Source organism: Lysinibacillus phoenicis (assembly GCF_047238325.1).
Lineage (GTDB): Bacteria > Bacillota > Bacilli > Bacillales_A > Planococcaceae > Lysinibacillus > Lysinibacillus irui.
This window is the reverse complement of the sequence record NZ_JBDFMP010000002.1, coordinates 807,401-864,672: the sequence shown is the minus strand read 5'-3', so window position 1 is coordinate 864,672 and position 57,272 is coordinate 807,401. Positions and strand designations below refer to the sequence as shown.

At 40.8% G+C, this 57,272-nt stretch carries 67 protein-coding genes and 1 riboswitch (2 of these 68 running past the window's edge); of the genes, 54 read left to right on the top strand and 13 right to left on the bottom strand.

What is annotated here, in order from left to right; genetic code table 11:
* From ABC382_RS05755 to ABC382_RS05745, 3 genes are all read left to right on the top strand, one after another.
* Window positions 1-1,902: the 3' portion of a serine hydrolase domain-containing protein gene (locus tag ABC382_RS05755; protein WP_322611701.1), read on the top strand. It extends 186 nt beyond the left edge of the window; 1,902 of the gene's 2,088 nt are visible here — the last part of the coding sequence; its start codon lies beyond the left edge, outside the window; it ends in the stop codon at window positions 1,900-1,902.
* Between the two features lie 282 nt (window positions 1,903-2,184).
* Window positions 2,185-4,314 carry a type IA DNA topoisomerase gene (locus ABC382_RS05750; RefSeq protein WP_322611700.1) on the top strand — a complete coding sequence of 710 codons (2,130 nt, stop codon included), beginning with the start codon at window positions 2,185-2,187 and terminating at the stop codon, window positions 4,312-4,314.
* A gap of 139 nt (window positions 4,315-4,453) precedes the next feature.
* Window positions 4,454-5,296, top strand: coding sequence for a nucleotidyltransferase (locus ABC382_RS05745; protein WP_322611699.1), 843 nt, complete (start codon window positions 4,454-4,456; stop codon window positions 5,294-5,296).
* 120 nt (window positions 5,297-5,416) lie between these two features.
* On the opposite strand, the gene ABC382_RS05740 is transcribed toward ABC382_RS05745, so the two are convergent.
* A complete protein-coding gene (locus ABC382_RS05740; RefSeq protein ID WP_274796808.1) occupies window positions 5,417-6,028 on the bottom strand; it encodes a TetR/AcrR family transcriptional regulator in 612 nt (203 codons plus the stop codon).
* Between the two features lie 204 nt (window positions 6,029-6,232).
* On the opposite strand from ABC382_RS05740, the gene ABC382_RS05735 reads away from it, so the two are divergent.
* Window positions 6,233-6,985: a glucose 1-dehydrogenase gene (locus ABC382_RS05735; protein WP_274796809.1), complete on the top strand. Its 753-nt coding sequence runs from the start codon at window positions 6,233-6,235 to the stop codon at window positions 6,983-6,985.
* Between the two features lie 38 nt (window positions 6,986-7,023).
* Here ABC382_RS05735 and ABC382_RS05730 read toward each other — a convergent pair whose 3' ends face one another.
* Entirely contained in the window at window positions 7,024-7,605 is a 582-nt protein-coding gene (locus ABC382_RS05730) for a hypothetical protein (RefSeq protein WP_412926657.1), read from the bottom strand.
* A gap of 409 nt (window positions 7,606-8,014) precedes the next feature.
* Here ABC382_RS05730 and ABC382_RS05725 point away from each other — a divergent pair, with 409 nt between their 5' ends.
* The 21 genes from ABC382_RS05725 (at window position 8,015) to ABC382_RS05625 (ending at window position 29,120) form a co-directional block, all read left to right on the top strand.
* Window positions 8,015-9,373, top strand: coding sequence for an aspartate kinase (locus ABC382_RS05725; RefSeq protein ID WP_274796810.1), 1,359 nt, complete (start codon window positions 8,015-8,017; stop codon window positions 9,371-9,373).
* Between the two features lie 104 nt (window positions 9,374-9,477).
* Window positions 9,478-9,663, top strand: a complete 186-nt coding sequence (locus ABC382_RS05720) for a hypothetical protein (protein ID WP_016994978.1) — start codon at window positions 9,478-9,480, stop codon at window positions 9,661-9,663.
* Between the two features lie 204 nt (window positions 9,664-9,867).
* Window positions 9,868-10,551, top strand: a complete 684-nt coding sequence (locus tag ABC382_RS05715) for an adenosylcobinamide amidohydrolase (protein ID WP_274796811.1) — start codon at window positions 9,868-9,870, stop codon at window positions 10,549-10,551.
* The gene (cbiB, locus tag ABC382_RS05710; RefSeq protein WP_274796812.1) at window positions 10,548-11,504 is read left to right on the top strand and encodes an adenosylcobinamide-phosphate synthase CbiB; all 957 of its coding nucleotides are present in this window, start codon (window positions 10,548-10,550) and stop codon (window positions 11,502-11,504) included. The genes ABC382_RS05715 and cbiB overlap by 4 nt, the downstream gene beginning before the upstream one ends.
* Complete coding sequence (locus tag ABC382_RS05705) at window positions 11,491-12,585, top strand: pyridoxal phosphate-dependent aminotransferase (protein WP_274796813.1); 1,095 nt, start codon at window positions 11,491-11,493, stop codon at window positions 12,583-12,585. The genes cbiB and ABC382_RS05705 overlap by 14 nt, the downstream gene beginning before the upstream one ends.
* Window positions 12,582-13,190: a histidine phosphatase family protein gene (locus ABC382_RS05700; protein ID WP_322611695.1), complete on the top strand. Its 609-nt coding sequence runs from the start codon at window positions 12,582-12,584 to the stop codon at window positions 13,188-13,190. The genes ABC382_RS05705 and ABC382_RS05700 overlap by 4 nt, the downstream gene beginning before the upstream one ends.
* A gap of 11 nt (window positions 13,191-13,201) precedes the next feature.
* Window positions 13,202-13,777 carry a bifunctional adenosylcobinamide kinase/adenosylcobinamide-phosphate guanylyltransferase gene (locus tag ABC382_RS05695; protein ID WP_322611694.1) on the top strand — a complete coding sequence of 192 codons (576 nt, stop codon included), beginning with the start codon at window positions 13,202-13,204 and terminating at the stop codon, window positions 13,775-13,777.
* A 20-nt stretch (window positions 13,778-13,797) separates the two neighbouring features.
* Window positions 13,798-14,574 carry an adenosylcobinamide-GDP ribazoletransferase gene (gene cobS / locus ABC382_RS05690; protein WP_322611693.1) on the top strand — a complete coding sequence of 259 codons (777 nt, stop codon included), beginning with the start codon at window positions 13,798-13,800 and terminating at the stop codon, window positions 14,572-14,574.
* The gene (locus ABC382_RS05685) at window positions 14,547-15,143 is read left to right on the top strand and encodes a histidine phosphatase family protein (protein WP_322611692.1); all 597 of its coding nucleotides are present in this window, start codon (window positions 14,547-14,549) and stop codon (window positions 15,141-15,143) included. Before cobS ends, ABC382_RS05685 begins: the two co-directional genes overlap by 28 nt.
* Window positions 15,095-15,487, top strand: a complete 393-nt coding sequence (locus ABC382_RS05680) for a bifunctional adenosylcobinamide kinase/adenosylcobinamide-phosphate guanylyltransferase (protein WP_274796818.1) — start codon at window positions 15,095-15,097, stop codon at window positions 15,485-15,487. The genes ABC382_RS05685 and ABC382_RS05680 overlap by 49 nt, the downstream gene beginning before the upstream one ends.
* 31 nt (window positions 15,488-15,518) lie before the next feature.
* Window positions 15,519-16,013 carry an ECF transporter S component gene (locus tag ABC382_RS05675; RefSeq protein WP_313471548.1) on the top strand — a complete coding sequence of 165 codons (495 nt, stop codon included), beginning with the start codon at window positions 15,519-15,521 and terminating at the stop codon, window positions 16,011-16,013.
* Complete coding sequence (locus ABC382_RS05670) at window positions 16,010-16,693, top strand: hypothetical protein (RefSeq protein WP_322611691.1); 684 nt, start codon at window positions 16,010-16,012, stop codon at window positions 16,691-16,693. Before ABC382_RS05675 ends, ABC382_RS05670 begins: the two co-directional genes overlap by 4 nt.
* A gap of 109 nt (window positions 16,694-16,802) precedes the next feature.
* Window positions 16,803-16,992: riboswitch (cobalamin riboswitch) on the top strand.
* Window positions 16,993-17,155: 163 nt separating this feature from the next.
* Window positions 17,156-19,369, top strand: coding sequence for a ribonucleoside-diphosphate reductase subunit alpha (locus ABC382_RS05665; RefSeq protein WP_412926656.1), 2,214 nt, complete (start codon window positions 17,156-17,158; stop codon window positions 19,367-19,369).
* A gap of 12 nt (window positions 19,370-19,381) precedes the next feature.
* Window positions 19,382-20,422 carry a ribonucleotide-diphosphate reductase subunit beta gene (locus ABC382_RS05660; RefSeq protein WP_274796822.1) on the top strand — a complete coding sequence of 347 codons (1,041 nt, stop codon included), beginning with the start codon at window positions 19,382-19,384 and terminating at the stop codon, window positions 20,420-20,422.
* Between the two features lie 1,429 nt (window positions 20,423-21,851).
* Entirely contained in the window at window positions 21,852-23,585 is a 1,734-nt protein-coding gene (locus ABC382_RS05655) for an ABC transporter ATP-binding protein (protein ID WP_412927253.1), read from the top strand.
* Window positions 23,582-25,393, top strand: a complete 1,812-nt coding sequence (locus tag ABC382_RS05650) for an ABC transporter ATP-binding protein (protein WP_322611688.1) — start codon at window positions 23,582-23,584, stop codon at window positions 25,391-25,393. Before ABC382_RS05655 ends, ABC382_RS05650 begins: the two co-directional genes overlap by 4 nt.
* A gap of 40 nt (window positions 25,394-25,433) precedes the next feature.
* Window positions 25,434-25,856 carry a DUF1801 domain-containing protein gene (locus tag ABC382_RS05645; RefSeq protein ID WP_322611687.1) on the top strand — a complete coding sequence of 141 codons (423 nt, stop codon included), beginning with the start codon at window positions 25,434-25,436 and terminating at the stop codon, window positions 25,854-25,856.
* Between the two features lie 113 nt (window positions 25,857-25,969).
* Window positions 25,970-26,347 (top strand): DUF3221 domain-containing protein, encoded by a 378-nt coding sequence (locus ABC382_RS05640; protein WP_322611686.1) that lies wholly within the window; start codon window positions 25,970-25,972, stop codon window positions 26,345-26,347.
* Window positions 26,348-26,477: 130 nt separating this feature from the next.
* The gene (locus ABC382_RS05635; RefSeq protein ID WP_412926655.1) at window positions 26,478-27,461 is read left to right on the top strand and encodes an alpha/beta hydrolase; all 984 of its coding nucleotides are present in this window, start codon (window positions 26,478-26,480) and stop codon (window positions 27,459-27,461) included.
* A 1-nt stretch (window position 27,462) separates the two neighbouring features.
* Complete coding sequence (locus ABC382_RS05630; protein ID WP_274796829.1) at window positions 27,463-28,134, top strand: response regulator transcription factor; 672 nt, start codon at window positions 27,463-27,465, stop codon at window positions 28,132-28,134.
* Complete coding sequence (locus tag ABC382_RS05625; protein WP_322611684.1) at window positions 28,131-29,120, top strand: sensor histidine kinase; 990 nt, start codon at window positions 28,131-28,133, stop codon at window positions 29,118-29,120. The genes ABC382_RS05630 and ABC382_RS05625 overlap by 4 nt, the downstream gene beginning before the upstream one ends.
* A gap of 34 nt (window positions 29,121-29,154) precedes the next feature.
* On the opposite strand, the gene ABC382_RS05620 is transcribed toward ABC382_RS05625, so the two are convergent.
* Window positions 29,155-30,024: a DMT family transporter gene (locus ABC382_RS05620; protein WP_322611683.1), complete on the bottom strand. Its 870-nt coding sequence runs from the start codon at window positions 30,022-30,024 to the stop codon at window positions 29,155-29,157.
* 109 nt (window positions 30,025-30,133) lie between these two features.
* On the bottom strand, window positions 30,134-30,991 hold the full coding sequence (locus ABC382_RS05615) for a LysR family transcriptional regulator (RefSeq protein ID WP_412926654.1): 858 nt from the start codon (window positions 30,989-30,991) through the stop codon (window positions 30,134-30,136).
* Between the two features lie 143 nt (window positions 30,992-31,134).
* Here ABC382_RS05615 and ABC382_RS05610 point away from each other — a divergent pair, with 143 nt between their 5' ends.
* The 7 genes from ABC382_RS05610 (at window position 31,135) to ABC382_RS05580 (ending at window position 37,109) form a co-directional block, all read left to right on the top strand.
* Window positions 31,135-32,343, top strand: coding sequence for an MFS transporter (locus ABC382_RS05610; RefSeq protein WP_322611682.1), 1,209 nt, complete (start codon window positions 31,135-31,137; stop codon window positions 32,341-32,343).
* A 28-nt stretch (window positions 32,344-32,371) separates the two neighbouring features.
* Complete coding sequence (locus tag ABC382_RS05605; RefSeq protein WP_322611681.1) at window positions 32,372-32,752, top strand: SRPBCC domain-containing protein; 381 nt, start codon at window positions 32,372-32,374, stop codon at window positions 32,750-32,752.
* Window positions 32,753-32,861: 109 nt separating this feature from the next.
* On the top strand, window positions 32,862-33,581 hold the full coding sequence (locus ABC382_RS05600) for a toast rack family protein (RefSeq protein ID WP_322611680.1): 720 nt from the start codon (window positions 32,862-32,864) through the stop codon (window positions 33,579-33,581).
* 114 nt (window positions 33,582-33,695) lie between these two features.
* Window positions 33,696-34,220 carry a tubby C-terminal domain-like protein gene (locus tag ABC382_RS05595; protein WP_274796837.1) on the top strand — a complete coding sequence of 175 codons (525 nt, stop codon included), beginning with the start codon at window positions 33,696-33,698 and terminating at the stop codon, window positions 34,218-34,220.
* 225 nt (window positions 34,221-34,445) lie between these two features.
* A complete protein-coding gene (locus ABC382_RS05590; RefSeq protein WP_412926653.1) occupies window positions 34,446-35,198 on the top strand; it encodes an alpha/beta hydrolase in 753 nt (250 codons plus the stop codon).
* Window positions 35,199-35,368: 170 nt separating this feature from the next.
* Entirely contained in the window at window positions 35,369-36,310 is a 942-nt protein-coding gene (locus tag ABC382_RS05585; protein ID WP_322604910.1) for a VOC family protein, read from the top strand.
* A 307-nt stretch (window positions 36,311-36,617) separates the two neighbouring features.
* Window positions 36,618-37,109 (top strand): GNAT family N-acetyltransferase, encoded by a 492-nt coding sequence (locus tag ABC382_RS05580; protein ID WP_274796840.1) that lies wholly within the window; start codon window positions 36,618-36,620, stop codon window positions 37,107-37,109.
* A gap of 483 nt (window positions 37,110-37,592) precedes the next feature.
* On the opposite strand, the gene ABC382_RS05575 is transcribed toward ABC382_RS05580, so the two are convergent.
* Window positions 37,593-37,823, bottom strand: coding sequence for a hypothetical protein (locus ABC382_RS05575; RefSeq protein WP_412926652.1), 231 nt, complete (start codon window positions 37,821-37,823; stop codon window positions 37,593-37,595).
* A 27-nt stretch (window positions 37,824-37,850) separates the two neighbouring features.
* On the opposite strand from ABC382_RS05575, the gene ABC382_RS05570 reads away from it, so the two are divergent.
* The 6 genes from ABC382_RS05570 (at window position 37,851) to ABC382_RS05545 (ending at window position 44,329) form a co-directional block, all read left to right on the top strand.
* Window positions 37,851-38,603: a hypothetical protein gene (locus ABC382_RS05570; RefSeq protein WP_322611677.1), complete on the top strand. Its 753-nt coding sequence runs from the start codon at window positions 37,851-37,853 to the stop codon at window positions 38,601-38,603.
* Window positions 38,604-38,607: 4 nt separating this feature from the next.
* The gene (locus ABC382_RS05565) at window positions 38,608-39,045 is read left to right on the top strand and encodes a hypothetical protein (protein ID WP_274796847.1); all 438 of its coding nucleotides are present in this window, start codon (window positions 38,608-38,610) and stop codon (window positions 39,043-39,045) included.
* Window positions 39,046-39,206: 161 nt separating this feature from the next.
* The gene (locus ABC382_RS05560) at window positions 39,207-40,889 is read left to right on the top strand and encodes a methyl-accepting chemotaxis protein (RefSeq protein ID WP_322611676.1); all 1,683 of its coding nucleotides are present in this window, start codon (window positions 39,207-39,209) and stop codon (window positions 40,887-40,889) included.
* Window positions 40,890-40,960: 71 nt separating this feature from the next.
* Complete coding sequence (locus ABC382_RS05555) at window positions 40,961-41,914, top strand: hypothetical protein (RefSeq protein WP_322611675.1); 954 nt, start codon at window positions 40,961-40,963, stop codon at window positions 41,912-41,914.
* 210 nt (window positions 41,915-42,124) lie between these two features.
* Window positions 42,125-43,681, top strand: a complete 1,557-nt coding sequence (locus ABC382_RS05550) for a right-handed parallel beta-helix repeat-containing protein (protein WP_322604919.1) — start codon at window positions 42,125-42,127, stop codon at window positions 43,679-43,681.
* A gap of 456 nt (window positions 43,682-44,137) precedes the next feature.
* Entirely contained in the window at window positions 44,138-44,329 is a 192-nt protein-coding gene (locus ABC382_RS05545; protein WP_274796851.1) for a hypothetical protein, read from the top strand.
* 51 nt (window positions 44,330-44,380) lie between these two features.
* On the opposite strand, the gene aac(6') is transcribed toward ABC382_RS05545, so the two are convergent.
* The gene (gene aac(6') / locus ABC382_RS05540) at window positions 44,381-44,815 is read right to left on the bottom strand and encodes an aminoglycoside 6'-N-acetyltransferase (protein WP_312506202.1); all 435 of its coding nucleotides are present in this window, start codon (window positions 44,813-44,815) and stop codon (window positions 44,381-44,383) included.
* Window positions 44,816-44,943: 128 nt separating this feature from the next.
* On the opposite strand from aac(6'), the gene ABC382_RS05535 reads away from it, so the two are divergent.
* From ABC382_RS05535 to ABC382_RS05525, 3 genes are read left to right on the top strand one after another with little or no spacing between them, the layout of a single operon-like run.
* The gene (locus ABC382_RS05535) at window positions 44,944-45,540 is read left to right on the top strand and encodes a class I SAM-dependent methyltransferase (RefSeq protein WP_322611674.1); all 597 of its coding nucleotides are present in this window, start codon (window positions 44,944-44,946) and stop codon (window positions 45,538-45,540) included.
* A gap of 28 nt (window positions 45,541-45,568) precedes the next feature.
* A complete protein-coding gene (locus ABC382_RS05530; protein ID WP_274796854.1) occupies window positions 45,569-46,144 on the top strand; it encodes a DNA-3-methyladenine glycosylase I in 576 nt (191 codons plus the stop codon).
* Window positions 46,134-46,817, top strand: a complete 684-nt coding sequence (locus ABC382_RS05525) for a YwqG family protein (protein WP_274796855.1) — start codon at window positions 46,134-46,136, stop codon at window positions 46,815-46,817. Before ABC382_RS05530 ends, ABC382_RS05525 begins: the two co-directional genes overlap by 11 nt.
* 3 nt (window positions 46,818-46,820) lie before the next feature.
* On the opposite strand, the gene ABC382_RS05520 is transcribed toward ABC382_RS05525, so the two are convergent.
* Complete coding sequence (locus ABC382_RS05520) at window positions 46,821-47,093, bottom strand: transposase (RefSeq protein WP_322611673.1); 273 nt, start codon at window positions 47,091-47,093, stop codon at window positions 46,821-46,823.
* A 77-nt stretch (window positions 47,094-47,170) separates the two neighbouring features.
* Between ABC382_RS05520 and ABC382_RS05515 the strand changes: the two genes are divergently transcribed.
* Window positions 47,171-47,371: a hypothetical protein gene (locus ABC382_RS05515; protein WP_274796857.1), complete on the top strand. Its 201-nt coding sequence runs from the start codon at window positions 47,171-47,173 to the stop codon at window positions 47,369-47,371.
* A 154-nt stretch (window positions 47,372-47,525) separates the two neighbouring features.
* On the top strand, window positions 47,526-47,825 hold the full coding sequence (locus ABC382_RS05510) for a GPW/gp25 family protein (RefSeq protein WP_274796858.1): 300 nt from the start codon (window positions 47,526-47,528) through the stop codon (window positions 47,823-47,825).
* A gap of 108 nt (window positions 47,826-47,933) precedes the next feature.
* On the opposite strand, the gene ABC382_RS05505 is transcribed toward ABC382_RS05510, so the two are convergent.
* A complete protein-coding gene (locus tag ABC382_RS05505; protein ID WP_412926651.1) occupies window positions 47,934-48,398 on the bottom strand; it encodes a hypothetical protein in 465 nt (154 codons plus the stop codon).
* 235 nt (window positions 48,399-48,633) lie between these two features.
* On the opposite strand from ABC382_RS05505, the gene ABC382_RS05500 reads away from it, so the two are divergent.
* The 4 genes from ABC382_RS05500 (at window position 48,634) to ABC382_RS05485 (ending at window position 50,241) form a co-directional block, all read left to right on the top strand.
* A complete protein-coding gene (locus ABC382_RS05500) occupies window positions 48,634-49,017 on the top strand; it encodes a hypothetical protein (RefSeq protein WP_274796860.1) in 384 nt (127 codons plus the stop codon).
* Window positions 49,018-49,110: 93 nt separating this feature from the next.
* Complete coding sequence (locus ABC382_RS05495; protein WP_322604923.1) at window positions 49,111-49,731, top strand: NAD(P)-dependent oxidoreductase; 621 nt, start codon at window positions 49,111-49,113, stop codon at window positions 49,729-49,731.
* A gap of 14 nt (window positions 49,732-49,745) precedes the next feature.
* Window positions 49,746-49,922 carry a hypothetical protein gene (locus tag ABC382_RS05490; protein WP_412926650.1) on the top strand — a complete coding sequence of 59 codons (177 nt, stop codon included), beginning with the start codon at window positions 49,746-49,748 and terminating at the stop codon, window positions 49,920-49,922.
* Window positions 49,923-50,085: 163 nt separating this feature from the next.
* Complete coding sequence (locus tag ABC382_RS05485) at window positions 50,086-50,241, top strand: hypothetical protein (RefSeq protein ID WP_274796863.1); 156 nt, start codon at window positions 50,086-50,088, stop codon at window positions 50,239-50,241.
* Between the two features lie 210 nt (window positions 50,242-50,451).
* Here ABC382_RS05485 and ABC382_RS05480 read toward each other — a convergent pair whose 3' ends face one another.
* On the bottom strand, window positions 50,452-50,652 hold the full coding sequence (locus tag ABC382_RS05480; protein WP_274796864.1) for a hypothetical protein: 201 nt from the start codon (window positions 50,650-50,652) through the stop codon (window positions 50,452-50,454).
* Between the two features lie 152 nt (window positions 50,653-50,804).
* On the opposite strand from ABC382_RS05480, the gene ABC382_RS05475 reads away from it, so the two are divergent.
* The 4 genes from ABC382_RS05475 to ABC382_RS05460 all read left to right on the top strand — a co-directional run bounded on the left by ABC382_RS05475 (window position 50,805) and on the right by ABC382_RS05460 (window position 54,004).
* Window positions 50,805-51,149, top strand: a complete 345-nt coding sequence (locus ABC382_RS05475; RefSeq protein WP_274796865.1) for a hypothetical protein — start codon at window positions 50,805-50,807, stop codon at window positions 51,147-51,149.
* The gene (locus tag ABC382_RS05470) at window positions 51,133-51,771 is read left to right on the top strand and encodes an O-methyltransferase (RefSeq protein WP_412926649.1); all 639 of its coding nucleotides are present in this window, start codon (window positions 51,133-51,135) and stop codon (window positions 51,769-51,771) included. The genes ABC382_RS05475 and ABC382_RS05470 overlap by 17 nt, the downstream gene beginning before the upstream one ends.
* A gap of 63 nt (window positions 51,772-51,834) precedes the next feature.
* Complete coding sequence (locus ABC382_RS05465; RefSeq protein ID WP_412926648.1) at window positions 51,835-52,392, top strand: cysteine hydrolase family protein; 558 nt, start codon at window positions 51,835-51,837, stop codon at window positions 52,390-52,392.
* Window positions 52,393-53,119: 727 nt separating this feature from the next.
* Window positions 53,120-54,004 (top strand): AraC family transcriptional regulator, encoded by an 885-nt coding sequence (locus tag ABC382_RS05460; RefSeq protein WP_313470823.1) that lies wholly within the window; start codon window positions 53,120-53,122, stop codon window positions 54,002-54,004.
* Window positions 54,005-54,015: 11 nt separating this feature from the next.
* Here ABC382_RS05460 and csaA read toward each other — a convergent pair whose 3' ends face one another.
* The 4 genes from csaA to ABC382_RS05440 form a co-directional block, all read right to left on the bottom strand.
* The gene (gene csaA, locus ABC382_RS05455; protein WP_274796869.1) at window positions 54,016-54,348 is read right to left on the bottom strand and encodes a chaperone CsaA; all 333 of its coding nucleotides are present in this window, start codon (window positions 54,346-54,348) and stop codon (window positions 54,016-54,018) included.
* A gap of 83 nt (window positions 54,349-54,431) precedes the next feature.
* A complete protein-coding gene (locus ABC382_RS05450) occupies window positions 54,432-54,608 on the bottom strand; it encodes a hypothetical protein (protein WP_036128914.1) in 177 nt (58 codons plus the stop codon).
* A gap of 76 nt (window positions 54,609-54,684) precedes the next feature.
* Complete coding sequence (locus ABC382_RS05445; protein ID WP_412926647.1) at window positions 54,685-55,041, bottom strand: DUF7668 domain-containing protein; 357 nt, start codon at window positions 55,039-55,041, stop codon at window positions 54,685-54,687.
* A complete protein-coding gene (locus tag ABC382_RS05440; protein WP_412926646.1) occupies window positions 55,041-55,526 on the bottom strand; it encodes an NUDIX hydrolase in 486 nt (161 codons plus the stop codon). Before ABC382_RS05440 ends, ABC382_RS05445 begins: the two co-directional genes overlap by 1 nt.
* Window positions 55,527-55,647: 121 nt before the next feature.
* On the opposite strand from ABC382_RS05440, the gene ABC382_RS05435 reads away from it, so the two are divergent.
* The 3 genes from ABC382_RS05435 to ABC382_RS05425 form a co-directional block, all read left to right on the top strand.
* The gene (locus ABC382_RS05435; protein WP_322604928.1) at window positions 55,648-55,932 is read left to right on the top strand and encodes a DUF5316 domain-containing protein; all 285 of its coding nucleotides are present in this window, start codon (window positions 55,648-55,650) and stop codon (window positions 55,930-55,932) included.
* A gap of 754 nt (window positions 55,933-56,686) precedes the next feature.
* Window positions 56,687-56,896 carry a hypothetical protein gene (locus tag ABC382_RS05430; protein WP_274796873.1) on the top strand — a complete coding sequence of 70 codons (210 nt, stop codon included), beginning with the start codon at window positions 56,687-56,689 and terminating at the stop codon, window positions 56,894-56,896.
* Between the two features lie 103 nt (window positions 56,897-56,999).
* Window positions 57,000-57,272: the 5' portion of a hypothetical protein gene (locus ABC382_RS05425; protein WP_274796874.1), read on the top strand. It continues 36 nt past the right edge of the window; 273 of the gene's 309 nt are visible here — the first part of the coding sequence; the start codon lies at window positions 57,000-57,002; its stop codon lies beyond the right edge, outside the window.

Below are 57,272 nucleotides of genomic sequence, written 5' to 3'. Positions count from 1 at the left end.
ACAATTAGTGTGCAATATGCGCTAATTGATAATGGCAAAATCGTTTTGTCGGGTCAAACCGGCAAGAACGATATAAAAGGGAAGCAGCCGTTAACCAAAGATACGCTATATGGGATTGGCTCAGTTAGTAAAGTATATACAGCGGCAGCTGTAATGAGATTGGTTGACGAAGGAAAAGTCGATTTGGATACGCCTGTTTTCCACTATGTTTCTGATTTCAAGATGAAGGATGAGCGGTATAAAAAAATTACGCCGCGTATGTTATTGAACCACTCTTCCGGCATACAAGGTACTATGTTTACTAATGCATTTTTATTTGAGGATAATGATACCTATGCCCATGATAACTTGTTGCGACAATTATCCGACAAGACCTTAAAAGCAGATCCTGGTGCATTTTCAGTATACTGTAATGATGGCTTTACGTTGGCCGAAATTTTAGTTGAAAGAGTTAGCGGTTTAAGCTTTACAGAATTTCTACACGAGCAGTTTACAGAACCATTAAAGCTCCATCATACAAAAACACCACAGGATAATTGGGAAGATGCAAAATGGGCTGGCCTTTATTTTCCAACATACAAGGGGCAGCTTCCTGCTGAATCCGTAAATGTAATTGGCACAGGAGGGATTTCTTCAACTGCGGAGGATGTGGTGCGATTCTCACAATTATTTATGGGGCAGGGAAAAGGAATCCTCTCTGATAAAGCAGTCAAAGCGATGGAGCAAGAGGAATATAAAAAAGGTATGTGGCCAGGCGATGGAGATAATAGCATCAACTATGGACTTGGATGGGATAGTGTGAAGCTTTATCCATTCAGTGAATATGGGATAAAGGGCTTGGCTAAAGGCGGCGACACGGGATTACAACATGCTTCACTAGTGGTGCTTCCAGAACAGAAAATGGCGGTGGCTGTATTATCATCAGGTGGCAGCAGCGTGACAAATCAAATGATGGCTAATGATTTATTGCTCGCAGCCCTAAAAGAGAAGGGTACAATTAACGAGATTAAGCCAAACAAATCCTTTGGCAAGCCGAACAAGGCAAAGATGCCTCAAGATGTAGCAAAGAAAGCGGGCTTATATGGTAATAGTTACGGTCATTTCAAAATAGAAATTACGAAAAATGGGGAACTATTATTACCAAATTATACAGAAGAAAAATTTGTATATACCGCAGATGGTAGCTTTATGAATGAGGAGGGTACCTCCAAGCTTAACTTTGTCAGTGAGAAGAATGGAAGAACTTATTTGAAAGAGAGTACCTATCAAACAACACCAGGTTTTGGGGAAGTTGCGGTGACTCACTATTTAGCTGAGAAACTAGAAGACAATGTACTGTCGAAGGAAACAGCTGCTGCATGGGCGAAGCGAGAGGGCGTTAAGTTCTATCTCGTGAATGAGAAATTCAGTTCGGCTCAATATCTTCTACCAATGATGCTTATCAAACAAATTAATCGCGATGACAATTTTGAAGGTTATTGGGAGAGCAGAAAAATTACTGGCCCAAACTCTGCGGGACATCAACTCCAGATTCCTGTGATGAATGGTCGTGATATGACAGAAGCTCGTTTCTATAGTGAAGACGGTGTTGAATATATGGAGATGGCCGGATTGTTATACGTTAGTGGGTCAAATTTAAAACCACTTGATTCAGGTCAATCATCCAAAGTTACACTGCATGCAAATGGTCAAGCTAAATGGTTTACAATACCACAAGCGGCAGCAGGAAAAACGATGACTGTGTCGTTGCCTTCCAAAAGTTCATTCGCGGTATATGATGAGGCAGGAGTATGTGTCAATTTTACCGTTGTGAGTGGCAAAAACAAAGTAAAACTGCCGAAGAACGGAACGGTTGTATTTGCCGGCGCACCTAACTCGGAATTTACCATCACGCTGAACTAACTAGCATACTTAACAAAACCAGTTATTACAGAAAAAAAGTGTTTAGCTGGTTTTGTTTAATCCTTTCAGATTGATTTCTTGGCGAAGCATATTTCTCCCCCGATTGGAAATTAAAAATTTTTGAAGGGTCTTCTATCAAAGATTTTAGTAAGTGATATTTTATATTGTTTACAGTAAAATAATAGTAGAGTATTTCACTTTAAACTCAACTAATCTGATTAGTTGGGTTTTGTGTTTTTCTAGAAAAATCTACTAAACTTTTAAAAGAAGATGTGATAATCAATGGGGAAAATGGCCATTTTGGCAGAGAAACCTTCTCAAGCAAGAGCCTATGCTGATGCATTTAAAATTAAACAAAAAGAGAAAGTATTTATTGAATTGGAACCGTGTTCTACTTTTCCTGAAGGAGCCATCATTACCTGGGCAGTTGGTCATCTTGTTGAGTTAAAGGAACCGAAAGAATATCAAAAGGAATGGGAGAAATGGTCGCTGTCCTCATTACCGATCATTCCGCAGAAATTTGAAGATAAAGTCGTTTCTAAAATGTATACACAGTTCAATGCTGTAAAAAAAATCTTTCATGATCCGCAAGTGACGATGATCTATAACTGCTGTGATAGTGAGCGTGAGGGTTCAAATATCTTTTACTCCCTTTTAAAAATGACGAAAGTAAATAAGCCTGTGAAACGATTATGGATCAATTCATTAGAGGTGGAGGAAATTCGGAAAGGCTTTAATAATATGCAGAGTAATGAGCGTGATTTGCTGATGTATCAAGAAGCAAAAACGCGTCAAATTAGCGATTGGCTCGTAGGGATGAACTGTAGTCGCCTCTATACACTACTTTTACAGAAGAAAGGCTTTAAGGGGAGTATCTCCATTGGACGTGTGCAATCGCCAACTGTCTATCTAATTTATAAAAGACAGCAGGAAATTGAACAGTTCAAGCCTGAACATTTTTATGAAATTGAAGGGGTTTTTAAAGCGCAGAATGGTGTGTACAAGGGGAAGGCCAAGTTAAAAACAAAAGAGCGTGCAGAGGCCGTGCAATTCCTGCAACAACATGGGATTGAACCAATGGATATAGGTCAAATTACGAGTGTCACGAACAAAACGAAACGGATTGCACCGCCCAAACTACATGCACTATCCACATTACAAGCAGCTGCCAATAAACGTTGGAAATATAGTCCGTCCTATGTGTTGAAACTTACGCAATCACTTTATGAGAAAAAGCTTGTTTCTTACCCACGTACCGATTCACAGCTCATTACGCAAAATGAGTTTGCCTATTTAAATGAATCTCTGGGTAACTATCAAAAGCTTGTAGGGAAGTCCTTTCATACGATCAATCGAGGGTCAAACAAACGTTACGTCGACAATGCCAACGTTGGGGAGCATTATGCCATAATTCCAACGAGAAAGGTACCGACAGAAAAAGCGCTACAATCGATGAATACGGATGAACGCAATGTTTATTTCGAAATCATCAATACGACACTGGCCATGTTTCACCAAGATTATGAATACGATGAAAAAACGATTATCACAAATGTCAAAAATGTAGAATTTAAAACGGTAGGGAAAACGGAGCTTGTAAAAGGCTGGAAAGAGTTGTTTTCAAGTGATAAAGACGTGCAGGCTCGTGACGAGTCATTACCTGTCGTAAGCAAAGATGAAATGGTACAATGTCAGGTCGCTATTTTAGAAGGCACAACAACCCCTCCTAAGCCCTATACAGAAGGGCAACTCATTACGATGATGAAAACATGTGGTAAATCCGTGGAGAATGAAGAAGAAATCGAGGTACTCAAATCGATTGAAGGTATTGGGACAGAAGCAACGCGAAGCGGCATAATCGAGACGATTAAAAAGCATGGATTTATTGAAGTACGAAAAAACATCGTGAGCATAATGCCAAAAGGGGAGCTTTTATGTCGGGCCATTGAAGGAACATTGCTGTCCAGTCCATCGATGACAGCAAAATGGGAAATTTACTTACATAAAATTGGACGTGGCGAAGGCTCTGCAAAGCATTTTATTGATAGTATTGGCAAGTTTATTAATCAATTAATACAGGATGTGCCTCAACAGCTAGAGTCACTTACAATTGAAGCTGAGCACTTTAAACCAGCTACTGCGAAAGAGATTGTGACGTGTCCAACATGTAAAGTAGGAAAAATAGGTTTGCGCAAAAGCTTTTATGGCTGTTCGAATTATAAAAATGGCTGTAAGCAAACGTTCCCAGAAAGGCTACTAGGCAAAAAACTAACGGAAAAGAACATACATGATTTATGCAAGATGGGTAAAACTGCCGTGATGAAAGGCTTTAAATCAAAAAATGGTAAACCATTTAATGCGGCACTCCGCTTGGTAGAAGGAAAGATTGAATTTGAGTTTAATGAAAAATAAACGCTGATGTTTGCTTTGAAGAATGAGTTTGCTGAAGGGTAGTTTTTGAAGGTTATCTCAATTTTGAAAGTAGGATAGCTCGTTCACTATAGAACATGCTACCCTATTTTTATGTGATATGGAAAAAAGGAGTAATGTGATGACTACAATTAAAGAGATTGGAAGCTTCTGTGTTACGGATAGTGATGGACACATTATTAATCATTCAGATTGGAATAAAATCAACTCAATTTTTCATCCTGTAATAAACGATGTGGTTCATACGTATTGCACCCTGCTTCAAGATGACTTACATAGCGTATATATAAGGGGATCGATTCCAAAAGGGATAGGTATTGAAGGAGTAGCTGACTTAGACACGATAGCGGTTACGAAGCAAAAACCTAATAAACTGCAGTTAAAGCGGATAAAAGAAGTGGAAGATGCATTAACTCAGAACCATACTTGTGTCGATGGGATTGAACTAAGTGTTTACTGCAAAGAAGATATTTTAAATACGGCATCTTTTTCAATCATTAGTTTCATACTCCAAACCCATAGTATATGTGTGTTAGGAGAGGATTTAATACCTCTATTACCAAGGTATAAAGCGAACGAAGCTTTAGCGAATGACCACCTTATTCATTTACAGGGACAAATTAAAATTGCCTATGATGACCTTCAAGACAATTCTGATGTAGAGGATATTAAAGATTGTTGTAAATGGATTATGAAAATTATTGTAAGAGCAGGACTTGCACTTACCATAACTAAGGAAAACACATATACAAGGGATTTATACCCCGCTTACAAATTGTTTTCGGAATGTTTCCCTGAAAAGGAAAGTGACATGAGAAAGGCACTTGAATATGCGATAACACCCATCAAAGATACAAACGAATTGTTATTGTTTTTAAATGAATTTGGGTCGTGGATGGTCAGTGAAGCTGACAAATGGTTACAATGCCATAACCCTAATAGAGAATTAAAGCTGAAATGGTAATAGTTTGGTTGAATAAGAAAAAGGTAATCACATGCACGCTTGTGATTACCTTTTATTTTAACATTCTTAGTTATGCTCATGGCATTATCGAAGACCCAATCGGAATTAAAATACAATATTTTACTTTTCAAAGGGATTGTTGATGTAAGGGCCTTTAATAGTAATACGCATTAACTGCGTTGCCATAAATTTGGGCGTATACGGCATGTCATTTTCTAACCACCAAACAATCACCTCGAGAAAGGCAGCAGCATAAAAACGTTCAGCCATCTCACGGGGCACTGTCAGCTTTTGATCGTCAGGCTCCATAAATTGAATACCACTTGAGACAAAATTAATAATAATGTCTTTTAGGCCATCAGAAAAATAAGGGATATTTTTTTCCGTAAGATACACTTTATAAAGCTTACTATTTGATGCAATTTGCTCAAACAAACGCATAAATGTGTCGTGTGGCTGATCGTAATTAGGTAATAAATCAAACTCCTTTTTCTCTTCAAAATTTGGGTGAATACAACGAACTAATTGCTGTAAAGTTTCCATAGAGCTTTGATAAAGAAGGTCTAATTTATCGCGAAAATGTAAATAAAAAGTAGCTCGGTTTAAAGTGGCTCGTTTTGTAATATCTTGTACTGTAATTTTCTCATAGCCTTGTTCATCGATTAATTCCACCAGTGCATCTCTCAATAATTGGCGTGTTCTTATTACGCGTGGATCCATTTTTTTCGACATTTTTAAGCTCCTTGTATTAAATGATCGATTTAATCAACGTTTTAAATTCAGTTGTTGCGAAAGCGTCACATTCGCGTTCGCTGTTGTTTGCCCTTTTCAAATAGCACGTTATAATTATATTAACGACACGGTGTCGATAATACAACTAGTTGTTAACATGTTCACGAATTGTTCATTTATAGATAAAGGAAAGGAAGTTTTAATATGGGTCGTTTAAATGGGAAAGTAGCAATTATTACAGGAGCGGCAATGGGAATGGGTGCATCAGAGGCAAAATTATTTGCTCAAGAAGGGGCAAAGGTGATTGCAACAGATGTACAAATCGAGCCATTGAACAACTTAGTTAAAGAAATTAAAGAAAACGGCGGAGAGATTATTGGTCTTCAACATAATGTGACTTCTGAAGATGAGTGGAAGGCAGTAATCGCAGAGGCTGTGAAGGCTTATGGTAAGGTGGATGTTCTTGTAAACAATGCAGGCGTTTCATCACCAAAAACAATTGCTAATATGGAAATGGATGAATGGAATAAAGTCATGGACATTAACCTTAATGGCTGTATCATCGGTATGAAATATGTCATTCCTGAAATGCAAAAAGCTGGTGGCGGCTCCATCATCAATATTTCTTCGATCGGTGGTATCGTAGGAATGGCTGGGACAAGCCCCTATACCGCAGCAAAAGGCGCACTACGCGTTCTTTCTAAATCGGCTGCGATCGAATACGGCAAAGATAAAATTCGCGTAAATTCTGTGCACCCAGGTATTATCGTTACACCAATGGTAGCACCTACCATGGAAGAGGGCGGTGCACTGCCATTCTATCAAACTTACACACAACTACCATACTTCGGTGAACCTGAAGATGTAGCGTATGGCGTAGTCTTCCTAGCATCTGACGAATCCCGCTTCATGACAGGAGCAGAGCTAGTCATCGATGGCGGCTGGACAGCAATTTAATAGAGTACAAGAAAAACTAGGCGACACGCAACGTGAGCCTAGTTTTTTTGTTGAATTAAGTGAATACCCGCGGAAGGGAAGTGAATATCCGCGGAAGCGAAGCGAATACCCGCGGAAGAGAAGCGAATACCCGCGGAAGAGAAGCGAATACCCGCGGAAGAGAAGCGAATACCCGCGGAAGAGAAGCGAATACCCGCGGAAGAGAAGCGAATACCCGCGGAAGAGAAGTGAATCCCCGCGGAAGAGAAGTGAATCCCCGCGGAAGAGAGGCTAATACCCGCGGAAGAGAAGTGAATACCCGCGGAAGGGAAGTGAATATCTGCGGAAGAGAGGCTAATCCCCGCGGAAGAGAGGCTAATCCCCGCGGAAGGGAAGCGAATCCCCGCGGAAGAGAAGTGAATCCCCGCGGAAGCGAGGCTAATACCCGCGGAAGCGAGGCTAATACTCGCGGAAGCGAAGTGAATACCCGCGGGAGAGAAGTAAACACCCGCGGAAGGGAAGTGAATACCCGCGGAAGAGAAGTGAATACCCGCGAAGCGAATACCCGCGGAAGAGAAGCGAATACCCGCGGAAGAGAAGCGAATACCCGCGGAAGAGAAGTGAATATCCGCGGAAGCCAAGCAAATACCCGCGGGAGTAAAGCGAATACCCACGAAATCAGATCCACACGCTAGAAGTAAAATCCCATTCAAATCAACGTTGTGAACAGGCAAAAGAGCACAAACATAGTGGATAATTGTGCATATCATAGGGGGAGAAAGCGTTTTCTTCATTTATATAGAAGAAAGTCAGAACGGAAAATTTCACGATTATGTGAACGTCACGAAAAAAAATTCACAAAAACCTTAACTATTTCATATGAAATCCGTATAATAAATCAAACAGTACGAAAAATGTCCATATTTCTCGATAAATTGCGTGAATTTTTTAAATTGTATTGACGTAGGAAACGATAATTTGTACACTGTGTACATTCAATTGTTTTTTGGAGGCATACAATTAATTTGAAAAAGTTAGGATTTGATAGATATGATCGTGTGTAAATTTGGTGGAACATCTGTAGCAAGCGCAGAACAAATTCAAAAAGTGGCAAACATTGTGAAATCTAATCCGGCACGTAAGATCGTTGCCGTTTCAGCACCAGGGAAACGTTCTGGTGACGATATAAAAGTAACAGACCTATTAATACAATTAGCAAATGCAGCGTTACAACAAGAGAATACGGAAGAAAAATTGCAGACTGTTGTGGATCGATTTAGAGCGATTGCGGATGGTTTGGGGATAGATTATGCCATTTGTGACGTGATTGCGGAAGATTTACGTGAACGTGTACAAGGTGACAAAACGAACGTGGAATTATTCATCGATAGCATTAAAGCGGCAGGTGAAGATAATAACGCCAAGCTCATTGCTGCCTATTTTAACGCGATTGGTATGCCCGCACGCTATGTCAGTCCTAAAGATGGGCTAGTGGTAAATGATTTACCTGAACGAACATTTGCTTTACCAGAAGCGTATGCTAATTTAGCCCCTTTAAAAGATACAAAAGAAATTATTGTTTTCCCAGGTTTCTTCGGTTACACTAGAGCGGGCGTATTGCGAACATTTGACCGCGGTGGCTCTGATATTACAGGCTCCATCTTAGCAGCAGCTGTTGAAGCGGAGCTCTATGAAAACTTTACGGATGTGGATTGTGTGTTCTCTGCGAATCCGAAAGTCGTCAATGATCCAGTGGAAATTAAAGAAATTACGTATCGCGAAATGCGCGAATTATCATATGCAGGCTTTTCAGTGTTCCATGATGAAGCGTTAATGCCTGTCTACAAGATTGGGGTGCCAGTTAACATAAAAAATACAAATAATCCATCAGCCCCAGGTACACGTATTGTACCAAGCCGTCCTGCAACAGGTCGTCCAGTTACAGGTATCTCGGCAGACAGTGGCTTTTCAACTTTATATGTCTCTAAATATTTGATGAATCGTGAAGTAGGCTTTGGACGAAAGCTACTCCAAATTTTAGAAGATGAAAATATTTCTTATGAACACACACCATCTGGTTTAGACGATATTTCTGTCATCATGCGTTCAAATCAACTAACACCAGAAAATGAAGCACGTATTATTAGTCGTGTAAAAGAAGAGCTACATGCAGAGTATGTAGAAATGCGTCACGGTTTTTCAATGATCGTGATTGTTGGCGAAGGGATGCGTCATAATACAGGATTAGCTGCCCGTGCTGCCACAGCGATTTCAAGAACTGGCGCAAATATTGAAATGATCAATCAAGGTTCTTCTGAAGTGAGCCTCGTGTTCGGTGTCCTTCAGGAATATGAAAACCGCATTTTACAAGCGCTTTATGAAGAATTTTTTGCGCATGCGAATGCATAATGACACAATCATCACTAATCCAAGACTTTCTAGCTTGGATTAGTGTTTTCTTTTTGCTGAGAATACGGTAAAATCGAGGGCGTACATAGTTGGGAGGGTTTTTCGTGAAGAATTTAACAATTGGTATGCTTTTTTCGATTATTGGGATACTTTTTGTCTGTTTAACGATTATGGATATTTTACCGTCGTCGACAAAAACAATGAAAATTGTTTACATAGGCATTGGTTGGGTCTTTATTATTATTGGCTCTGTGATCCGCTTTAAAAATCTGAAACAGAAGCAACAATAACGCTTTGAAAATGGAATTGTGGCAATAGGCAAAGTTATGATACAATTTCAAAGAAAATAAATAATTTGAGTATTATGAAGTTGTTATTCTGTACAAACGTTCAGAAGGTTCAAATTTTAATAAAGAATCGACAGTACAAATTCTTCTTTGTAAGAATTTGTTTTTTTATGTTCTATTCCATATTTATCGCGAGGAGGCGATCGATTGCCTATACTGACAAAGGATTGCATTCAAATTTTTGACCAATATGTGGCCCTACAAACCGATTCACCTATGAAGGTTGTATCCTCAGCCATGCATAATCCTGGCTTTGGTCATTATACCCATTTACTGAATCGAACGGTGCCTATTACCTATGATGAGCGACAGCCACATCTTGAATTACAGCAGTATTTGCAGGCACAACACTTTCCGTTAGACAACACGGTGGCGATGATGACGGCAGTCCAGGCCAAGTTTGCGACCATTCGTGACTTTACATATGAAGGTATTCAGCTTGTCGTTATGATTACTGCGGGATTAGGAAATGCGGTGGATATTACGCGGGCTTTTCATCGGGAGGAGCAGTACCATGCAGGCACCATTAATACATGGCTAGTCATTAATGGAAAACTATCTGATGAAGCGTTATTTCAAGCCATGATTTCAACAACGGAAGCCAAGGTCAAAGCGTTAATGGATGAAGGGATTACAGACCCAACAACAGGCACACAAGCTACAGGTACTTCTACTGATAGCTTGTTGATCGCTTCAACAGAAGAGGGAGACTTTCATCAATATGCTGGTCCTATTACCATGCTTGGTAAGGTCATCGGTTACGGTGTCTATGAGACAATGCGTGAGGCGATCAGCAAATACAAAAAAGATAAAGAGGAGAGGGCTTTATGATGGCTATCGTAATTGCCTGTATCATTGGGCTTTTGTTTGATTTACTCGTAGGAGACCCTCCTAAACTCCCTCATCCTGTACGCTGGATTGGACACTTGATTCAATCGCAAACGGCGCTCTGGAATAAGGGCAAATGGCGAAAGCTGCGTGGCATGGTGATGGCTCTTGCAGTCGTAGGCACGACCATGTTTGTGGTGACATTGATTTTGCTTCTTAGCTATCAGGTAAGTATTATTTTTGGCATCCTTGTAGAGGGACTTCTCATTGGGATTGGCCTCGCGCAGCGGAGTTTGAAGGAGGCTGCGATGGCTGTATATGAGCCACTTGTTAAAGGTGACTTTGCAGAGGCACGTGTCAAGCTGTCGTGGATTGTCGGTCGTGACACCGATAAGCTGGGAGAAGATGAGATTGTGCGTGGTGTAGTAGAAACGGTGTCTGAAAATACAAGCGATGGTGTGACAGCTCCACTTTTTTATGCCTTCTTATTTGGTGCAATTGGTTTATGGGGCTATAAGGCTGTCAATACATTAGATTCAATGGTTGGCTATAAAAATGACAAATACAAAGACTTTGGAATGTTCTCGGCAAAGCTCGATGATGTATTGAATTTTATTCCAAGTCGAATGACAGGCTTCCTTATTGTCCTTGGCACGAAAAATGAAACTGATCGAACGCTTGGCAAGCGGCTAAAGATTTGGGCACAGGACGCTAAAAAGCATCCAAGTCCAAACAGTGGCTATTTAGAGGCAGCGACGGCCGTTCAGCTAGGTGTGCAGCTTGGTGGGAAAAATACGTATCAGGGGGTTGTCTCTCATAGGGCTATTATGGGAGAAAAATTAGTCCCTTTGACGAAGGAACATATTGCAACATCTATTATTCATATGCGTATTGCCACAATACTCTTTACGCTTGTGATGTTAGCTGTGGAGGTGCTTATTTATGCCATTACCTAATCACGGAGCAAATCCGCACAATGTCTATCAGCAATTAGGCTTAACGATGCCAGAAGTAGTTTATGATTTTAGCGAAAATGTCAATGCTGAGGGACCACCAGCCTTTGTAGAGGCTCGTTGGCGAACACTTTATTCGCTTATTCAGCGCTACCCAGATCCTGATGGCGAGCCTTTTTTAACGAAGGTTGCTGCTTTTCATCAGGTCGCAAAGGAGACGATTTTACTAGGCAATGGGGCATCAGAGCTCTTTAGTGTAGTAGCAAGACGCTATGTGGGCAAGCGTGTCATTATCGTACATCCAACTTTTTCTGAATATGAGCGAACATTGCGGGCTGCAGGTGCGGATATTGTGCCTATTTTGGTGACTGATTTTATTCATTACACATTGCCAATGGATGTGCTCAAGGAGGAAATGGAGAAGGCGGACGCTCTTTATATTTGTACGCCAAATAATCCAACAGGGGTATTACCGAAAAAAGAAGATTTACTCGCTTTAGTGGAGCACGGAAGAAGTGTTAGCTGTGAGCTTGTGATCGACGAGGCCTTTATGGATTGGGTGGGTGAAGCGTATTCTATGATTCATCATTGCGCCCAAAATCCACATGTGATAGTGGTGCGTTCGATGACCAAAATGTATGCGATTCCAGGTTTACGACTTGGTTATTTAGTCGCGCATTCTTCCATTGTAAGCACTTTAAAGGACATGCTGCCTCATTGGAATTTAAATGCCTTTGCACTTGTGATTGGTGCAGGCTGTTTAGATGAACAGCAGTATTGTCAGCAGGCGATTGCCTATGCGACAACACAAAGAGGGCGATTACATCAGTATTTACAAGAAAACGGCTGTCAAGTAACGAACAGTGTGACGAATTATGTGTGCTTCACGTTACCACAAGGACAGCAGGCCGATCCCTTTTTCACGTATTGCCTTGGACAAGGGGTTGTCTTACGTCATACAAAAAACTTTCAAGGGTTACAGGGTGAATGGTTCCGTATAGGGATAAAAGATATTGCGGCCATGACTTCTTTACATAATTGTCTGCAAGCTTGGTTTAACGCAAATAAGGGGAGAGAAAAGTGACAACTTTTTATCTAGTAAGACATGGGGAAACACAATGGAATCAAGAGCAACGACTACAGGGCTGGCTGGACTCTCCATTAACGGAAAATGGTAGAGCAGCAGCACAAAGACTTCACAAGCAACTCCAGCCTATTCAGTTTGCAGCTGCTTATTGTAGCTCAAGTGGACGTGCAAGGGAGACGATGGACATTTTGACCACTAAGCGCAAGCTTCCGATTATTTATGAGGATGATTTACGTGAAATCTATTTAGGGGATTGGCAAGGCCAAACAATTGAAGACATTCTCGCCAATCATAAGCTTGATTATGAGCTCTATACTAATTACCCAGCACAGTTTGTTGCAACACATACGGAAAGCTTTGGTGCTGTGACAGAAAGAGCCATGTTTACATTAAAGAAAATAGCGGATCAACATCCCGATGAAATGGTTCTCATTGTCTCTCATGCAGTAACCATTAAATGTATCGTTAACGCTATTTTACAGCGAAGTATAAGTGAGCTATGGACAGCCCCATACATTCATGGAACAAGTGTGACAGTGATTGAACGACAAGAGCAACAATGGGCTGTGAAAGAAATTGGCAATCTTCATCATTTACAATAGGAGGTGTCCTGATGCCACTCATTTTTATTACAGGTGGTGTTCGTAGTGGGAAATCCCATTTTGCTGAGCGAACAGCGATTCAGCATTACCAAGCACAGCTAGGTCCCACAAAACGTTTAATTTATCTGGCTTCTGGCATCGCCTTAGATCGTGAAATGGCTAAGCGGATTGACCGACATCAGGCAGATCGGCAGGCACAACCTGTGCAGTGGCTAACGGTGGAGGCACCCTATGACATGGCAGAGGTTTTAGCAACACTTCAAGATGGGGATGTGGTGCTGTGGGACTGCGTGACAACGTGGCTAACAAATGCTTTTTATGAGGGCTTTGACAGTGGTACGCCATGTATAGATCAGCCAGGCTGTTTAGAAAACAAACTACTGAACATCAAACAGGCCATCCTTTCATTACTAAATAAGGATGTGACTTTTTTAGTTGTCTCCAATGAACTATTTGATGAGCCACCATATGATAGTGATGAAGTAGAGTTATACCGACGAACACTCGGCCAATGGCATCAATGGTTCGTTGCCATTGCACAGGAGGCCTATGAAATGAATTATGGTATTGTAAAGAGATGGAAATAATCAAGGAAGAAGGCAAGACGATGAAAACTGTTTGGCATAGCCTACAATTGGCATTTCAATTTTTTACGGTTTTGCCAGTACATAAAGAGCTACCGTTAACTAGGCCAACGATTACAGGGATGTTTGCCTGTTTACCTTGGATAGGAGCGTTAATGGGAACAACTGTGGCAGCAGTACTCTACGGTCTCACACAGTGGACAGCGAGCAGTGAGGTCATGCTAGCTTTTATAATCATAGCGCTTTTTGCCTTATGGACTGGTGGTTTGCATTTAGATGGCTTTATTGATATGGGTGATGCTTATTTTTCCTACCGAGATCGGGACAAGCGGTTAGAAATTTTAGACGACCCACGTGTTGGCGCTTTCGGTGTATTGTCTGTGCTGTTTTTACTAATGGGGAAATTTGTTGTCCTCCATGAGCTTTTCGTCCAACACAAATTCGCCTTATGGATGGTGCTGTTTGTACCTTTTCTCACTAGAGTTGGGATGAGCTTTTATTTTCTGTCCCTCGACTGTTCGAAAGAAAAAGGTCTCGCGTATTTTTTAAAATCCCATATTCACGCAAGTCACTTAAAAGTGTTCATGCTGTTATCACTGGGCATAGCTCTGGCGGTTGTTGTCATTTTTACTCAATTCTCTCTGCTGCCCATTGTATTAGTTATTGTTTTAGCATTCGCACTGTTGATTTTTAGACAATTTACGCTACGTAATTTTGGTGGTGTATCAGGGGATTTACTTGGTGCATCTATTGAAGGGATGGAGGTTGTGCTATGGGTGACATTGTTACTGTGCGCTTGATGCGTCATGCGCCAACAAAGGAGAATCTAGAAAAACGCTATCTTGGTTGGACAGATGCCCCATTAGCTGATCCAACCACGCTTTCTATGGTGGATGACGCTGTAACAAACGTATATGGTAGTGATTTACGGCGCTGTCGAGAAACCGCTGCTCATTATTTTCCGAACGCAAGCTATCATGCAGATGCTCGCTTTCGTGAGACGAACTTTGGTGCATTTGAAGGGAAAACATATGATGAATTAAAATCGAATGCTCACTATCGTGCATGGCTAGATGATCCGATTAAGACGCCACCACCACAAGGAGAGGCTTTTCATGACTTTGTGGCACGTGCTGTGGAAGGCTTTAGCCATTTACCGAAGGATGAGGATCAGTATGCTTTAGTGGTGCATGGCGGGGTCATTCGTGCCTTACTCGTGGCCTATGCCCCAACAGAACAGCCTTTTTGGTCGTATGATGTACCACATGACAAACAATTTATTTTAACGTTTACAAGAAAGGCTTGGGAGGAGGGAGCAAGATGCACGTCTTTATTGGAGGAGCCTATAACGGTAAAACCGACTATGTGATGGGCTTGTATAAAGAGCGACAGGTCGCCCTTGTCGATGGCAATCTACCAGAGATCGCACCAGCCTGTGAAGTGCTAGTGATTAGAAATTTAGAAAACTGGTTGATGACTCAAAATCTAGAGGACGATGACCAAGTGGTTCAAGCGGTACTTGCAACCTTCAGGAGGCTTGAACAGCACTGTATGCTAGCGCTCATTGTTAACGATATGGGGCGCGGTGTTGTGCCAATAGACAAACAAGCGCGACTCTTACGCGATACATGTGGTCGTTTATATCAGGCTTTATTCATTGAAGCCGAGCAAGTTGTACGTATTTGGTACGGACTTGCCGAACAGCTGAAGTGAGGTAAACATACTACAGAAAAGAGGACATGGAATGGATCGACAAAGATTAAGGAATTGGATATTGACAGCAATGGTAGCAGCCATTTGTGCAGTAGGGGCAGTTATTAAGGTGCCGGCATTTATTTCGACTGCTGCACTCGACTCGGCTCCTGCCTTTTTGGGCGTAGTCTTTTTATCCCCATTTTTTGCAGGTCTTGCTGGATTTATCGGTCATTTTATTACAGCGTTGACTGCTGGATTTCCATTAGGACCACTACATCTTATCATCGCGATCGAAATGTTCATCGTCGTGTGGATCTTTGGCGTAATGCATAGAAAAGGTCTACATGTTTGGAAATGGCCAGTGGCACTCGTATTGAATGGCATTGTGGCACCATTACCGTTTTATTTTTTAATTAGCCCCGCCTTTTTCTGGGGTGCATTAGGTAGCATTCTTATGGCAACTGTTATTAACCTAGTCATTGTTGCAGTAGTGATGCCTGTTTTATCAAAGGTCTTTTTGCGTAAGGAAGGTCGCGTTCAATGAGAAATGCTATGAAAGTGGGCACGTTCATTGTGACAATGGATAATGCGGCAGCCATTGGGGAAAAGCCACAAGATGTAGTGTCAGCATCTGACCAACTAACAGCTTACATGACAGCACGTGTGACATTTTTAGAGCAGCTTGCGGCACAGGCATTACCTTGCCAAGTTTTACTCGCTAATTTCTCTGGTGATACGGCATGGACACGTTATGAAAGAGGTATTCAACAGGTGTTTGAGGAAACTGGTATAGCCTGTCCTGCAATCGCAGGAAGTACGGAATCGAATATGCCCACGCTACAGTCAGGTGTAGCCATTACGATGCTTGGGGAAATACAACAACGTCAACCATTTGACCATGAACAGCTCAGCTGGTACACTTATGGCTTGCCGCTTGTAGGGGAAGAAGTGTTAGCGCATCCAGAAGACGTTGCACAGCTTCAGCCCATTTTTCAGGCATGGCAGGCGGATATCGTGCAGCAAGTTTGGCCAGTCGGGTCAAAGGGGCTACAAGGCGAATTAGCGCGTCTTTTTGGACAGCAACAAGTTGAAAGTTCGCTTGATCTGACCAAATCAGCAGGTCCTTGTTCGGTCATTTTGCTTGGCATCGATCCTAAAAAAGAGCAGCAGGCACAAAATTTTTTCCAAAGAAATTTTGAAAAACTACGCAAAACTGCACCGTAATAGGGCTTGTTTCGAGCAAAAGGGCTGCCTTAAAAATCGCAAGGTACGAAACACCTATTGCAACACGAAACACAATATGTTAGATTTGTTTAGGAGTTAAAACACAATATATAGTATTTGGACAAGCGGTACCAATATGGTTTAAAAGGGAATTCGGAACAAGAGTCATCTTAAGCCGAAGCTGTCCCCGCAACTGTAAGTGCTGACAAATAATCAAGAGACCACTGTTGAAAAAACGGGAAGGTGATTATTTGGAGGAAGCATGAGCCAGGAGACCTGCCGAGATGTTCAAGACAGCAACACATTCTTCGGGGATTGAGAAGTGGAGGCGAGAGATTTGTTCACTTCTTTGTGTGCACGTCCTTCATTTCCATTTCCGATTTTACAGCGATCACGTAACCGATAGATGTTGCGTGATCGCTTTTTGTGTTGCTTGGAGAAAGAAAGGGAGAGAATGTGTACATGACAATTCAAATCGAACAGCAACTAGCTAAGTTAAAAAATAGTTACACGGAGGATGAACTTGAAAGCTTTGTAAGGTTATCGGATCGTTGGCTACGAAAAAACGACAATGCCACTTTTGAAGCATGGGCGGATGCGATGATTTTACAAACACTTAGCCTAATTGATGAGGAAGAGCCCTATTGGACATTTGTGGCTGCACACATTTATTTAGAAAAATTATACGATCAATTTGCAACGCGACGTGGCGTTTCACCAAAGGATGTTTATCAAGAATTTTCAGCTCATCTTGCACACTACACTGAAGCGGGCTTATATCATGAAAGCCTAACAACAAAATATAGTGAGCAGGAGCTTCAACAATTAGCCAGCTATTTAGAACCTAGTCGTGACGAGCTATTCACGTATATTGGCTTGAAGACATTAATGGATCGTTATGTTGTACGTGATTATACAAAAACACCTGTAGAGCTCCCACAAGAGCGTTGGATGGTCATAGCCATGACATTAATGCAGGATGAAACAGAAAATCGTCTAGAAAAAGTGCGAGAAGCTTACTGGGCGATGAGTAATTTATATATGACTGTTGCAACACCGACACTATCAAATGCTGGTAAGACACATGGTCAGCTTTCAAGTTGCTTCATCGATACAGTGGATGACAGCCTACAAAGCATTTACGATACGAATACGGATGTCGCAACATTGTCTAAATATGGTGGTGGTATAGGCGTTTACATGGGCAAAATTCGTAGCCGTGGCTCGTCCATTAAAGGCTTCAAAGGTGCATCAAGTGGTGTGCTACCGTGGATTAAGCAGCTCAATAATACGGCTGTCTCTGTCGATCAGCTAGGGCAACGTCAAGGAGCCATCGCGGTTTATCTTGATGTTTGGCATAAGGACGTCTTTACGTTTTTAGATTTACGCTTAAACAATGGTGATGAACGACTACGTGCCCATGATATTTTCACAGGGCTATGTTTACCAGATCTATTTATGGAAAAAGTAGAAGCCCGTGGAGAATGGCACTTATTTGATCCACATGAAGTACGTGAAGTGATGGGCTTCTCTTTAGAGGATTTCTACGATGAAACAAAGGGCAATGGCTCCTTCCGCACGAAATATGCAGCATGTATTGCTAATCCATTATTAAGCCGTGAAGTAGTACCAGCCATCGATATTATGAAGCGTATTATGCGCTCACAACTCGAAACTGGCGTTCCATTCATGTTTTACCGAGATGAAGTGAACCGCATGAATCCGAATAAGCATGAAGGAATGATTTATAGTTCGAATTTGTGTACAGAAATATTCCAGAATATGTCAGCGACGGAGTTTGAATCCATTACATTAGAAGACGATGTTATCGTGACTCGTCGCAAGCCTGGAGATTTTGTGGTTTGTAACTTGTCCTCTATTAATCTAGGAAGAGCCGTGCCTGCTAATGTCTTAGAGCGGTTAATTCCGATTCAAGTACGTATGCTTGATAATGTTATTGCGTTAAATACTATCCCTGTGAAACAAGCAGAGCGTACGAACCTACGCTACCGTGGTATTGGACTTGGCACATTTGGCTGGCATCATTTATTAGCCTTAAAGGAAATTCAGTGGGAATCAGATGAAGCTGTAGAATTTGCGGACAAGCTTTATGAGGACATCGCCTACCTAACAATTCGTGCCTCTAACGCTTTAGCAAGCGAAAAAGGAGCGTATCCATTATTCGAGGGCTCTGATTGGCAAACAGGTGCCTATTTTGAAAAGCGCGGCTATAATAGCGACAAATGGAATGCTTTACGTGAGGCAGTGGCGAAAGAGGGAATGCGAAATGGCTATGTTATGGCAGTAGCCCCTAACTCATCGACATCGATTCTAGCAGGAAGTACGGCGTCAATTGATCCGATTTTCCAAAAGAGCTACTCAGAAGAGAAGAAGGATTACAAAATTCCTGTAACGGTACCAGATTTATCACCCGTAACGACTTGGTACTATAAATCAGCTTATTTCATCGATCAAAATTGGACAATCAAACAAAATGCAGCCCGTGCTCGCCACATTGACCAAGGCATTTCACTAAATTTATATGTTCAAAATACGATTAAAGCAAAGGATTTACTGGCACTGCATATGAATGCTTGGGCAAGTGGTGTGAAAACGACCTATTATGTACGCTCCACATCAGTAGAATTATTAGAATGTGAGTCTTGTGCAAGCTAGGAGGAAAAAACAATGACAACGATTACGAAACGACAAATTATGGATAAGGAAGCACCTAACCGTTCTACAGGTATCGTTAATGGGCGCTCCTCCAATATTTTAAACTGGGATGATGTCCGCTTTAGCTGGGCGTACCCTAAATATAAAAAAATGCTAGGAAACTTCTGGACACCATTTGAAATTAATATGAGCAATGATGTTAAGCATTTCCCTGAGCTGACGAAAGATGAACAAGAATCATTTTTAAAAATTATCGGTTTATTAGCGCTATTAGATAGTGTGCAAACTGATTTTGCAGGCAAGGTAGCCGATTATTTAACAGATTCTAGTTTAAATGCGTTAATGATTATCTTAGCGCAGCAAGAGGTTATTCATAATCATTCCTATTCGTATGTGCTTTCCAGTATCGTCAACAAGGATGAGCAGGATCGTACCTTTGATTTTTGGCGTACAGAGCCTGTTCTAGAACGACGCAATGATTTTGTTATAAAAGGCTACCAGGCTTTCTCAGAGGAGCCGACTGTCGAAAATATGCTTGAGGCCATTATTTATGATGTCATTTTAGAGGGTTTATTCTTCTATTCGGGCTTTGCCTTCTTCTATCATTTAGCACGCAATCAAAAAATGGTCGCTACGTCTACAATGATCAATTATATTAATCGTGACGAGCAGCTCCATGTCGATTTATTTGTGAAAATTTATCAAGAATTATTAGAGGAATATCCAGAATACGATACACCTGAACGTCAGGCTCGTGTTCAGGAAATCTTCCGCGAAGCCGTTCAACTAGAAATCGATTGGGCCAATGAAGTCATCGGCGATAAAATTGAAGGCCTTGATGTTGAGGACGTCCATGATTATGTCCACTTCTATGCCAATGTTCGCTGTAATCAGCTTGGCGTAGACCGTCCATTCGAGGGCTACCGCAAAAATCCATTAAAATGGATTAAAGCCTATGAAGATGTAGACCTTGGCAAAACCGACTTCTTCGAGCAACGCTCCCGCCAATATGTCAAAGTCAACGTCGAAGATAACGGCTTTGATGATTTGTAATCATCGTGTCACACCACCCCCATGCCCACTTGCATGGGGGTGTTTTACTTGGGTGGAATCGCTACGAGGTTGAGAAGTGTTCGCTCGATATTGGTTGATTGGCTCGGTGGAAGGGTGGCCTCCTCTTTGAAGAGAGTAGCCTACATGAAAGGTGGGGACTCCGCTCGAAAGTGTGAAGCAACCGCTCAAAGGAAAAGTGAATCCGCTCGAAAATAGTGTAAACCCGCTCAAAGGAAGGGTGAACCCGCTCGAAAGAGAGAGCAACCCGCTCAAAGGAAGGGTGAACTCGCTCCAAAAAATGTTAAACCCGCTCCAAAGTGAGAAGAAACCGCTCAAAGGAAGGGTAACCCCGCTCAAAATGTGAAGCAACTGCTCATAAAAGGGTTGTCCCCGCTCGAAAATGAGAGGAAACCGCTCAAAGGAAGGGTGAATCCGCTCATAAGTGAGAAGCAACCGCTCAAAGGAAGGGTAAATCCGCTCATAAGTGAGAAGCAACCGCTCAAAGGAAGGGTAAACCCGCTTGAAGTGAGAAGTAACCGCTCATAAAAGGGTTGTCCTCGCTCCAAAGTAGTGTAAACCCGCTCATAAGTGAGAGGCCCCCGCTCAAAAAAGGGTTGTCCCCGCTCGAAAATGAGAGGAAGCGCTCAAAGGAACGGTGAATCCGCTCGAAAGAGAGAGGAAACCGCTCAAAGAAAGGGTGAACCCGCTCGAAAGAGAGAGGCCCCCGCTCATAAGAGAGAAGAAACCGCTCAAAGGAAGGATGAACCCGCTCAAAAAAGGGTTGTCCCCGCTCGAAAATGGGAGGAAGCCGCTCAAAGGAAGGATGAACCCGCTCATAAGTGAGAGGAAACCGCTCAAAGGAAGGGTAAACCCGCTCGAAAGTGAGAGGCCCCCGCTCAAAGGAAGGGTAACCCCGCTCAAAAATGTGAAGCAACCGCTCAAAAAAGGGTTGTCCCCGCTCGAAAGTGAGAGGCCCCCGCTCAAAGAAAGGGTAACCCCGCTCATAAGTGAGAAGCAACCGCTCAAAGGAAGGGTAAACCCGCTCGAAAGTGAAAGGCCCCCGCTCAAAGAAAGGGTGACTCCGCTCATAAGTGAGAAGCAACCGCTCAAAGGAAGGGTGAACCCGCTCGAAAGTGTGAAGCAACCGCTCATAAAAGGGTTGTCCCCGCTCCAAAGTAGTGTAAACCCGCTCAAAAATGTGAAACAGCCGCTCAAAGAAAGGATGAATCCGCTCATAAGCGAGAGAACCCCGCTCATCAAAGGCTTGACTCCGCCCGAAAGTGAATGGCCCCAGCTCAAAAGTCAGAACCCACTCATCCATTTCGACGAGGCCAGAATATTACGTGACTCGAAAAATTATTGCCAAATGGGAATGATTTTCAGTTATAATGAGGAACGAATGGGATTTAAAAAGAACGGAGACGAAGGTATGCAGGCAGTTAAACAGTTAGGGCAGTATTTGGGGCCCTATAAATTTTTCACGTTGATTGCACCTCTTTTGATGGTGTTGGAGGTGACGATGGATTTAATTCAGCCGACCATTATGCAGCATATGATTGATACGGGGATTGTCCAAGGCGATCATCAGTATGTATTGAATATGTTTGTGTTAATGCTCGGCAGTGCAGTACTTGGGCTTGTTGGTGGGGTTGGTTGCTCCTACTATAGCTCGAAGGCGGCGATTCATTTTGCGTCGGATGTTCGGCAGGCTCTGTATGAGAAGATGATGACGTATTCGGCTAAGGAGCGAGATGCGTTTACGACAGGGAAGCTTATCACCATTTTAACGAGTGATGTGGAAAGTATGCAGCGGGCGTTTATGATGACGCTGCGTATTTTTGTGCGAGGGCCGCTGTTGTTTATTGGGGCAGTCATTATTGTGTTTGTAACAGCGCGGGAGCTTTTTTCCATCCTCCTTATTATTGTGCCATTGCTGATTATCGCCATGTATTTTTTCACAAAGTATTCGGGCGTGCTATATCGTCGTGTGCAGGAGGCTATTGATGCGGTCAATACAAAGCTGCAGGAAAATTTGGCTGGTATCCGGGTGGTCAAAGCCTTTCGCCGTGAGACGCAACAGGTGGCGCAGTTTGGTGATTTAAATCATACGCTAACGAAACGATTTATTACCGCTGAGCAAATTGTTGGGGTACTGGTGCCCTTTACGATGTTCGTTGTCAATCTGGGAATCGTTGCAGCGCTTTGGCTTGGCGCAATCAAGGTAGAAGCAGGTACTGTACAAGTTGGGGTTATTCTCGCTTTTATTAACTATTTAACGATTATTTTAAATGGGCTGATGTCCTCAAGTATGGTACTCATGCAAATTGCACGAGCATTGCCATCTGGAGAACGGATTGTCGATGTGTTAAACAAAGACATTGCTGTTAAGGAAGCACAACAGCCGCTGACAGACCCCATTAAAGGAGCGATTGACTTTGATCATGTAAGCTATCGTTACTATGAGACAGCAGAGGATGTCCTTAAAAACATTTCGTTTTCTGTTAAGCCGGGGCAAACGGTAGGGATTATTGGGAAAACAGGTAGTGGTAAATCAACACTGGTAAAGCTGTTGCCTCGCTTGTTTGATCCAACAGCTGGGGAAATTCGCTTAGATGGTAAACCACTAAAAGCCTACTCCTTATCAACGCTACGAGAGCATATTGGCTTTACCTCACAAAAAGCCCTGCTGTTTTCAGGTGCGATTGAGAAAAATATACGACTCGGCAAGGACGATGCGACTGCGGAGGAGATTCAACAGGCCTTAGAGGCGGCGTGTGCCAGTGAGTTTGTGGAGCGTCTTGATCAAGGCTTAGCCCATGAATTGTCACAGGGGGCTACGAATTTATCAGGGGGGCAAAAGCAGCGCCTTGCTTTAAGTCGTGCGTTCATTCGCAAGCCTGCCATTTTAGTGCTTGATGATACAACCTCTGCGCTCGATAGTGCTTCAGAGCAACATGTTCAGCAGGCAATTGCCACACAGTATCAAGGTACAACGACGATCATTGTGGCTTCGAAAATTGCCTCTATTCAGCAAGCAGATGTCATTTTGGTTCTAGAGGATGGCGGCATTGTTGGGCAAGGAACCCATCAGCAACTACTACAATCAAATACACATTATCAAGCAATTTACGCGTCACAGCAAAAGGCTGGTGAACAAGGATGAGTCAAAGTCAACCAAAGCAAATGAATTTTGGACGTGGTCCACGCATGGGAGCGCCAGCTGAGAAAGCAAAAAATCAAAAAGCAACACTAGCACGAGTATGGCACTATGTAAAACAGCAAAAATTAGGGCTGTTTTTATCCATCTTCTTTGTCATGGCTTCTACATTTTTAAGTCTTGCAGGACCTTACATGATTGGCCATATTATTGATGACTATATTATAAAAAAGGATATTGATGGAACGATTCGTCTTGGCATCGTGTTGGCTGTCATATTTACGGTTGCGTCTATTCTGACATGGCTACAAACGTATGTCATGATTCAAGTGGCCATGAAAACCATTCGGACATTACGTCTGGACCTATTTCAAAAGCTTCAAACGCTGACATTACGATTTTTTGATCAACGTGCGCTTGGCGACTTAATGAGCCGTGTCACAAATGATATTGATAATTTAAACACGGCACTGGCTCAAAGTGTCACACAAATCGTATCATCCATCTTAACGGTGATTGGTGTGAGTATCGCTATGTTCACATTAAGCTGGCAATTAGCGATCGTGACATTAATTATTATTCCGCTAATTGTTTTCACGACCAAGCAGATTATTAAACGCAGTAGTAAAAACTATGCAGCACGTCAGCGAGATCTTGGTAAGCTCAACGGCTATATCGAGGAAATGATTACAGGAGCAGAGGTGCTCACGCTTTTTGGTAAGGAGCAGCAAACAATTGACATCTTCCATCAGCAAAATGAAAACCTACGAAACTCAGCCCAGCGAGCAGAAATTACCTCGGGCTTACTTGGACCTATTAATAACTTTATGAATAATTTAGGCTTAGCTGTCGTCATTGGAACAGGAGCCTTCTTAGCTGTAAAAGGTGTTGTGACGGTTGGCATCATTGCAGCGTTTGTTACTTATACAAGGCAATTTTTCCGTCCGCTGAATCAGTTATCCAATCTATTAAATACTTTTCAATCTGCCATTGCTGGAGCAGAGCGTGTCTTTGAGATTATGGATGAACCATCAGAAGTAAGTGATGTACCAAATGCTATCGAGGCGTCGTCGTTAAAAGGAGATGTTGTTTTCAAGCAAGTGTCATTTAGCTACGTGCCAGATAAGCCTGTTCTAAAAAACATTCACTTCCATGCGAAGGCAGGGGAGACGATCGCGCTTGTTGGTCCAACAGGCTCTGGAAAAACAACGATTATCAACTTACTGACGCGTTTTTATGACGTGGATCAAGGTGAAATTCTGATTGATGGGCACAATATCGAGCACTATCAAATGGCGGGCATTCGTCAAAGAGTCGGTGTCGTCTTACAGGACACATATTTGTTCTCCGGCACCATCCGAGAAAACATTCGCTTTGGGAAGCTCGATGCGACAGATGAAGAAGTCGTCGAAGCGGCGAAAATCGCCAATGCCCATCATTTTATTAAATATTTACCAGCACAGTACGATACTCCAGTCCAGGCAGGCGGTGCTAATTTAAGTCAGGGACAACGACAGTTAATTGCGATCGCTCGGGCTATTTTAGAAAATGCTGATATTTTAATTTTGGATGAAGCGACATCGAGTGTGGATACACAAACGGAGGTCGATATTCAAAAGGGCTTACAGCATTTAATGCGGGGCCGCACAAGCTTTGTTATAGCGCACCGTTTAAAAACAATCGAGAATGCGGATCAAATACTCGTAATTCAGCAGGGTGAAATTGTCGAGCAAGGCAGTCACCATGAGCTCATGCAACAACAGGGGATTTATCGTCATCTACAGCAAAAGCTATTGTTAGAGCAGGTAGAATAGGGAATAATAGAGATATTCTTTCTGAAAGCGAGGGATTAGGATGTACGAATTAAAGACGAAAGAAACGGATGCAAGTGTCATTGAATTTATCGAGAGTGTAGACCACCCGAAAAAGCGGGAGGATGCCTTTCGACTATTAGATATTTTTACAGAGGTCACAGGCTACGATGCTAAAATGTGGGGACCGAGTATTATCGGGTTTGGTCATTATCACTACAAATATCAAACAGGCCATGAAGGCGATGCACCACTTGTTGGATACTCTCCTCGCAAAGCAAAAATTAGTCTATATTTTGCTCCAGGTGATTTTGAGCGAGAGCAGCTATTGCAGCAATTTGGTAAGCATACAACGGGAAAAGCCTGTGTTTATATTAATAAACTTGCTGACGTGGATGAAGCTATCTTAAAAGCACTCATACAACAATCCATCGCTTTTTTTCGAAAAACCTATCCAGAAGCCTAGCACAAAGAAAGCTGCCTATCACTATGTAGGCAGCTTTTATGTATCAATATGTGTAACGATACTAAATTGAGTACGTCTAAAAGGATAGAGAGTAGAAAGCGGGTGAAATTCATTTGCGTAAACTAAGTTCTATGATCCTTTTGTTATTCTTATCCTTAAGTTTATGGGGTTGTGCAGGGAAAAATAATGAACCTAATATAGTAGATGAAGCATCATCAAATGATAGGGAAAGGGTTGCAGATATAGAAGGAATTATAATCGACAAAACAGAGAAGTCTATTACAGTTGTTTGGAATGTTGCGGAAAAAGACCTTGCATTAAGTAAACGCGAAATTTTAGAATTGGCCATGCCAAATGCTTTTATTGTGTCTTATTCAGATACGAGTGATTTTACCATTGGTGATCGAGTAGCCATTTGGACTACTGGTACTTATCTTGAGTCATACCCAGCGCAGGGTACTGCAACTACGATCCAATTAATCGATAAGTAAAAATAACAGCTCAATCATTTGGTGAAGAAGTGCCAAAGGGTTGAGTTTTTTTACGGATTTCCCGCAAAAATTAATTAGAAATTTATTTTTAACGTGTATCCTTGCAAGTATCAACGGAAAGGAGAAGCGTATGAAAAAGAAAGTAAAGAAATGGTTTGTTTACTTTGGGGCATTGCTCGTGCTTGGCATCGCGATCGTATGCATTTACCACTATACTTTAGTACAGAAGGAATCTGCCATATTACAACCTAACGGCACACTAGTGAACGTCGATGGGCAAAACATCCATGTTTATCAGGAGGGTTCAGGCGAGGATACGTATGTCTTTATGGCTGGATCAGGCATTGCAGCACCTGTTTATGAATTCAAAGGGCTTTATCGCAAGTTTTCACAGCACAATCAAATTGCTGTTGTGGATCGTGCAGGGTATGGCTATAGCGATATAGCCCATGATGAAAGAGACATTAATACGATTCTAGCTCAAACAAGAGAAGCCCTCCTGCAAAGTGGTCTTCAGCCTCCTTATACACTCGTCCCTCATTCGATCTCTGGGCTTGAAGCTATTTACTGGGCACAAAAATATCCAGAGGAAGTAAAGGGCATCATCGCACTTGATATTAGCTTACCTAGTCAATATATCAAGCATCAAATGGGGACTGTCGATAGATGGATGATAAAGGCCATGCACCTAGCCACTAAAATTGGCTTCCATCGACTTATGCCCTCACAGGTGTATAATCCACAAGTGCTGAACATGTCTTTTTTAACTGCCGAGGAAAAGAAAATATATCAGGCATTGTCCTTTAAGCAATTTTTTAATGAAGATATGAAAAATGAGCTGTTACAGGTCTATGAAAATAGTTTACAATCAGAACAGCTTCCTAAGCCGAAAAATACGCCGGTATTACTAATTGATGCCATTGCGGAGGAAAAGAAAGATTCAATATATACGAAGCAAAATAGGCAGGATTATACTGATTTTGCGAAGCAATTCACTCATGCAGAGGTAAAAGAGGTAAGTGGCACACATAGCATTTATCTTTATCAGCCTGATGAAATCTATCAACTAACGATGGAATTTATGACAACGAATGCTAACAGGAAAGGTCGATAAGATGCAAGGATTTAGGATTTTAATTGTGGAAGACGATGCGATGATTGGTGATTTACTACAAAAAATAGTGCAGCGTGAGGGCTATGAAGCTGTCTGGAAAACAGATGGCAAAGATGTAATGGCGCTGATTCAGCAAGTAGATTTAGTCATTATGGATATTATGCTGCCAGGAGAGGATGGCTATCAAATAAGCAAAACTATTAAACGATTAGGCTTAAACATTCCTATCATTTTTCTCTCGGCACGGAATGATATTGAAAGTAAGCTAGAGGGCTTAACGGTTGGAGAGGATTATATGACAAAGCCGTTTGACCCAAGAGAGCTTTTGCTAAGGATGAAAAAAATGCTGACTCAGCATTATGGTACATTTACACATATACAGCATTTATTCATTGATGGGGAACGGCGGAAAGTGTTTTATCAGAGTCTCCATGAGGAGATCGCCTTGACAGCAATTGAGCGCAAAATTTTCTTTTATTTATTTGATCACCGCGATAGAGTATTAACAAAGGACCATTTTTTCGACTATTTGTGGCCACTAGATGAACGCAATCATAATCTTCTCAATGTCCATATTAAAAAAATACGAACAAAGCTACACGATCCAGCAGGTACTATCTTACAAAATATTTATGGGGAAGGGTATCGGCTGAATACCTACATCAAAAAATGACCTTAAAAAACAAATACCGTACTTTATTATTTTTAGCAATTGTAAGTGTACCGTTGGTGATACTAGGTATTAGTGTGACAATGTCTATTCTTTACGATAAAGCTATTAAAATGAAAAATGACGGGACTCCCTTTCATGAGTCATTTGCCTATCCGCTTATGCTATTTGCGTTTGTCATTTCTTTTGCCTTATTAGCTTTGTTGTTTTCAACATCGATTCATTCCTTACTGAAAAAAATCACCATGCTCAACAACACAATCCGAGAGTTGGCAAGTAATGAGCGCATTCCAGAAACGCTAGCTGTCACAAGTGAAGATGAGATCGGCCAGCTGATTCAATCAGTTAATCTCCTAATTGAGCGTACAACATACCGAGAATTAGAGCTAGCACAACAGCAGGAGCTGCAAAAAGAGCTACTACAAAAATTGCGACATGACATCCATACACCACTAACAGCTATTCGTTTGCAATTGTTTTATCTAGAAGATCAATTGCAGGAGCAGCCTAAATTGGTGGAATCGTTAACTGAACAAATTCACTATATAACAAATTTAACGAATGAATTTCAGCTTCAGTCCTTTGACACAAGCGAAAATGCCTATGTTATGCAGGAAGAAGTACAGCTTGCACAGCTATTAACAACGATGATAAAGAAATGGCGTTATTTATATCGCATGCAAAATATTGCCCTTCATTTTCATCCTGAAGATGCGCATGTAATATGGATAAGCAATGAATTATGGCTCCAGCGTTTATTTGATAATGTTTTTCAAAATACGTTAAAGCATGCTCAAGCATCCAAGCTAGAGGTAATTATAAAAGATGGGCAAGTCATCATGTCTGATGATGGCATCGGCTTTACGCCTAAAGATGCGCATGACGGACTTGGACTGAAAATCATTCAAGATATTGCCAAGACGTTACATATTGAAGCATTCTTACAATCAAACAAGGATGGTACTACCTTCCGCTTCACACACGAATAAAAAACAACGGCAGCCTTTGCCGTTGTTTTTCCATTTAAGCTGATTTACGTTGTTGCAATAAAAAGAGGGCGAGGCCTAGTAAAATGACTAGAATACCAACACCTTGTTGCACCGAAATCATCTCATCTAATATGAAATAGGCTAGTATACATGTGCCAATCGTTTCTCCTAAAATACTCATGGAGATGACCGTAGTACTTAACCATTTTAATAGCCAATTAAAAATAGTTTGGCCGAAAATCGTGGCAATGACGGCTAATCCTACAAGGGCCCACCATGTCGAAGCTGAATAATCGAAAAACGATTCCTTCATAAAGAGTGCATAAATGGCTAAGAAAATGGAGCTACTGCCATAGCCGATAACTGAATAGGGAATGAGTGATAAATCTTTGCGCACAGATTGCCCAATAAAAAAGTAGGCGGTAATAATGCCCGCTGCAATAAAGGCCAGAATATCGCCATAGAGGGCTTGTCCACTAATTTGGAAATCCTGCCAGCCGATAATGAAACAGCCGATGATGGCAACGAAACAGCCAACAATGGCCCCATTTGAAAAACGCTCCTTAAATAAAAAATAGCTTCCTACTAAAGAGAATAATGGCTGTAATGTCACAATAACCGTTGAACTTGCCACGGATGTGTAGTTCAATGATTCAAACCATAGGACATAATGGCACGATAAAAATAAACCTGATAGAATGCCAAGCCCCCACTGCTTTTTGGAGAGGCTCGTAAGTTCATGACGCAAGCCCTTTTGCGCTAATAAAAAGGGAAGTAACACGAGCATCGCAAAAAATAGTCGATAAAAGGCCGTAATGGCAGGGGGTGCATCAGCTAATTTAACAAAAATAGCTGAGGTCGATAACGCAAATACTGCAAAAAACAACGAGATGTAATAAAACATGATGTACTCCTATGCTTTTACTAGAATAATAAAGACAAACCTATTATAGAGCAGTCACAGCATGAATAATATATTTTTTTAGAATAGTAGCACAAAATAAGGCTCAACGTTAGTTCCTCTCAAGCAATGACTCAATCACCTGTTTTAATTGCATAATAGGGGCTAGCTTACTGTCGTTTTTTTTATAAATAAAGACGGTTTCAATGACATTGTGAAGATTGTCCAAGTGATAATGATGCAAATCAGGGCAAGGATAGAGTGCGAGTAATTTTGTGTTTAACACCGCCAACGTATGCTCGATTTGAAGAAAATCAAGAATGCTACTCACGGATTTTATTTCTTTCATCGTAAAGGGTATTTGCTTGTTTGTAAGCCACTGTGCTAATGCCTTCGAATACATACACCCTTTACTTAGCACGAGTAAGGTAACAGGCGTTCGCTGTTCAAAATCAATAACATGAGCAGGGCTTGAGATTACTTCAAATGTTTCAGTAGCGATCAAATCATAGTGCAAATCGGCATAGTGCTTCAGTGGATTGCTGGTCAAGGCACAATCCAGCTCGGCATGGTGAACTCTATAATTTAACGATGTACTAGACTCTACTGTGAAATCCACATCAATCGGACTATGACTCGTTTGGAGCGCATTCATAATCGCTGCCCCATATATTTTAATGGTTGTATGAGAAGTACCAAAATGGATACTCGTTTGAGTCAATCCAATCCTATGTAAAAATTCCTCATAGTCGTGAGCGACCTTTTTTAGAAATTGTAAGTAGTGATCGCCTACCTCCGTTAGCTTTAAGCCTTGGGGCGTTCGTTTAAAAACCTCTTGTCCAATCTCACTTTCCATTTTTTTAACCTTGGATGTGAGGGCTGATTGTGTATAATTGGTGATTTCAGCGGATTTACTCAAGTTTTGCCTTTCTAAAAGCTCCATTTTTAAGGCGATTTCTTCAATGTTCATGTTGTTTGTCACACACCTATTAAATTTTTTGATAGTCGCTATCATTTTCCTCCATTTTACGTAGTGAATCGGTCAACGTAAACTCTAGATAACGAACATTATACTGCACAAATAAAGCAGTATAGCACTTATGGAGGGAACATATGCATACATATTATAAATGGATTATTTTGCTTGTGGCTACACTTTCGCAGACAGCAGCAACCTTTGTCACATACGGCATGGGGCCTGTTGCTTCGTTTTATCAAATAGAATGGGGTCTATCATCATTTCAAACTGGACTGATTGTCTCAGCTGTTAATATAGGGCCGATTTTCTCCATGCTTGTATTCGGCTATTTCATGGATAAAAAAGGAGAAAAACAACTAATCGGATGGGGCTCCATTTTACTTGGACTTTCTAGCTTATTATTAATTCCTGTGCACCATTATACGACATTGCTACTCGTATTAATAGTTGTTGGGATTTGGTATGGCAGTGCACAAACTGGTGGTAGTTCAGCTATCGTCAAGTGGTTTCCAGATAAGCATCGAGGGCTTGCTATCGGTATTCGTCAGACAGGAATTCCAATCGGCGGTGCGTTGGCCTCAAGCATTCTAACCTATCTGTACCAACACATCCACCTAACCTCTGTGCATATAACACAGGGCTTGGTAGCAATTGCGGGAGGACTGTTATTTTTACTGCTGTATCAGGAACCTAAACAGCGTGTAACCGTTGCAGCAAATCCTGTCACCTTTAAAGAGAAGGTGCATGCCATTAAGAACAATCGCGCGCTCTATCCTATTTATTTTGTAGGCATTGTCATGATGTCCTTACAAATGGTGATCATTGCCCATTTGATGAGCTATTTGCATCAAGAAGGTGGTTATTCATTAACGGAGGCTGGAAAGTATTTAAGTATCATTTTGCTTGGTGGAATGGTAGGAAGAATTGTGCTTGCGTGGATAAGTGACTGTTATTTCTCTCAAAAACGTGAATCATTATTAGTGCTCGTCATGGTAGCCACCTTTATTATGATAGGCTGTCTGCCTTTTGTCATGTCTGCGAAGAGCTTGATGATCATTTTTTGTTCGATCCTTGGATTTTTTGCTCTTGGCTGGTATTCCTTATATATCGCTTGTGTAACAGAGCAATCAGATTCTCAATCAGTAGGACTGACTGTTAGCACGGCGCTAACGATCAATCAATTCTTTATTGTCTTAGCACCAACATGCTATGGGTTATTGGTTGCCCTTTTCTCCAGTCATCAACTGGCCATGGATTTAATAGCGGTGATGGTCATCATTGGAGCGTTTAATTTATATAGAACAACCAACAGTAGTCTAACACCTGAATATTCGGTAAAATAATGGAAAATAGAAATTGGAGGGTGTTGGAATGACAAGTTCAATTTGGATTAATGCGGGGATTGATGACGTCTGGCAGGCCATTACAGAGGAGCAATCCCTCTCCAAATGGTATGCGCCAGGCTCGACATGGGACATCCCAAAATTGGCAGCGGGGGAGAAGATGACGTTTACGTTAATGCCGAATGCCCATAACCAATTATCTGAACAACTACCTATGGAGCTAACCATTCAACAGGTAAAAAAGAATGAGACATTTTCATTTTACTTAGAGGTTCCTGAAACGTTAATAGCCATTACGTTAGCAAAACAACACAGTGGCACTAATGTTAGCTTCAATTCGCCAGGCTATGATGCCTCACTCGCTAATTTGAAAGCTTTGCTGGAGGGGCGCGCCATCCCTTATCCATAGCAGTTTCTACGTCTCAGGTCTTAGGAAAATTTCAAGCGTAAGGTCGTATTTTAAATTATTTACTCCTATATAATGAAATTATTGGCAGATTATATAGCGGGAGGAAATAATGTTGAAAAAATTAGTTGGGTTAGGTGTCGTGATGGGCACATCTGCATTGCTATTATCAGGGTGCTTTTCCGTTTTTCCAAGCAAAATGCGTGAGGAAACGATTTTGGTGGAAAAGGATAAAGCGAAAGCATTAGAGGTAGACATCGAATTAGGTGTTGGTGAAATGAATGTATCAAGTGGCGCCAAGGAATGGGTTGAAGGCAAGGCTGACTATAATATTAAAAAGCTTGCCCCTCACGTAAGCTATGATAAACATGGTGATACAGGGGAAATCGAAATCAAGCATAAAGGCTCTACAAAGCTAGGTCTTTCTAAAATTAAGAACACATGGGCGATTCAGCTAAATGACGATATTCCAATGGATTTATCTGTGGAAACAGGTGCAGCCATTGCTAATCTCGACTTACAGGGGCTCCAGCTTGAACAATTAGATATTGAAGCAGGTGTCGGGGAGCTGACAGTGAATTTAGGTGGCGATTGGAAAAAAAGCTTTACCACAAACATTGAAACGGGAGTAGGTCAAACAACTGTTATTTTACCTTCAAAGGTTGGAGTCAAATTAACAACAGAAAAGGGCATTGGTTCTTCAAATGTTGAAGGTCTTGTGTCCAAGGGTAATGGTGTTTATGTCAATGACGCCTATGATAAATCGGATGTCGTGCTAGAAATCAATTCAGAATTAGGCGTTGGAGACATTACGTTTAAACTAGATAAATAAACAGTTCGTAGGCTACTTTATGAAGTAGTCTACTTTTTTGTGTCAAAGGTCAATTGTATTTGATGCTGATTGTATGGTAGCTTTAAGAAAGCAATTGTTGAAGGAGCGAACGTAGTGAAAACTTATACATACAAGCAACCAGCAGCCATCGAATCAACAGAGGTCATTAACATTTTCAATGAAGCGGGAGAGGTGTCGTCCACTGTGCAACGTGTGTATACCAATGCGCTAAAGAAGGCCTTTGATCGAACAATGGACTATCGTTATTTTGTCCGTTTTGATGTCCATGATACAAAGGAGCAGCCTCTTTTTACATGTAAAAAAGTATCTCGACGTGGTCGTGTGCATTTTCGAGGCAAGGATTTAGTAACAGGAAAAGACTATATGATTGCATACGATGGCTGGCAAATCATGATACCTGATCTTCTAATTACGGATGGAGAACAACAAATCAAGCTCAGCAAAGAAATGGAGGACTGGTCTGTTTTTACTGTGAATGAGCAGCCCATTGCACGCTGGCAAGCTACTTTCTGTGACACTCATTTTGACATCACGTTGCAGGTGGAAGACAGTAGTCCGATTCAGCATGAAGCCTTCTTCATTGCCATTGGACAGGCTGTGTTGTTTGTTGGGGCATAAATGCAAATGAGATCAGCTTTCAGGCTGGTTTCATTTGCCTGTTCAGTGGGGAAAGAAAGTACCAATAAATGAGTGGTCGTCACCTCCTTTATTAATTGACGTATGTGCAACGCGATGCTACAATTATCTCGAATTCGAGATAATATAATTTGCTGCAATGACAAATCAAAAAGGTGAGACATGTCATTCAATATTTTTAATCGATCAAGGAAAGGTGCTTAGACTATGGTAAACATACTTCCAGCTAAAGAAATTTACTTACAAGGAAATGAGCATGCCCTATTGCTATTACATTCCTTTACAAGTCATACAAGAGATATGAAGAAGGTTGCTGCTAAGCTACATGAAGAGGGTTATACATGCTATGCCCCGCTATACCGTGGACATGGCAATGCACCAGAACAATTATTACAATATAATGTAAACGACTGGTGGCAAGATGTCATGAATGCCTATCAGTTTTTACTCGATGAAGGCTATCAAAAGATTTCTGTTATCGGTATCTCCATTGGAGGTATTTTCACGTTGAAGCTTGCACAATTAGAACAGCTCGAACAAATCATCGTTTTATCTGTACCGGTTGAGAAGGAACCCGAACAACTAAAGCAAAGAATCATGGACTATGCTTATAATTATAAAAATATAGAGGGCAAATCAGCACTTCAAATTTCTAACGAAATCGAGCCATTTACGAACATGCCGTTAGATTCTTTTATTGCATTCCAACATTTTATCAAAGATACAATGCTACATCTCAATAAAATTACAATCCCAATCGCTATCTTCTATGGTGAACGAGATGAAGATGTATACGCCCAAAGCGCTGAAACAATTTATCAGCAAGTCCAATCCTCTAAAAAGAAACTAAAGGGCTTTGCAAACTCCAAACATTTAATGACTTTAGGTCGAGATCAAGAGGACATTATGAAGGAAATGATGGAATTTTTACGGATGAATAATGGGGATCTTACCCAATAGAGAGTATTGACTACCACTCAAAATCATGATATTATTATCTCGAATTAAAGATATTTTAATTCGAGATAATTTTAAAGTATATCTCGAATTCGAGACAAATAACAAGAATGGTTTTGACGTTTTGACAAACCCTATAGGGAATCAACATGAAGTACAGGGAGAGATTTTACATGCTAACAATCACAGGACACCATCATATTTCAATGATTACAAAAAATGCACAGGAAAATCATCAATTTTATCATCAAATTTTAGGGCTTCGTCGAGTGAAGAAGACCGTCAATCAAGACGACCCAAGTATGTATCATCTATTTTACGGTGATTTAACAGGTAGCCCAGGGACAGGCCTCACATTTTTTGAATTATCGCACGCAGGTCGTACACATCGTGGGACAGATGCCATTACGAGAATTGGTTTACTTGTTCCTTCTTACGATAGCTTACTCTATTGGGAAAATCGCTTAAATGAATTTGCGATTGAGCACAGTGGCTTAACAAAATACGGTGAAACGGACGCGATTCACTTTGAAGATCCGGATGGTCTACGCCTTGTATTTTTAAATAATCAAGATAAGCAAATTCCACAAGAATGGACAAAGTGGGGAGATTCACCTGTTGAGATGGCGCATCAAATTTTAGGAATGGGGCCAGTGGAATTAACAGTTAGCTCATTAGCAGAGGCTGAACAAACTTTGGTCCAACTGTTTGGCTATACAGAGCTAACACGATCAACGTCCCAAGCTGTTTTTCAGGCTGAAGAAGGTCAATTACAAGGTCAAATTGTCGTCGTAGAACAGGATGGTCCTAAAGAAAAGCCTGGAAGAGGAAGTGTTCACCATTTAGCCATTCGTGTGAAAAATAAGGAAGAGCTAGACCAATGGGAACAAAAAATTAAAGATTTTGGCTTTAGCATCATAAAAAAAGCGGATCGCTATTATTTCTCTAGTATTTATATGAAGGAATCACACGGAATTATATTTGAACTTGCAACAGATGGACCAGGCTTTACAGTGGATACGACTGTTGAAGATTTGGGCAAAGACTTAGATTTACCACCATTTTTGGAAGGCCGCCGACGTGAAATTGAAGAGAAATTAACACCGATTGACTAACAAGTATATGGTAGAGATGGATGGGCAGCTGCTGGAACTAGTTTTGAACAATACGAATAATACCATTTTTACAATTGGCTATGATTATTGCGACTCCATGTTAAATTGAAAGAGTCTTATCCAATTAGCCACTATGAAATGGTGAGTTATTACAAATATTAGGATTTCTACTTTTCCGAAAGACGAAGATAATGTGAAAACTTTGATTCAAGCATTATATACCGCTAAAAAAAAGAGATAGTTATGCACTTTACAAATAGATTATAATAGAGTTGCAACTAAGAAGATAAAACGAGGGGGCATACATATGGGGTATCGTGCATATGAAGGAGAAAAAATAACTGTTTATTTTGATAAAGATATGTGTCAGCATGCAGCTGAATGTGTAAAAGGCTTACCAGAGGTATTCAATGTCAAAGCGAAACCTTGGATCAAAGCAGATCAAGCAGAAGTCGCAAAAGTAGAAGAAGTTATCAATCGCTGTCCAAGCGGTGCACTAAAATATAAACGAAAAGAGGGAGAACACGTTTTGGAAATTAAACAAGGTAGCCAATCATTCTATATTGGGAACGAAGAAGAAAGCGAAGCAGAGGTTCATTTTGTGCGTGTCGGAGAGAGTCGAATCATCCTTGATCATACACATGTTTCCGAACATCTAAGAGGACAAAATGTCGGCCAGCAATTAGTCAAAGCCGCAGTCGACTATGCGAAAAAAGAAAACTTACAAGTCATCCCTCTATGTCCTTTCGCCAAAGCCGAATTCGAAAAACATCCTGAATACCAAGAATTATTAGGATAATAGATTGTTTTGCACTCCAAAGATACTCTGGAGTGCATTTTTTTATGGGAGAATGCGTTCGATTTGGAGATGAAAATGCCACAGTGAGGGACGATGCTCAATATATGAAGAAAATGTCGCTCGAGAGTGAGTGAAAGTGATCAAAGAAGGTGCAACGCCGCTCAAAAGTGGACTGAAAGCGCTCAATCCCGGGTCATTTCCGCTCGAAAGTAGAGTAAAACCGCTCAATCCAGTGGAGAATCCGCTCCAAAGTGGAGTAAAAGGGCTCCATCCGAGAGTAAATCCGCTCGAAAGTGGAGTAAAAGCGCTCAATCCCGGGTCAACTCCGCTCGAAAATAGTGTAAAACCGCTCCAAAGTGGACGGAAAGCGCTCAACACAGTGGAAAAACCGCTCAACCCGAGAGTAAAACCGCTCAACCCGAGGCCACCTCCGCTCCAAAGCGAACAACAGCCTCCTCAAATTAAAGAGGGGGCTGTTGTTTCTTATATGTCTACTATTTCATTGGCTAGTTTTTGGCGGCTAATCCAATAGCCTTGTAGAGCAAACACTATGAGTGTGGCACCTAATAGAGTGATGCTAGTGAAGCCTATTGTTAAGAGGTCATAGGACATCGGGGAGCCGTCGTCGATAAAGGCTAGCATTCTTGTTAGAATTAAGCCTATAAACGTGCCAATAGTTAGACCATATAGCACGAATGATAGGACTTGTGTCAAGATGAGCTTCATTAATCCGTTGTCGCTGTGCCAGCAACAAATCAGCGCACCTTCAATTTTCCGGTGAGCCAAATTCGCGGCAAACTTCGTCATCAACATCAACCACACCCCGGCTTGGTTGATGCTCTACAAGATTTTGTGGATACAACGAAGCTACACCCGGTCATTTCTGATTTCTATGAGCAAACGACTAGCTATCGTTTGTTGGCAACTGTCCAGTGGAAAACATGGTTTAAGCCTTTTGCCTTTCTTTATCAAGGTATGAGTCGTTTGCTACAACAACTCAATTTGCCTTTTTCCAATCAACAAATAGAGATGACGGGAAGAATTGTCAAAGTTGATGAAGAACAAGATAGCCGTCAATCTCCGCGTGCTTGGATTCGGACAATCAAGCAGCAAACCGTTTTCGTCGCGATATATTCGAAGCACACAAGTAATCAAACAACCTATATGAATATAGCGTTACCACTACCATTTTCAACAATGGTCGGCATCCTGTATGCCTACGAAAAACAAGGTCAGCTACACCTAACAAGTAAACAGGGAGAAGATGCGGGGATTTATTTGGCGATAGGGAAATATGTGATGCAGCTACCATTACAGGAGCATTTTCGAATTGCTGCTGAAGATAACCAGACTCTTACTGCAGTACATAAGATGACGCTATTTGGTATTCCTTTTTTACATATTGACTACCATATCCAAAAAAATCAGCAGACTAGGCAGGGAATTTCTGGTCACAAAGAGAAGGTCCATATAGGAACACATCAAAAGGAGTGATTGGGTGCGTTTAACGAAAGGTATTTCAGGCTTTGATGCAGAGCATTTAATCGAGCAGGATATGCGCATGTTTCAGTCAATGGTGTATCATTTAGCTACGAGTGAAAAACAGGTGAAGGTATCGGAATTTATTGATCAACCGCACTTAGTTTATATGCAGGCAGTTGTAGAAATAGATAGGGAGATGCTGACAATTCTTCATCATCGCTTCATGCCGTATATTGCCTTTGCAATGCATGATGAGGAGCTTAGCTTTACTTTTCTGTCAAAGGCCGGGCTACACAAATATTTTCCCATGCGCAAATGCTTGGAAGCGGCTACCCTCAATACATTACTTTCAAAGGATCAAGCATTGCATCACTTATCTGCTACCGAATGGAAATACATTTCTTACTTCAATAGCCAAACGATTGGAGACGTTATGTTTAATGCTTGGGATTAATGCAGTACACCATAGATAAGAAAAAAGTAGCTATAAAAAACATGATATTGACGAAGTTATATCTGGATATCTAGTAAAAATTCCTAAAGACACCAATCTTTTTTATTAAGTGGTAAATTACTACTTATGGAATAGATTTGGAAAATAAGGAGTTTTTGCAGATGAAGTTCAAAACAATCAGTAGACGCATTGTTTTTTCCTTTAGTGTGGTAATCGCCATCATGATCGGCTACATTGTGTACAATTACTATGCCATCACACAAAGCAACAATGCAACAGAACAAATCGTTCAAAATGAATTACAATTATTAATGATCGACTACGAGCAAGCACAAACCATCGATTTAAGAATAGCTGCGGCAAGAGGCTATGTATTGTCTGGTAATGAAAAATATAAAACGATTTTCCATGACAATGTAGCACGAGAAGCTAAAAATGAGGAAAAACGATTAGCCTTAACAACCACCGGCGATTTCGGTAAGTTTATGGAGATGGCCAAAGAGTGGAATCGTTATATTGAACAAGAAGTATTTGCCATATATGACCAAGGGAATACCGAACTCGCCATTGAAAACTTAACGAAAATGGATGAGACAGCAACGACTATTCGTGAGGGCTATGAAGGCTTAGCAGAGCAACGGAAGCAAGCCATTAATGAGGTAAGCACCGATATCGTTTCCGCTGGTGAAAATGAACAACTAATCGCTATTATCGTAGGTATTGTTATTGTCCTTCTAGCAGTGATGATTGAACTCTTAAGTGCTCGTGGTATTTCGAGACCCATTATTACATTAACCGAGCGTATGCGACGAATAACAAATGGAGATTTGAGTCACCCTCCTTTAACAATTCAATCAAAGGATGAGGTTGGACAGCTAATGGAAGCAACGAATACGATGTCTGATATTTTGAATCGTCTATTGAAGCATATTCAAACGGTCTCCCATGATGTGGCTGCACATAGTGAGGAGCTATTGCAATCAACGTCAGAGGTAAAGACAGGCACAGAACAAATTGTTGATACTGTTACAGAAATTGCGAGTGGTACAGAGCTACAGGCAAGTAATGCTTCAGATGTCGCTTCCTCCATGAACGATTTTATTGGCAAAGTATCAACTGTTCATGCCAGCAGTAAAGACGTTCAACAGTATTCACAGAACGTTAAAACTTTATCAACAGAAGGTAGAGACTTAATGTCGACTTCCACAAAGCAAATGGAAGAAATCCAGCATATGGTGAAGGGTGCGGTAAAACAAGTAGAAGGTTTAAGTAATCAAGCACAAGAAATCTCTCAACTTGTAGCAATCATTCAAAATATTGCAGCCCAAACGAATTTACTAGCACTGAATGCGGCGATTGAGGCGGCCAGAGCTGGGGAGCATGGCAAAGGCTTTGCTGTGGTGGCCGATGAGGTTCGAAAATTGGCCGAGCAGGTAGCTTTTTCAGTAGATGATATTACAGCTATTGTAAGAAAAATTCAGGAAGAATCACATACAGTAACTTTCTCGCTAGAGCAAGGCTATGAGGAAGTTGAAAAAGGGGCAACGCAAATTGCTAAAACGAATACCACATTTTCTCGAATTGCAGACGCAATCGATGCTATTGTGTTAAACATTGATGACATGTCATCTAGCTTAGAAGAGGTTGTTCACAATACTGCCACGATTAATAAATCGGTGGATGAAATTGCAGCCGTCTCCGAACAATCAGCAGCAGGTATTCAGGAAACGTCGGCTACAATTGAACAAACCGCAAGCTCCATGGACGAAATTAAACATAGTGCAGAGCATTTAGCGGAAATGGCCGAACAATTAAATGCCATGATTCGTCAATTTAAGCTATAAAAATTAACGTTGAATTTCAAACTTCCATCACATTTCATCTGTATACTATGGAATTGGAAGGTGGAATCATATTGAGAAAATATTTACTTTTATTACTCATGAGTACTTTATTCATGGCACCTGTTGCCTACGCCCATACGATGGATAAAAGTACACTATTTACAGACGTGCCTGAAACAGCAGAAAATATTCAGGACATTATGGTATTACATAGTATTGGGCTACTTGGGTACAATGGCAAAGATATGGCCTTAAACCCAACAGACAACTTATCACGCAAGGATTTTGCAGGCTGGGTAGGTGGCTTCTTTGGATTAGAGGGAGCAACAGTGGATGAGCTGGCACAAGCAGCACAACAAGAGGATTACGTGTCTTCGTTAGAAGGAGACATTACGTACAAGGAAATCAATACAGCACTTTTTCATCATAAATTAGAGCTAGCAAATCCTGATGCAACGATGACGAAAGATGAGTACATTGCGTTTTTAACAGAGCATCTTACATTTGACATGGGTGGGCATACGCTCATTCAAATGGGCGGCTTTGCAGAAGGTCCAACTGGTACCATTGAAGATGTCGTAACAGGGGACGAAACTGGGATCACGATTGACGGTAAAACATATATGCTGTCAGGACATCCTCGTATCTATGCTGATTCAACAGATGTCAAAAGCTGGGTAGGTCAGCAACTTGAACGCTCTATCTTTACAACAGCTGGCGATCACCATCATGGTCACGACGGTGGACAGGAGGAAGGGCATGGTGAGCATGCGGATGGTCACGGAGACAGCCAAGAGCACGAAGCAGCCCCAACCAATACAGCCACACTTCAATATGTGCAAATCAGCTCCTCACAAGTAGCAAATGAAGACGCAAAAGAAGTAAAGTCAGCAGACGCAACACCAAGGGAACAACAAACTGCTACAGATGACACAACATCCAACGCAAGCACGATGTGGATGGTTGCGATCCTAGTAGTCATAGCAGCCATTTTTGCCTTTGTTTTTGTAAAGCGAAAAAAATAAAATAATTTCATGCAACCAGCAATGATCTGAAAAAGGATCATTGTTGGTTTTTTTATAGAGACCTTCTAAACACACACCCATTCATAAAATCTTCAAACATTTCACTGTAAACTCATGCATATTCCAGCAATTTTACTCAAAATTGAATAACCTTAAGCCTGTTCGGTATATAAATAGGGTACGATCATTTTTTTGTTGAGGAGTGTGTAAATGGCAGTACTTGTGGTGAAGCGGAGTATTATGCATCGTTATCAAAGTATCGGGCAGGCCATTGAAGAGGCTGCGCCGGGGGATATGATTGAAATACGGGATGGTATTTATGAGGAGAGCTTGGATATTGGCAAGCGCCTGACGTTATATGGGGTTGGCAATGTGACGATCAAGGGTGGCGTGTTTATTCGCTATCAAACCCATGTGGATATGCGAAATTTAAGGTTTCGACAAGGCCAGGGGCTGTATGTGAAGGGTGATGTACAGCTAGAAAACTGTATTATTGAGGAGCAGTTAATTCGGACACAGATTATGGTGAGCTATGGTAGTTTATTGATGAAAAATTGTGCTGTTCTTGCTACACCGCTTAATCATTTCGGTTTGCGTGTGGCGAATGGTTCAAGTGTTATTCTTGTTGACACGACCTTTGAGCATCATGTGAAGGCACAGGTGATTGCGCAAAACTGTGAGCTTACCTTGGCTAATTGTATGTTGCTAGAAGGGAAGAAGCATGGAATTTTTGCGATTCGACATGTCAAGATGACGTTGGAGGATTGTGAAATTCATGGGCATGAAAAGGCACAACTGATTGCAGCGTCTAGTGAGATTTCGATGACCAATTGCCTCGTTCATCAGGGGCAGGGGGTAGGTGTTCAACTATTTGATAGCACGACTTTTAGGATGGATGGCTGTGAAATTAAGGAACACCTCGACTCGAACATGGTCGTACACCGCAGTGAGTTAATGGTATCTGATTCAATATTTTCAGACGGTCAAGGTCATGGGGTTTTTCTTGGCGAGAAGACGGAAGCTAAGTTTTATGATTGCCAATTTTCTAGACATGTGAAGGCACAGGTTTTCATCGAAAATAGCAAGGTGGAGCTTCGCAAATGTCAGGTGAGAAATGGCATGGCTGTTGGTGTCACAATTGTGGACGAAGCGGATGTTTCGATGGTTGAATGTCAAATTCAAAACCATCAGCAATTTCATATTATTGTCGATGCCAGTGGACTTCAGCTCCAGCAATCCACTATTCAATTTGGCCAATCGGGTGGCATCTATGGTAATGACCATGCCAAAATTATGATGCAGCATACCATCATTCGAGAGCTGACAAGTCACCATGTCTACATTAATAATGCTCGTTTGTTTACACAGCATTGCACGTTTGAACAAATGATAGGAAATGGGATTACTTGCATTGATGCTATTTTCGAAGTAGCAAACAGCTATTTTAAAGATGGTCAAGAAAGTCCCTATGCTATGATTTGGTCGGATCAATCGATGGGGCGTATTGAACATTGTACGGTGGATGGGGCAGCTCGTCCGTTTTTAGCCTTGTCCAATAAATCATTAATGGAGATGCGCCATACAGATATTAGTACCGTTAAAGCACCAGCTGTAGTACAGGAGAATAGTCAATTATTTATTCAAGGGCATGTGCATTGCGCGTCATGGCAGAAGGATACAGCATCAAAGGTTACTCGTATTGAAGGCATGTCGTTAAATAGGGAGATGAAAGAATTACTGAAACATGATATTAAGAAAATAATTTAAAAGCCGATTATACACATAAGATAAGTAGTTTCAATTTTGAAATTACTTTTTTTATGCATAAATGAGTATAAGTTTCATTCTCACAAAAAGTGGGTATAGGAATATGTTTGCGCAATTATATCTCCTTTTAAATTTACTAAATAGTGCTAAGATTCGACAAAATGACAGTTTGTTTTTATAATGGTATAGATGTCTTTACAGCAGTTAAGGCAATCTTTTGAAATATCATTGGAAAAATGCTACAGTCCCGTATGTAAGTTATGAATAAAATAATAAAATTTATATTTAATGTAAAAAAATTATTAAGTAATAATGGAGAATAGATTGATTATTTTCCCTGGATTAGCCTATAATTAGTAAAAATGGTTCATAGGTTAAGATAATAATACGTTAATTGCGAAATGTGTGTCATGATTTTACAATAATAAATTGAGAGAGATATTGGGGTGAGATGAGATGTTTGGGCTGACAAAAGAAGAAATTATGTTACTGTTAGAGGAGATTGAATTAGCAGAAAAGCAAAAAAATGTGATTGCTGATATCTTACATCTAAACAATATGCGAATCGAACAACAACTGGTATTAATGATTCAATTAATTATAGAAGAGCGCGAACGAACTATTTCCAACAATACATATCTAAATTAAATAATGTGTAAAAAACACAAGTGCCACGTAAGACACTTGTGTTTTTTTATTTTATAATTTTTTCGTGAAGCAAATGATACGATTAGCTTCCGTAAAGCCTAGCTGCAGATGGACCTGTAAACTTTCTTCGTTGTGCATTTCACAGTCGCTGGCAAATTCTAAACAGCCTTTCTCCTTGGCCCACTGTTCACAACGTTCGACCAGTTGTCTTGCATAGCCTTGCTGTCGATACCCCTCCTTAACGAAAAGTCCTTCAAGATAGCCAACTGGACTAGAATCGGTACCCTCTACATAATCCGTTCGTAATTGACATTGGGCAAATCCAATTGCGTTGTCATAGTCGTATGCGAGAAAAATAGCTGCGCTATCTTCCGTTAGTAGCTTTTCCATTTCTTCTGTAAATTCCTCGATCGTATGATTCGGCCAAAGCAATAAGGCCAATGTAGCTGCTGCTAGCGCGTCCTGTTGTTTCGCTTGTTGTATCATCTGGAACCTCTCCTTGTTGTTTTATGGTAAAAAATGAAACAAAATGAATTTTAGCACGTACAAAGTAATAAGAGCTCTTGATGTTATGCTTATTGTAACATCAGGATCTACAGAGGGGGTACCTATGAATGTCACTCTTACAAAGGTTGATTGAACAGGCGAAAACACCAAATGGATGGATCGGCTCCTGGATGCTACGGATTATGAATATCACGCATCGAGGTATGAATGCATGGTTTATTAGACAAGGGGCTATTAATGATGGAGATCGTGTGTTGGATATAGGGTGTGGTGGAGGAAAAACACTCCAAATTTTATCAAAATTGAATTCAAATGGTATAATCTATGGTATCGATATCTCCTCACAAGCCGTAAAGGAATCGATTAAAATGAATGAAGTACAAGTCAAAAATGGCACGGTTATTGTCAAGGAGGCAAGTGTATCGAGTATTCCATACGAGGACCAATTTTTTGATGCCATCACTGCCTTTCAAACACATTATTTTTGGCCATCGTTAGAGCAGGACGTTACGGAAGTATGGCGTGTGCTAAAAAGCGGAGGGAAATTGATTATCATCGCAGAGCTTTACAAAATGAACTACCATATGGAAGCTTATCAAACACCAGCTACCATGAAGGAATTATTAGAACGTACCGGTTTTCAAACAGTCTATGTTACGGAAAAATCGAGTAAAGGATGGCTCTGTATTACAGCCATTAAGTAATCTATACATAAAAATGGAGGATCAAAAAATGAAAAGATGTGATTGGGTCAAGCTTGATGAGCCGTTGTATGTGGAATACCATGACAAGGAATGGGGTGTACCAGTCTATGATGATCGGCATTTATTTGAGATGCTTTGTTTAGAGGGGGCACAGGCAGGGCTAAGCTGGTGGACAATTTTACAAAAGCGTGAAGGCTACCGCGAGGCGTTTGATGGATTTGATGTGGAAAAAATAATCCTTTATACAGAGGACAAGCTGCAGGACTTACAGCAAGATACGCGAATTGTGCGCAATAAATTAAAAATAGCGAGCGTTGTAACGAATGCCAAGGCATATTTGCAAATTCAAGAAAAACATGGTTCATTCTCTAATTATATTTGGGGATTTGTTGATCATAAGCCCCTCATCAATGAATGGGCTTCTATTTCAGAAGTCCCCGTGACGACAGATAGTAGTGATCGTATGAGCAAGCAATTGAAGAAGGATGGCTTCAAATTTGTTGGTAGTACCATTTGTTATTCCTTTATGCAGGCAGTGGGTATGGTGAATGATCATATAATGGATTGCTGCTGCCGACAACAGGAGTTAGCACATGACAATTGAAGAAATTAGGGCTCAACTGGCAAGGCCCGCTACGGTTTTTCAAACGGGTGGCGTTCGACCTACACATCATTTGATGGAAAGCTGGATAGGGTATGTAGGTTGGTCTTTCCCAGAGGAGCAGCAACCATCCGGCTATCAGCCACTTGCTACATTCTTTCTTCAAGACCTACCATATGTACCTACAGCACTCAAATCCTTTCAATTACTAACTATATTTGTCCATGACCACGTATACGACCATTTAAATGAGGATGATCTTCGTCCTTATTTTGATATTAGAGCGTACACAACATTGGAAGGCTTGGTAAAACGTGAATGGCAGCATGATCAACTACGAGCCTTCCCGCTAATGCCAAAGCTTATCACGAATGACTATCCACTATGGGATGGTGGGGGTATGCCTGCTCAATTGGAGGAGAAGATTTTGACCTTGGAGCAGGAAGGAACGCTGGATTATTTTGATGATATCGTGGAAGAACTGTATCCGCTTCATAAAATCGGTGGCTACCCAACCTTTTGCCAAAGTGGCATTGATTTTGGAGAGGGTTCTCCATTTGTCCTTCAAATTGCCTCAGATGCCAAGGCACAGCTGAACATTGTGGATAACGGCAATTTTTATTTTTTCTATCATGAAACAACAAGGTCTTGGCACGTTTATTGCGATTTCTACTAAAAGTTAGGGTCTCACTCTTTCTTGAATTGTAAAATTGATTAGTTGATAAATAACATCTAACCCGAGATAAGCACCTGTGATGAGGAAAATGGGGTGTAAGAAAACAGCGTGAATTGTTGTCATAAAGACCGCATCCTCAAGAATAATTTGCGTAATAGAGGTAGCGGCAATAACCGCTAAAATGTTGAGAGGATGGTGAAAGCTAGTCCATTTTTGCTGAAGATAAACCATGAAGCATGGTATTACAATAAGGACAGCCAGCATGGAGATGGTCATCCTATCACATCCTTTTCTTGTAGGTTGCCCTTGTTTGCTTGTGCATAAACAAAAGATCACGTTAGGAGGGAAAAGCGTTGAGGTGGCAAGATGGAGGGGTGAAAAGAGTAAAGAGGGTGAAAAAAGTGGAGCATAAAACGGTCGTTAAAAATGGTATTGGCTTTGGTTCGGTTTTGGCGATTACGATTTCATGGAGTGTCAATCATTCTATTATTTGGGCAATCATCCATGGCTGCTTTAGCTGGTTGTATGTCATTTATTATGCCATTATTCGCTAAGCTTGCATGTCAAACTATCAACTTGTTTGAATAAAAATAACTTTGGGTACATAAAAACTAACCAATCATAAATGATGATTAGTTCGCATAAATAACAAAGTGCTCTTTTTCCAAAGAACAAACAGATCGGTATGAACGAAGAAAGGTTGATAGAATGACACATCAAGTAACGGCTTTAAGTAATGTTAATGGGAAAGCTACAGGAGTAGAAAGTATTTTACAAAATGTAGCCTTTATTTTATCGACGTTTACGATCCCTTGTCCGCTTCGAGAATATGTGACAAGGTCTGATATTCGTAAACCCTTCCAACGTATGAAGAAAATAAACACAAAACGCCTCATAGAATGTATCCAACGATTTGAGCCACGAGCTGTCGTAGTGGACGTTGATTATCTTGGCGATGTGAATATAGGGAAACTAGAGCCTATTGTTAAAGTGATTGTGAATGAATAAAAATCAAAATCTAATTCTGCCAGGTGCGATGACTAGAACCTGGCAGAAGATAAAATGTGCGAGTAGTTATACGATTTATAGTATATGAACTGGTATCAAAAGCTTCTATTACGCAGGATTTGCGCTTCTAATCGCAACAATTTGTTGGCAATCAATAATGAGTGGGGACGCTGCAGCATTCTCTACCTCAAAGAACGTAGCACAGCAAGTTTTAGGATCTAAGCTAACGAAATAAACACCAGTGAAGCTACCCCCACCTGCTAAAATAACGTCAACAAAAGCGCCAGTAGATAAGCATCTTAATTGATGACAGATACAGCCTTTACAGCGGTGATCTTGCTCTTCTTCGCAACAACATTTCTCCTCTTTTTTACAAGGGCATTTATCTTCCTTATGTTCCCACTCACATTTACATTTCTCATGTTTTCGTTCCCACTTATGCTCACACTTACATTTGTCCTGCCTTTCTTCACATTTCTTTTCTACATGACAATTGCATTTTACATTGTGTTCACAGGATTTTTCTTTCTTTTTATTCCAATTCATATAATGATTAAATCTACTATCTTGCATCTTTTAATCTCCCTTTTTGTTAGTTTTAGTAAGGGTAGCGCTAACCTTTACATTCATAATCTATGAAGTAATAAACATTACACCTTAGTAATTTGCCCCCTGAAACAGATTAAAATTATTTTTTGAAAAACAATGAGAGAACTAACTATTTAAATGAGTAATAAAAATAACAGCTTCAGGGCTACAATTTACTAGAATTCCGCCTTTTAATTTCGTGGAGAAATGGAGTGAATGAATGAAGAGCTTACTTCAAATCTTCTGTTTATTTATATGTCTGATGGTGGTAATCCCGTTTCTAATAGAAGAAAAGAAGCCTGTAACTTCAACCACGAGCCCCGTTAACTCATCTCCTTATGCAGTAGAATTTGGCGAAAAATTACAGGCTACTAATTTTACAAAAAAGGTGTTACAAGCAATACGAGAGGCAGGTTATTCTCCTGATAGTACAGTTGGTTATTTAATAGATTCTCCTGATCATCAAGTCATTACGATTCAATTACATGATGGGGAAGAGATTGATATCAGTACAGAGAGCGAAATTCAATCTATTATCGACGAGCTGGCTAAAAAGAATAATTTGCATCTATTTATTGTCAATGTTGAGTTGCTAGAGAAATAAGAAATAGGACGGTGTAGTTTGTCCAACCTCCTGTGAAGGTCAAAACCCTTTTAACATATAATGGCGTGCTATAATGACAGGGAGGTGAGACAAATGAATATGTTAGTTTTAGGTGCTAGTGGGCGTGTAGGTCGTCATATTGTTGCACGAGCCATACAGGATCAACATACTGTGACAGCATTGGTTCGTGATCCTAATAAATTACAGCTGAACGATCAACATCTGCATGTCATCCAAGGAAATGTTTTACACAAGCAGGATGTGGAGCGAGCGATGGCCAATGTGGATGTCGTTGTGAGCGCGTTAAACACGGATGGAAGCGATACATTATCTACTAGTTTACCGTTGATTTTAGAGGTTATGACACAGCAACAAGTCAAACGAATCATTACGATAGGAACTGCAGGAATCTTACAAAGTCGAGTAACCCCGTCTATTTATCGTTATCAATCGACGGAATCAAAACGAAAATCTACCTTTGCGGCTCAGGAGCATCAACGTGTTTTCGAACAATTACAGCAATCGGAAATGGATTGGACCATCGTTTGTCCTACCTATTTGCCTGATGGCGCTTTGACCGGGAGCTATCGGGTAGAGCGAGATTTTTTGCCTGAAGAGGGCACACAAATTTCGGTTGCAGATACAGCAGACTTTGCCTACAAGCAAATTTTTAGTCAGGAATTTCTAAAAACGCGGGTTGGGATTGCATACTAAAAGGGGCGAAGGAAATGAAAGTGATTCATTCTATTATTGGGATGATGATTACTCTTGTTGGACTTGCCTTTCTCTGTACAACCATTGATGATGCACCTATTAGAAATATCATGCTAAAAGTCTATGGAATAGTGATTGTGTTCGTTGGTACATTTTATCTCAAAAAAATCGCGAAATTTGGTAAACATTAGCCTTTTTACTTGGATATAGGTCAAATGATTTAATGTGATGACAGTGTTCTGAAATTTAGATTGCCAAAGTGGACGAAAAGTATGAAAAAATATATGTATATTTTCCTTTTTATAGAAGGTTTGCTATACTTTATATTGAATATATCTTATAAGAGGTGATTGTTTGGACAATGAGATATCAAATAACTGTCAATATCCTAAACACCTAACAAACCAAGATGGAATCGAAACGACAGAATTATATGTCATCAAGATAACAAAGGAACAAGTGGATAGGTTGATAGAGGATATCGATCAAACATTAAAGGCGTCTATATGACGTCTTTTTTTGTTCACTAAAATGAAAAAAGTCACCTTCCTAGGGAAAGTGACCTTAAAAACAGGAGAGGAAAGGTTAGAAATGCTTTACACTACTATACATATGTGAAAGTAGAGTCGTTTGCTAGCCATTTGCCCCAGTGGTAGATTAAAATTTCTTATATTTCTAGCATAAGCATTTGCCCCATCCCCATATACATTATGTACAACCTCAGTCCTTTTGACATGAAAAAGAATAATTCAATGCCAAATAATCTCGTACGATTTTTGGCTGTCCTCCATTTTCAAGACATAGCTTACTAGCGATTTTAATTTCCTTTTGATTATAGTGGGATTGCACACCAATTAAAAATATGCCCGACAATATGACTAAAGTACCGACCGCCAAAACATATTTTATAATTCTTTTCAATCATCTTACCCCCATCTTCTTACGTCATTGCTCTTCTTTAGCATATGTTCAATCAACAAAGGATTATGTTTAATTGACACTACGTATACATTTGTATACAATATGATCTAATTAAGTGTATACAAATGTATACAAAGGAGGGCTTTTACGAGATGAGAGGTACAGGATTTAGAGAACATATGAGAGAAGGACATCACCGTGGAGGGCGTCACAGAGGCATGGATGGTACAGCACAGCGAGGAGCTAAAACATTCCGACGTGGAAAAGCAGTATCCTTTTTAGAAATGCTACAGGTCAAACGGGCAACAATTAAACAGCAATTGGAGCAGCCAGAGTTTCAATCGATTCAACAAATATTAATTGGCGAATTAAAGGCTATTGATATGGTCATTCAGGAATTTAGTCAGCTCTTTGACATTCATGAAAGCGAAACGACGGATACATCTGATGGCTCACAGGAGCAAGAGGGAGAAAACGTACATGAAACAACTGAATAACTATATGGATGAGGTATATTATCAGCAAGATAGTATATTGGAGGATGTTCTTGCCTCCATTGCGGCTAATGGCATGCCCGCCATTTCAGTATCACCTTCCTCTGGAAAGTTACTGACGATGCTCGTATCGATTACAGGGGCTAAGACTATTTTAGAAATTGGTGCACTAGGTGGGTATAGTGGCATCTGTTTAGCAAGAGGAATCGAGGGGGAGGGCTCATTGACCTCTCTAGAGCTAGAGGAAAAATATGCACAGCTAGCCGCTAAAAATCTTGCTAAGGCAGGCTTTGCTGAGCACGTTACGTATATAACGGGTCCCGCACTTGCTAGTTTGGATAGGCTAGTGGCAGAGGAGCGACGTTTTGATTTCTTCTTTATTGATGCAGATAAGGATAACTACGAAAATTATTTAGCTTATTGCATTAAGCTGGCAAAACCTGGAGCATTAATCGTGACAGATAATGTCCTCGCTGCAGGCAGTGTAGCAGATCCTACAATCGCGCCAAAGCGTTATACGGCCATCATGAAACAATTCAATGTGACAGTGGCTAATCATCCACAGCTTGATTCCATTCTTCTCCCAATTGGAGATGGCATGACCGTTTCCAAGGTCAAAAAATAGTTAATGTTTGTGGCAACTAGTAATGGTAAAATATTGATAGAAAACCATAAGGGAGAGATGCTTTTGAAGCAAGCACTAGTCGTGATCGATGCGCAGCAGGAATTGATAGAAGGAAATGACAAGGAACAAGCCGTCTATCGCAAAGATGAATTACTGGAAACAATCAATGCCGTTATTGAAAAGGCTAAAGAGGCAAATGCACTTATTATTTTTGTCCGAGATAAAGATGTAGCTGATGGGGAAGGGGATGGCTTTCAAGTACATCAAGCAATCCAAATACCCGAGACAGCAAGCTATTTTGATAAATATGCAACAAATGCTTTTTACAACACAGGCCTACTCGAGTACTTACAGGCAAATGATATCCAACATGTAGTTATAATGGGCTGTAAAACGGAGCATTGTATCGATACAGCAGTAAGAACCGCTACAATTCATGGGCTTGATGTCACCTTAGTTGCTGATGGGCATTCAACGAACGGTTCAGATTACTTATCACCAGAGGATACAGTAGCACATCATAATAATATTCTGCATGGCCATTATAATGTCGATCATTTCTCACTTGTGCGAAGTGCTGACGAAGCATTATTTGAACCGACTCATAATAGATACCGCTAATTCAAAATGACCAAGAATGCTCTGTTCTTGGTCATTTATCATCCATTTACATATAGAGAAAATTGAGTATCCAGCCTCCTATAGTGCATACAATGCCAAATATGATTAAAAGTAGCCCATGTCTAGCTGCATCATAATCCTTTCGAAGCACGACCCCCATACATATAGCCATAAGCCCGCAAAGAGCTTGGAATAATAGAAGGGCGAACGCCACATTGACCCAACCGATCAAGAGGAGTAATCCTTACTATTATGTTCTTGTACCATTTATTGTTCTCCTTTATCTTGTATATGTAAATAAAGTGCATAGCTAATTGCGACTAGTAGTAATAGTTTTCCTATTAATAGTGTACAATTCCTGTACAATAGCACAAGCTGTGATTTCAAAAATGAAGACATGTAGAGGTATGTATGTTATCCCATTAAAAGTAAGGGAAGATCTTGTTCAATTATTTTATTTGCAAATATTGTAACATAATCTATTTTTATACACAGAGGTTGTTCATCTTCATAGGGCCACTGAGTGAGCAGTGACCCTACGTATCAAGTCAGGAGGTGTAAGGCTAAAATTAGCTTTACACTATTATATGTATGAAAAAGTAGCTTTTAATGCTAGTTATTGGCCTGTGTAATAGATTATTTTTTGTCGGACGACTAAATAGTGCACCAATTGTCGGATGAGGTGCTACGTTTCCTGCTATTGTTGTGACTAAGGGAGGTAATGGATGTGGATTCATTAACAAGATTGAATGAGGCTATTGCTTATATCGAGAACAATTTAACAGAGGACATTAACCTAAAGGAGGCTGCTAGAATTGCCTATTGTTCAGAATATCATTTTAAACGCATGTTTTCTTTTTTAGCAGGAGTCTCGTTGTCCGAGTATATTCGTCGTAGGCGTTTAACTCTCGCTGCGCTGGAACTATCGAACTCCTCTATGAGAATTCTCGATATTGCGGTGCGTTATGGCTATCGCTCTGCAGACGCTTTTACAAGAGCCTTTCAGCAAATGCATGGAGTCACACCATCCGAGGCAAGACGAAGCGGTCAAAACTTTAAAGCTTTTCCAAGGATGACCTTCCAACTAACAATTAAAGGAGGTAGTGAAATGAATTATCGACTCGAGCACAAAGAAGCATTTCACATCATTGGTATTATGAAAAGAGTACCAATTGTCTTTCATGGAGAAAATCAAGCCATTACAGAAATGGCACGCACTTTAACTATGGAGGACATTGAGCAACTTAAAAAGCTGTCCAATGTAGAGCCAAAGGGCATCATCCAAGCATCTGCTAATTTTTCAGAGGGGAGAATGGAGGAAAAGGGTGAGCTTGATCATTACATTGGTGTAGCCACAACAAAAACTGTTTCTACCCATTTTACACAGTTGGATGTACCTGCTTGTACGTGGGCTGTCTTTGAAGCGATCGGGCCTTTCCCGCAAACCCTTCAAGAAACATGGGGACGCATTTATGCCGAATGGTTCCCGTCATCTGGCTATGAGCAAATAGCAGGGCCTGAAATTGTCCGTCATGCAAGCACTGAATTCTCTTCGCCAACCTTTACAAGTGAAATTTGGATACCTATTCAAAAAATGGAGCCTCTTGTATAAAGCGAGGCTCTCTACCGTATTTTCGTTCCATTAGGTACGGCTTGGTCAGGTGTTAACAGAATGACATCGCCTTCAACTGGCACCCCACCAATCACTAACACCTCTGACTTAAAACCAGCGACTCGGCGCGGTGGGAAATTGACAATCGCCACGACTTGCTTACCAATCATTTTTTCGGGTGAATAGCGCTTAGTAATTTGGGCAGAAGACTGTTTAACACCAAGCTCCTCACCAAAATCGATCGTCATTTTAATAGCAGGTACTCGTGCTTTTGGCAGTTCTTCAGCTTCCAACACCGTGCCAATTCGTATATCAAGTGCTGCAAAATCTTCTATTGTCGCCATAAATAGACTCCTTTTTATAGCAATGTTATCATTATCTAGAAAAATATTCAAAAAAGAAGAGCACGCATAGTGCTCTTCCTTTTTTAACGACGGTGCTCTACCAGGTCAATGGCTCCTAACACAATGTGTGCTAAGCCAAAGCCAAAAAGGGTATTAGCTACCATTTTGTTGGAACCATGTTTTTGCTTCATGGCATACCCTGCTGCAGTAACTGCTGACCCTAAAATAGTGGGGATTAAACCTTCACGAATACCATTCATAAATAATCCCTCCGTCGTCTAATTTGGTATGATTTTCACACCATTCTTACTATGAACGATTCGCAACCATACTATACTAAGCATCTACCGTATCGATAATAAAAGCAGTAATTGCTGTTTTTTCTGCATTCGTAAAGGCTTTGCAAAATAGCACAATAGCACTTTCTTCATGGTCAAACCATAAATAGCGTATCTCTGTTACAAAGTAACTTTGATCGTTCATTTCATACACATCAATGTCCAGCAATGCTTCATCAAGTGGCCATGTCAAATTGCCCTGTAACTCGAAAACCTCCTGCAAAAAGGTAGCCGTTTCCTCTGTTAGTGTTTGCTCTCGTATAAGTTTTTCATATCTTTTATGTACTAAATCTTCCAATGTCTTTTTTGTTAATGCGATTAATTGCTCCTCCATTTGCATCGTATTCCACCCCATTATATAGTCAATGCCTCCTGCAAAATAACATGTGCTAACTTATGATCGTTGATTAAATCAGGCACTCCCTCTGGTTCCACCCAAATCCGTTCAATTGTTTCATGCTCACCCCAAAACGGTAGACACTCTTCAATGGTCATTTTGTAAAAAAGCTGATAGCCAATCATTGGATATTTACCGCCTTCAATAAAAAATGGGTTTTCTTCGTGACTTACTTCAATCGCACCGATATATTGAATAGAACCTTTCACATAACCTTCTTCTAAAGCCTCGCGATGCAGCGCCTCCTCTGGGGTTTCCCCAAATTCAACATGGCCACCAGGATAATTAAATCCACGATTTTTAACGTACACGAGTAAAACACGACCATGGTGAAAACAAATACCATGTACACTGGTCACTTTACTACTTTCTTGTACGATTTGTTGAGGAAGCCATGTCAGCTTAATAGACTGTCCGCTCCAATTGACATACTGTTGTATCATCCATGTTACCTCCTATCGTAACTATTGTAGTGAATTATAAAAAGTTTGTATATGTACATTTTGGGATAATTTTGAAACGAAAGGCACAATTAATCGTATACTAGAATAAGGGGGACTGCATATGAAGTATGTAAGTATTGGAACAGTATTGTCAATTGTAGGTGTGCTCTGTTCAATCTTTTTCTGGGGCACGGAGAAAGCCCATTTACTTCCAGGGCTGTTAGGAGGAATCTTCATCGTCGTCTCGATGCTACTGTCAGGTGCCTTGGCGAACGGAGATAGAATACGTGCCAATTTCGCCACAGAAACGCAACAAGATCGAAACGACCGCAATCGCATCATGAAAAACGCCTTACTACTAGCATTACCAAATATGATTGTAGCCATTTTCGCCTATTACATGTGAGGACTTGAAAAAAAGGGTGACCATCTGTCAGGGTGTGGCTATCGATCAAACTAGGAGCGCTAACCACCAGAAAGTCCGTTGTATCCATCACATTTAATGTTTTATCCGCCAGTTTGAGCAGCCAATCCGTCTGGAGCGGGCTATCAATCAAACTAGGAGCGCTATCCACCAGATAGCACGTTGTATCCATCACATATAGATTTTTATCCGCCAGTTTGAGCAGCCAATCCGTCTTGAGCGGGGCTATCAATCAAAAAAGGTGTGCTATCCACCAGATAGCCCGTTGTATCCGTCACATATAGATTTTTATCCGCCATTTTAGGGAACCAAACCATCTTGAGCGGGGCTATCGATCAAAATAGTAGCGCTATCCACCAGATAGCACATTGTATCCATCACATATAGATTTCTATCCGCCAGTTTGAGCAGCCAATCCGTCTTGAGCGGGGCTATCAATCAAAAAAGGCGTGCTATCCACCAGATTGTCCGTTGTATCCATCACACATAGATTTTTATCCGCCATTTTAGGGACCCAAACCATCTCGAGCGGGGCTATCGATCAAACTAGGAGCGCTATCCACCAAATAGCTCGTTGTATCCGTCACATATAGATTTTTATCCGCCATTTTAGGCACCTAAACCATTTGAAGAAATGCTTTCGATCAAAAAAGAAGGATACATTATTCATCACCTCCAGTAACCCAACCGTTTTCAAAAAATCCAATCCATCTAACCAGAAAGGATGTTGTGCCCTATGGAAGAAGAAAAAGATTATTATCCAGAAGCCTCCAGATATACGTTGGCTGTTGTACTTTTTACGCTTATTGTTTGGGGTATTTATGATTGGCGAAATGCCCATGTCTATAGTTTTCAGTTCCTATTAATTAATGAAATTGTTATTACGCTTAGCATCGTGCGCTATATTTTGAAGAAGAGAGATCAGAAACGTATGCGCTCTTCATAGTCGTTACATATAAAATCATAAAAAGTGTCACATCTACCCTAGGTGTGGCTTTTTTTGTTGCATTTAATAGGGATGAGTACATTTGCAATAGAGAGGTGGTACTATGCAATTAACAGATGGCACACGGACATTTGAAACGGACATGATTGATGAGGCTGCCATTAAAAAGGATCGTGATGAGCAGGAGAGGGAAATGCTCAATGCCTTTGCACGTTATGCTTACTTACGATACAAGCAAATACGCGACAAAGTAAATCCTCGTAAATGCAGATATATGTATATCCATCAAGTTCGCCAGCAACTAACATCTCCCGCTAGGCTCCAACGTGTTTGCAAGTTGTTATCGATGACGGAAGAAGAAGTTCTATACATTGTG

Coding starts and splice junctions, on each gene's coding strand:
- ABC382_RS05750 (WP_322611700.1), top strand. CDS start 2,185: ATGGGGAAAATGGCCATTTTGGCAGAGAAACCTTCTCAAGCAAGAGCC.
- ABC382_RS05745 (WP_322611699.1), top strand. CDS start 4,454: ATGACTACAATTAAAGAGATTGGAAGCTTCTGTGTTACGGATAGTGAT.
- ABC382_RS05740 (WP_274796808.1), bottom strand. CDS start 6,028: ATGTCGAAAAAAATGGATCCACGCGTAATAAGAACACGCCAATTATTG.
- ABC382_RS05735 (WP_274796809.1), top strand. CDS start 6,233: ATGGGTCGTTTAAATGGGAAAGTAGCAATTATTACAGGAGCGGCAATG.
- ABC382_RS05725 (WP_274796810.1), top strand. CDS start 8,015: ATGATCGTGTGTAAATTTGGTGGAACATCTGTAGCAAGCGCAGAACAA.
- cbiB (WP_274796812.1), top strand. CDS start 10,548: ATGATGGCTATCGTAATTGCCTGTATCATTGGGCTTTTGTTTGATTTA.
- ABC382_RS05705 (WP_274796813.1), top strand. CDS start 11,491: ATGCCATTACCTAATCACGGAGCAAATCCGCACAATGTCTATCAGCAA.
- ABC382_RS05695 (WP_322611694.1), top strand. CDS start 13,202: ATGCCACTCATTTTTATTACAGGTGGTGTTCGTAGTGGGAAATCCCAT.
- cobS (WP_322611693.1), top strand. CDS start 13,798: ATGAAAACTGTTTGGCATAGCCTACAATTGGCATTTCAATTTTTTACG.
- ABC382_RS05685 (WP_322611692.1), top strand. CDS start 14,547: ATGGGTGACATTGTTACTGTGCGCTTGATGCGTCATGCGCCAACAAAG.
- ABC382_RS05680 (WP_274796818.1), top strand. CDS start 15,095: ATGCACGTCTTTATTGGAGGAGCCTATAACGGTAAAACCGACTATGTG.
- ABC382_RS05675 (WP_313471548.1), top strand. CDS start 15,519: ATGGATCGACAAAGATTAAGGAATTGGATATTGACAGCAATGGTAGCA.
- ABC382_RS05670 (WP_322611691.1), top strand. CDS start 16,010: ATGAGAAATGCTATGAAAGTGGGCACGTTCATTGTGACAATGGATAAT.
- ABC382_RS05665 (WP_412926656.1), top strand. CDS start 17,156: ATGACAATTCAAATCGAACAGCAACTAGCTAAGTTAAAAAATAGTTAC.
- ABC382_RS05660 (WP_274796822.1), top strand. CDS start 19,382: ATGACAACGATTACGAAACGACAAATTATGGATAAGGAAGCACCTAAC.
- ABC382_RS05655 (WP_412927253.1), top strand. CDS start 21,852: ATGCAGGCAGTTAAACAGTTAGGGCAGTATTTGGGGCCCTATAAATTT.
- ABC382_RS05650 (WP_322611688.1), top strand. CDS start 23,582: ATGAGTCAAAGTCAACCAAAGCAAATGAATTTTGGACGTGGTCCACGC.
- ABC382_RS05645 (WP_322611687.1), top strand. CDS start 25,434: ATGTACGAATTAAAGACGAAAGAAACGGATGCAAGTGTCATTGAATTT.
- ABC382_RS05635 (WP_412926655.1), top strand. CDS start 26,478: ATGAAAAAGAAAGTAAAGAAATGGTTTGTTTACTTTGGGGCATTGCTC.
- ABC382_RS05630 (WP_274796829.1), top strand. CDS start 27,463: ATGCAAGGATTTAGGATTTTAATTGTGGAAGACGATGCGATGATTGGT.
- ABC382_RS05625 (WP_322611684.1), top strand. CDS start 28,131: ATGACCTTAAAAAACAAATACCGTACTTTATTATTTTTAGCAATTGTA.
- ABC382_RS05620 (WP_322611683.1), bottom strand. CDS start 30,024: ATGTTTTATTACATCTCGTTGTTTTTTGCAGTATTTGCGTTATCGACC.
- ABC382_RS05615 (WP_412926654.1), bottom strand. CDS start 30,991: ATGAACATTGAAGAAATCGCCTTAAAAATGGAGCTTTTAGAAAGGCAA.
- ABC382_RS05610 (WP_322611682.1), top strand. CDS start 31,135: ATGCATACATATTATAAATGGATTATTTTGCTTGTGGCTACACTTTCG.
- ABC382_RS05605 (WP_322611681.1), top strand. CDS start 32,372: ATGACAAGTTCAATTTGGATTAATGCGGGGATTGATGACGTCTGGCAG.
- ABC382_RS05600 (WP_322611680.1), top strand. CDS start 32,862: ATGTTGAAAAAATTAGTTGGGTTAGGTGTCGTGATGGGCACATCTGCA.
- ABC382_RS05590 (WP_412926653.1), top strand. CDS start 34,446: ATGGTAAACATACTTCCAGCTAAAGAAATTTACTTACAAGGAAATGAG.
- ABC382_RS05585 (WP_322604910.1), top strand. CDS start 35,369: ATGCTAACAATCACAGGACACCATCATATTTCAATGATTACAAAAAAT.
- ABC382_RS05580 (WP_274796840.1), top strand. CDS start 36,618: ATGGGGTATCGTGCATATGAAGGAGAAAAAATAACTGTTTATTTTGAT.
- ABC382_RS05560 (WP_322611676.1), top strand. CDS start 39,207: ATGAAGTTCAAAACAATCAGTAGACGCATTGTTTTTTCCTTTAGTGTG.
- ABC382_RS05550 (WP_322604919.1), top strand. CDS start 42,125: ATGGCAGTACTTGTGGTGAAGCGGAGTATTATGCATCGTTATCAAAGT.
- ABC382_RS05545 (WP_274796851.1), top strand. CDS start 44,138: ATGTTTGGGCTGACAAAAGAAGAAATTATGTTACTGTTAGAGGAGATT.
- ABC382_RS05535 (WP_322611674.1), top strand. CDS start 44,944: ATGTCACTCTTACAAAGGTTGATTGAACAGGCGAAAACACCAAATGGA.
- ABC382_RS05530 (WP_274796854.1), top strand. CDS start 45,569: ATGAAAAGATGTGATTGGGTCAAGCTTGATGAGCCGTTGTATGTGGAA.
- ABC382_RS05525 (WP_274796855.1), top strand. CDS start 46,134: ATGACAATTGAAGAAATTAGGGCTCAACTGGCAAGGCCCGCTACGGTT.
- ABC382_RS05520 (WP_322611673.1), bottom strand. CDS start 47,093: ATGACCATCTCCATGCTGGCTGTCCTTATTGTAATACCATGCTTCATG.
- ABC382_RS05510 (WP_274796858.1), top strand. CDS start 47,526: ATGACACATCAAGTAACGGCTTTAAGTAATGTTAATGGGAAAGCTACA.
- ABC382_RS05505 (WP_412926651.1), bottom strand. CDS start 48,398: ATGCAAGATAGTAGATTTAATCATTATATGAATTGGAATAAAAAGAAA.
- ABC382_RS05500 (WP_274796860.1), top strand. CDS start 48,634: ATGAAGAGCTTACTTCAAATCTTCTGTTTATTTATATGTCTGATGGTG.
- ABC382_RS05495 (WP_322604923.1), top strand. CDS start 49,111: ATGAATATGTTAGTTTTAGGTGCTAGTGGGCGTGTAGGTCGTCATATT.
- ABC382_RS05490 (WP_412926650.1), top strand. CDS start 49,746: ATGAAAGTGATTCATTCTATTATTGGGATGATGATTACTCTTGTTGGA.
- ABC382_RS05475 (WP_274796865.1), top strand. CDS start 50,805: ATGAGAGGTACAGGATTTAGAGAACATATGAGAGAAGGACATCACCGT.
- ABC382_RS05470 (WP_412926649.1), top strand. CDS start 51,133: ATGAAACAACTGAATAACTATATGGATGAGGTATATTATCAGCAAGAT.
- csaA (WP_274796869.1), bottom strand. CDS start 54,348: ATGGCGACAATAGAAGATTTTGCAGCACTTGATATACGAATTGGCACG.
- ABC382_RS05450 (WP_036128914.1), bottom strand. CDS start 54,608: ATGAATGGTATTCGTGAAGGTTTAATCCCCACTATTTTAGGGTCAGCA.
- ABC382_RS05445 (WP_412926647.1), bottom strand. CDS start 55,041: ATGGGGTGGAATACGATGCAAATGGAGGAGCAATTAATCGCATTAACA.
- ABC382_RS05440 (WP_412926646.1), bottom strand. CDS start 55,526: ATGATACAACAGTATGTCAATTGGAGCGGACAGTCTATTAAGCTGACA.
- ABC382_RS05435 (WP_322604928.1), top strand. CDS start 55,648: ATGAAGTATGTAAGTATTGGAACAGTATTGTCAATTGTAGGTGTGCTC.
- ABC382_RS05430 (WP_274796873.1), top strand. CDS start 56,687: ATGGAAGAAGAAAAAGATTATTATCCAGAAGCCTCCAGATATACGTTG.